A 57,671-nucleotide genomic window follows, 5' to 3' on the forward strand; every position below is an offset into this window, starting at 1 on the left:
CCGCTAACGGCTAACTGCTAACCAATATATATGCTGGCTTAATTCTTACACTGTGTAGTTTTCAAAGACCAAAGTTTGTGTCGCTCGTTTTGGCGACTTATCTATCTTAGCATCTTTTCGATACTGTGTCAACACGTTTTTTACTGGTAAATTTTATTACCTGGTTACTTGTGACGACAAATACTATCTTACCATGTTTCTACTCTTAAATCAACTGGTAATATTTCCAACCTGTTAACGCTTACCCCTTGCATCAAGGACAAAAACTAATATATCATATTTTCAGGACTAGGTCAATATCTAGATCTATGTTAATATTATCCATTTTATCTTATGGATTCGGGCATATTTTCAGTAATTTCTGTTATAATGATAGCTGTAGGTTAATTTTGGAAGGAGGAAATCAATGAAACTAGAGCAGATGCTAAGAGACATGGTGGAGACCCCTGGCATATCAGGATTTGAACATATTGTCAGTGGTGTCATCCAGAGATATTTTCAGGATCTGGCCGATGAGTTTAGAAGTGACAGATTAGGCAATCTGGTCATGCATAAGAAGGGTATGGGACCTAATTCAATAAAAATCATGCTTGCTGCCCATATGGACGAAATCGGTCTCATGGTGAAAAAAATAGATGACAAAGGTTTTATTCAGTTTACCAATATAGGCGGCGTTGACCAAAGAACCCTTTTGACCCAAGAGGTCATGGTTCACGGAACCCAGGACTTATTTGGTGTAATCGGAACCAAACCTCCTCACATTCTAGATCCAAGTGATCGGTCAAAAGCCATTAAAATGGAAGACATGCTCATCGATGTGGGCCTTTCTAAGGAAGAAGTAGAGAAGATTGTTCGCGTTGGTGATTCCATTACTATTCATCGGAAAATGATCACCCTTCAAAATGGATTGATTGCCGCAAAAGCCTTGGATGATCGTGCAGGCGTTGCTGTAATGTATGAATGCCTTCAGATATTACAAAAGCTAAAGCATCAGTGCGATGTATATGCTGTAGCTACTGTTCAAGAAGAGGTTGGTACAAGGGGTGCCACTGTTAGTACATATAATATCCTTCCTGATATCGGTATTGCCATTGACGTAACCTTCGGATCGACTCCCGAACTTTCAAAGGATGAGACCTATGAACTTGGTAAAGGTCCTACCATTGGCCTAGGCGCTAATATTCATCCTAAAATTTATGATAGATTTGTTCAAATCGCAAAAGATCACAATATTCCTTATCACGTAGAAATTGTTCCAGGTCATTCGGGAACCGATGCATGGGCAATGCAGGTTACACAATCTGGGGTAGCAACGGGCCTGCTTTCTATTCCATTGCGATATATGCATACATCGGTAGAAACCCTAGATACAAATGACATCAAAAACACAGGAAAGCTCCTTGCTTATTTTATTGCAAGTTTAGATGAAGAAGATTTGGAGGGATTCCTATGCTATTAAAAAGACTCACCGAGGCCTCTGGCTTACCGGGCAATGAAAAGGAAATCAGGGATATTATTAAGGATGAGATCACGGACTATGTAGATGAAATCAAAGTAGATCGATTGGGTAATTTAATAGCTATAAAAAAAGGCAAAGAAGGCTATCCAAGAGTTATGCTGGCTGCACATATGGATGAAATCGGTCTTATGGTAAAATCCATCGATGAAGGTGGCTTCATCAAGTTTGTTCCCGTTGGTGGTATTGATGATCGTATCCTCGTTTCAAAGGTAGTTCAAATAGGAAACAATAAGATTCCCGGTGTTATCGGCGCAAAGGCGATCCACCTGCAAGAACCTGATGAACGTGAGAAAGCCTTGAAACATAAGCAGTTGTACATCGACATTGGGGCCAAATCTAAGGCAGAAGCTGAAAAACTTGTTTCCAAAGGAGATTATATCTCTTTTGTCAGTGATTATGTAGAGTTTGGAAATAACCTTGTAAAGGCAAAAGCCCTTGATGATCGTGTAGGTTGTTCTATCTTAGTGGAGTTATTAAAAGAAGCCTACGATGCCACCATCTGTGCAGTGTTTTCTGTGCAAGAGGAAATTGGCTTAAGGGGTGCAAGAGTGGCCGCCTATGGTATTAATCCGGACTTTGCCCTAGTCCTTGAAGGCACAGTCTGTTCTGATGTTAGTAATGTCGATGAGGCTCAGCATGGTACCCGATTAGGTCATGGTCCTGCGCTGTCTATCATGGATATGGCTTCTCTTTTTGACAAGGGGCTCACGAAACGGATTCATCAGATTGCTGTAGACAACAACATAAATATTCAATTTAGACAGATTGCAACGGGTGGTAACGATGCTGGATCCATTCATCTTACCCGTGAGGGAATTCCCTCTGCTGCATTATCTATTCCTTGCCGTTACATTCATTCTCCAGCTTCTATCATGTCTAAAGATGATTATGACGGATGTAGAAAACTCATGCAACTCTTCCTAAAAAGTATAGAAAAGGAGGCATATGCCCGTGGATAATGGACAATTAAGCCTATTAAAGAAGCTGGTGGAATCCTATGGTCCTTCCGGCAGTGAAGAAAAGATCAGAGATATTATTATGGATGAAATTAAGGATTATGCGGATGAAATGAAAATTGATCGAATGGGTAATCTTATCGCAATCAAAAAAGGTCCAGGTAAAAGAATCATGATTGCAGCCCATATGGACGAAATTGGCGTCATTGCCACAAGCATTGATGATAATGGATTTATTCGTTTCTCCAATGTCGGCGGCGTATCCCCCTTTACTGCCCTGTACCAACGGGTTATCTTTTCAGATGGAACCATCGGGGTTGTATCTATGGAGCACTTAGATGAAATGAAAGATTTAAAGCTAAATAAAATGTTTATCGATATCGGTACTAAATCTAAAGAAGAAACCTTAAAGAAGATTGATATTGGAGATGTGGGATGCTTTTATAACACGCTCACCCAAGATGGCGATCGACTAGTCGCCAAAGCCATGGATGACCGCATCGGTTGCTTTATTGCCATCGAGGCGTTAAAGGCAGTGAAAGATTCTCCCAATGAGTTATACTTTGTCTTTACGGTGCAAGAAGAAGTGGGTATTCGTGGAGCAAAAACAGCTGCCTATGGTATCGACCCTGACATGGGCATTGCCGTGGATGTTACCCTTACAGGTGACACACCAAAGGCACGAACCATGGATGTGAAGATCGGTGATGGCCCTGCCATCAAGATCAGGGATAATTCAATGCTGACTCATCCAGCTGTAAAGAATCTTATGATCGATACTGCAAAGGCCAATAACATCCCCTATCAGTTAGAAGTGCTAGAGTTTGGCGGCACAGACTCCGGCGCTATTCACTTGACCCGCAGCGGTGTACCCTCCGGTGTCATTTCCATTCCATGCAGATATGTTCATAGCCCTTCTGAAATGGTATCTGAGAAAGATGTTGAACATTCTATTATCCTATTAACGAAAACGCTTGAACAAGATATTCAATTTTAGAGACAAAAGCCCTACAGCAAGATTTAAGCTGCAGGGCTTTTGTCTTTGTTTTTTATACAGTATTATTTATATTTCTACATAGAATAAAATACCCCATTCTAGCAAAATTTAAATAGTATAGGATGAATTCTACGAGAAAGGGTGCTTTCTTAATGCTCATTATATTGATAAGAACATTATTCATATACTTTTTTGTCGTTTTCGCCATTCGTATGATGGGAAAAGGAGAGTTAACCGAGCTCCAGCCCTTTGAACTGGTGATTATGCTGATGATTGCAGAGTTGGCTGCCCTTTCTATGGAAAATACAGGTGCATCTATTTTAAACAATCTTGTGGCAATTATCACCCTGCTCTTTGCCCAGATTTTGATCTCATATATAAATATGAAAAGCGAATGGGCTCGGGGCATCATCTGCGGTAAACCTAGCGTACTTGTGGAAAAGGGAAAAATCAACATGAAGGAATTACAGCGTCTGCGTATCAATATCAATGATTTGGTTGAACAAGTACGGGAAAAGGATTATGTAAGTTTAACCGATGTGGAGTTCGCTATTTTGGAAACCAACGGGGAACTAAGCATCATTCCTAAAGCAAACAAAAGGCCAGTCACCATCGAGGACTTAAATATAAAAGCTACCTATGAGAGAATGCCTGTCTCTCTTATTATCGATGGTCATATCAACCATTATAATTTAAAAATAGCCCAACACGATGAAAACTGGCTCTTAGAACAATTGAAAAGTCGTAGTATTGATAATTATAAAGATGTATTATTTTGCTTTCTAGATGAAAATCGAAAACTGTATGTACAAAAGAAGGATTAGGAGGAATCAAGCCCTATGCGATCATTAATTGGTGTTTCTGTTGTTATTCTTGTCATTATTGCCGGATGGTTGTTTGCCTACAATTACATTGATGCCCACGCAACAGACCTGATCCAAGCCCTAGAGCAAATGACAAAGGATATTGAATCAGAAAATTGGGATACTGCTTCAGACAAATATTTGAAAACCAGAGAACAATGGCTTGAGATTAGAGATCGATGGGCCGTTATTATTCACCACCATGAAATAGATAACATTGATCTCGCCATGGCACGAACCCGTAAGTATATTGAAGAAAAAGATAAACCTCTTTCCCTTGGCGAGATCGAGGTTCTGAAGCAATTATTTCATATTGTAAAAGAAAGTGAGACCGTCACCCTAACAAACCTATTATAATGATAAAATTCTGTATTAAAATTTTAGCTTTCCTATGATGTCCTTCACAGATGTATATCCTTTTCTTTCTAGATATGCCCGTATCCCCTCATAAATTTCAGCAGTTACGAAGGGATTTATGAAGTTGGCTGTACCTACAGCAATGGCACTGGCTCCCGCTAGTAAGAATTCAATGGCATCATTGGGATTGGAGATTCCCCCCATCCCGATGATCGGTATGGATACAGTCTGGGCTGTTTCATAAACCATCCGTAGGGCCACTGGTTTCACTACAGGCCCAGAAAGGCCTCCAATTCCCCTTGCCAAAATAGGCTTTTGCTGCTCAATATCAATAGCCATCCCTATGAGCGTATTAATAAGAGACAGACAATCTGCTCTCCCTTCTTCAGCAGCCCGGGCAACCTCTCGAATATCTCGAACATTTGGACTAAGTTTAACAATTAAATACTTATTGGTATGTTCCCTGACGCTTTTGGTCACTTTGTAGACCATTTCTGGATCTCGTCCAAAGGCTACGCCACCCTCTTTGACATTGGGACAAGATATGTTTAATTCTAAAGCATCTACCCCTGTATCCGATAGTCTTTCCGCAATTCTGCAGTACTCCTCTATGGTGTTCCCATTGATATTTGCAATCACCCGTGTGTTAAATTGAGATAGATAAGGCAATTCTTCTTGGATAAACGCCTCTACCCCTGGATTCTGTAGACCTACACTATTGAGCATGCCCATAGGTGTTTCTGCTACCCTAGGCACAGGATTGCCTTTTCGTTCTTCAAGGGTAAGGCCTTTCACCATGATTCCGCCTAAGGTATTTAAGTCCACATATTCTCCGTATTCCCTACCAAATCCAAAGGTTCCAGAAGCAGCCATGATGGGATTCTCTAAGGTGAGGCCCTTCAAATCAACGGCCATATCAATTGTTTTCATCAAAAATCACCTCTTCTCCCCAAAATACCGGCCCTTCTTTACATGTCCGTACATAATCCCAATCATCTCCAGCTTTTACTTTACAGCTGCAGACCAAGCAGGCCCCTACACCGCAAGCCATCCTCTCTTCCATGGCCAGTTGCGTAGGAATCCCCTTCTCCTTACCGAACTGTTGAATCTGTTTTAACATAACCTCTGGCCCGCAAGCATAAATCATCTCAGGCGAATTTTCCATGGCGGCTTCCATCAGTGCTGTCACGTATCCTTTTACACCAAAGCTTCCATCCTCGGTGGCTACCTCCACTGTACTGCAATATTTTTTAAAAGTCTCTACTAGGTAAGGCTCTGTTCGAAATCCAAGTAGTACCTTAACCTCTCTCGCTTTAATGGTCTTACAAAGCTCCACCAATGGTGCTGTCCCTATGCCGCCACCCACCAAGAGAATTTTCTCTCCTGTTGGCGTAAATCCATTACCCAATGGTCCTATAATATCCAAATCATCTCCTACTTTTCTATTACAAAGCGCCTCCGTTCCTTTTCCTGATTTTCGAACGATGAAACGCAACTGGTTAGCTTCCACCTCACAAATACTGATCGGTCTCCGTAGGTAGGACTTCCCTTCTTCGCTGCATTTTATATGGAAAAATTGTCCTGCTTTGATCTCCTTCCATTCTACAGGTCTTGTTACACTGATTTTATAGATATCTTCAGCTATTCTCTCTGTATTAAGAACCTTACATAAGCTGGATGTTTTCATCCAATCCCTCCCTTACCAGTATTGTTTGCCTTCCTGAACTAACAAACCATTGATCGCTTCTTGCATCTTTAAAGTTGCAGCCCGTGCAGCCTTTCCAAAATCTTTCTCTCCATATCCATTGACCTGTTTTTGATAGGCATAGAGGATGTCTCGAGATGAATTGATGATTGCGCCTAAGCCTCCTTCATCAAAACAGTCTATAATATCCTTGGCAGTTCCCCCTTGGGCTCCGTAGCCTGGCACAAGAAAGTAGGATGCTGGCATTAGTCTTCTTAGGTTTCTCGCTTCCTCAGGGTAGGTGGCACCTACCACAGCCCCTATCGATGAATATCCATGGACACCTATTGTTTTTTTACTCCATTGATCCACGAGGCGAGCAACAATTTCGTATATTTTCTTTCCTTCGGTCTCTAAATCTTGAAGCTGGCCAGATGTGGGATTCGATGTCTTTACCAACACAAACATCCCCTTTTCGTAGTCCACGATATCTTTCATAAATTCTTTGAGACAATCATCTCCTAAATAGGGATTTACGGTGATGGCATCACTGAAAAAAGCTTCTATTTTTTCTCCTTCCACATCGGTCATACCCAGATATGCATCAGAATATGCCTTGGATGTGGTCCCAATATCCCCCCGCTTCACATCCCCAATAACCAGCAGCCCCTTTTCTTGAGCCAGCTTGCATGTTTTCTGATATATTTCTAGCCCTTCCAGTCCGTACTGCTCATAAAAAGCAATCTGGGGCTTTACTGCAGGAACAAGATCATGGACAGACCCAATGATTTCCTGGTTGAATATCCATACGGCTTCTGCTGCTCCCCGTAAATTTTTACCATAGGTACAATAGGATTTCTCCCGAATATGGGTGGGAATCATATCTAATCTTGGATCTAGTCCCACCACAATATTGCTCTTTTTTAACTTGATTTGCTGAATCAATCGATCTATGAACATAAAATCTCTCCCTTCTCCATCACAATTTTCCCCTCAACCAAAGTGTACAGCACCTTTCCTTTTACAGACTTTCCATGAAATGGCGTATTCTTTCCCTTAGATACAAACTTATTTGCATCAATTTTCTCCACCTGCTCTAGATCTAAAATCACTAAATCTGCCGAATGTCCAACTGTCAGAGTCCCCTTATCAATACCAATGATTGTTGATGGTAAATAACTCATTTTTTCAATCAACTGGGGCAGACTTAGGATTCCCTTCTCAACCAATTCCGTATAACAGATGCTAAAGGCCGTTTCTAAGCCGCTAATACCAAAGGAAGCTTTCTCGTAATCTACCCTCTTGCTGTCTTCATCATGGGGTGCATGGTCTGTGGCGATGATGTCAATGGTTCCATCTTTTAATCCTTGACATACCGCATCTACATCCTCTTGACTCCGGAGAGGAGGATTGACCTTCGTATAGGTGTCTTGACGTGTCACCATGTCATCTGTAAGTGTGAAATGATGGGGTGCTACTTCGCTCGTGATTTTCAGCCCCTTTTTCTTGGCTTGACGTACCAGTTCAACAGACTCCTTTGTGCTGATATGGGCAATGTGGAGATGGGTTCCATATTTTTCAGCCAGTTCTATGTCTCTCGCAACAATTTTCCACTCAGCGGCATTAGGAATCCCTTTCAGTCCTGTACGTTTACTGCATTTGCCTTCATTCACACTGCCCCCTTGGGCTAGATCGTAATCCTCACAGTGATCAATGAGGGGAATGCGGTTTTTAAAAGCATTCTCAAAAGCTTTTTCCATAATGCTTATATCCATGGGCGTCTTCCCATCATCGGATAAGGCAACCACACCACTTTCCACCAATTTTTCCACATTTGTCAAACTGCTTCCATCAAGATTTGCTGTGATACTCCCTATGGGCAACACATTCACGATACCTTCTTTTTTTGCTTTATCTAAAATATACTGGACAATCTCTTTTGAATGAATAGCAGGATTTGTGTTTGGCATGCAGGCAATGGTGGTGAAACCACCCATGGCCGCGCTCATGGTACCTGTTCTGATGTTTTCCTTATGTTCAAACCCAGGTTCCCGCAGATGGACATGGATATCCACAAAACCAGGGGCTACCACCATGCCAGAAGCATCTATTGTTTTTGCTTCTTCCACATGGACACATGGTGCAATCATTCCTATTTTTCCGTCAATCACCAGAATATCCATAACTTTATCTATCCCATTCCCAGGATCTATCACCCTGCCATTTTTGATAACAATCACACAAATCCCTCCTTTGAAATTGCAAAATAAAAAGCCTTCTACCAGAGGCAGAAGGCTGTACGATACCCATAACAAAATACAGATATATCCTATCCATATTTATCGCGTTCATCCTTACCGGCCTCTCTGGACCAATTTAAAGGTATGCATATTCATTTTTTCTATGTTACCATATGGGTTTCCATGATGTCAACGAAAATATTCTATTCTGTTTTATATTGACATCCTTTAGGTTCTGTGATAAATTTAGAAAAAACAAATCACCCTTTAAATTAACCCTGCGAGGTTAAAAAGGTTATGCGAAGCAGTCAAGCTTAATTAGATTGATTATGCCTTTTTTCCTCGTGGAGAAAAGGCATTTGTTTTTGTCCAAGCAAAGTACCTTTAACTTGGTCCTGTGAGACTAAAAAGGAGGAGTAAACCATGAACAACCATAAAATTAGACATTTGATCGAACCTGAAGATTTCACCCTTGAAGAGCTTAATGAAGTGGTAGCACTGGGGAAAAAAATGTATGAAGCACCAGCAGAATATAAAAGGGCCTGTGAAGGCAAGATTCTTGCTACCCTTTTCTATGAACCAAGTACCAGAACAAGATTTAGCTTTGAAACAGCCATGCTCCGCTTAGGGGGAAGTATCATTGGCTTTAGTGACGCAAATACCAGTTCTGTATCCAAGGGTGAAAGTATCGCAGACACCATCCGATGCATGTCAGCCTATGCTGATATTGCTGTGATGCGCCATCCTAAGGAAGGTGCTCCAAAGTTAGCCTCCCACTACGCTTCAATTCCCATCATCAATGGGGGCGACGGCGGTCACCAGCATCCGACCCAGACCTTGACAGACTTACTGACCATCAAAATGTATAAGGAAACCATAGAAGGTCATACAGTGGCTTTTTGCGGAGACTTAAAGTTCGGTCGAACCGTCCATTCTTTGATCCGCACCCTCGCAAGGTATAATACAAAGAAATTTATCTTAATCTCTCCTGAAGAGTTGACCCTTCCTGACACATTAAAAAGATCCTTAAAACAGGACTTCGATGTGGAACTTCAGGAAGCCCGCTATATTGAAGATGTGATCTCTGAAATCGATATACTCTATATGACAAGGATTCAGAAGGAAAGATTCTTCAACGAGGCTGATTATGCGCGCCTCAAGGATAGCTATCTCCTCAATCAATCCAAACTTAGCCATGCAAAAAAAGATATGATTGTGATGCATCCCCTACCGAGAGTAAATGAAATCGCCTATGATGTAGATGATGATCCAAGGGGTGTGTATTTTAAGCAGGCAGAATTAGGGGTTTATGCCCGAATGGCTTTAATTACAAAACTATTGGGGGTGGATGTATCATGTTAGAGGTAGCCAGCATCAAAAGAGGCATTGTTTTGGATCATATATCCTCGGGAAATGGACTAAAGATATTTAATAAGCTTATGCTGGATCAAGTCGATTTTCCTGTGGTTCTATTGATGAATGTATCTAGCAAGGACATGAAAAGAAAAGATATCATCAAGATAGAAAACAGCATTGATATTGACTTAGATTTCTTGGGTCTCATCGATCAAAATATTACAGTGAATGTCATCGAAAACAACAAAATCATCTCTAAAAAAAAGGTCAGCCTACCCAAGAAAATCAAAGGTCTGTTCTCTTGTCACAATCCTAGATGTATTACCAATTCTGATGATTACGTAAAACCTACTTTCCATTTGGTGTCAGAAACATCTATGGAATATAAGTGCAGCTACTGTGAAGAAATTACAAAGTACAAACTATAGAATCCTACAATCGGAAGGCCACAGGGGCCTTCCTCCATATAATTTTTTAGTAATTTAGCACCTTTTTCCATGTACATGCATATACTGTAATAATCAGGGCAAGAATACCTAAATGAAGGGTTCTGTTTAACATCTAATTAGGAAATTTTTTTTAGCAAAGGTTTTCTATATATTTACATTTCTATAACTCTATGGTATAATTATTGCAAATACGCAATCCACAATTACATAGTCAATTTGGAGCGCTGAATTCTTTTTACAAGAAGCGGGGGAACCATTATTTTGGGGTGAATCTCTTTTATTAGAGTAGGGTCATCTTCTTTCGATCCGAATCCGTCAGCTAACCTCGTAAGCGTTGGAAGAGGAGATTGATCGCGTGATAATGAAATATACTAGCACGCCTAGTATTCTATTCTCATTGACACGACATGCGAACTATGGCAATTCTCCATGGTTTTTTCTTTTCTCTTTCTTTAGTTCCTTTATTTATAACTTATTCTATATTAAAATTCTTTTGCGCTCCATGGGATTATTATATGTAAATACGCTGAATTCTTTTTACAAGAAGCGGGGGAACCATTGTTTTTGGGGTGAATCTCTTTTATTAGAGTAGGGTCATCTTCTTTCGATCCGAATCCGTCAGCTAACCTCGTAAGCGTCGAAAGAGGAAGATGCAGTTATGGCTTTCCATATGCTCATTTTCCTTGTGGCCAACTATCAATTTTTAGAGGAGGATGATGATTTATGGATTTAATGAACTTTTATCAAGACACTAAATTAAGTGCTGCAATTCCCACGATTGATACCCTTCAGATCCGAAAGGCAACAGCAAAGGATTTAACATCAATCTATCGTGTAGCTTGTTCCGTAGGTACACGAACCAAAGAATCCTATTCAGGATTTTTGGTAGATGATTATTCTGCAAAGCCTAAACACTATCAGAAATTTTTCCAAGAACGCATCTTGGAACTCGATCATTTCTATGTGGCTGAAGGCCATGGTATCCTGGGCTTCCTCATGGCATATACCAAAGAACAATGGTTAAAATATAACCCCGATTGGATCCAAGAAACCCATTGGCGTCCTGACTTTGATATGAGTAAAACTGATAATTTTGTTGTGGTAGACAAAACCGCTATTCTATCTAATCTAACAGGTAAAGGTATCGGAAGTTTCCTTTACAAACAATTGATAAAAGATTTAAAAGCAAAAGGTATCGAGGATATTTTCGCAGAAACCATCATCAGCCCAACACCAAACTTTGCATCCCTTGCATTCCGGGAGAAGCAAAAGTATACTTTGGCAGGTATGCGTTATGAAGATTATAACGACACCCTTTATACGGATTTAATTTACCACAAGCCTGTTTTATAGATATTTTTCTACATGACCCTTTACAGTCCATCGTTTTCCATGTATGATTATGGATAGCAGAGTAAGAGCCGTGCGTTAAGTGTTAAGGGATGGGAAGTTGCCCTTAGACGAAGAATGTTCTACATTCGCGATATGGTTCCGCGTCCGCTGCTGCATTAGAGAGGACTGACTTATCTACACTTTCTTTCTCTTTAGTGTGGCTTTATGTCAAACTAAAGAGAAAGGAGGTGTTTTTTGCATGAAGACAAAGAATCTCATCGTCATCTCTCTATTGGCCGCTTTAAGCATCGTGCTGACTAGATTTTTATCTTTTATGCTGCCGGTGGCAGGCATTTTGGGCATTCGTATAAGCTTTGGAGACATTCCTATCATGCTGGCAGGATTATTGTTTGGATCGATAGCTGGTGCTTTGACTGGTATCGTAGCAGATGTCATTGGGGCTGTATTCCTATCCCCCTATGGTTTCTTTCCTGGTTTTACATTAACAGCCGCATTGGTAGGTGCAATTCCGCCAATCTTGATGCGTCTGATGAATAAGAAGGATCTGGGATTTATCCATTTGTTCATTATCATCCTGGTAACTGATATCATTACTTCGCTAGGGCTAAATACCCTATGGCTGACCATGATGAATGGAAAAGCTTTTATGGTTCTATTACCGCCTAGAATTATTACCCGGGCTATCTTACTTGTTCCAAATACTATGCTTACCTATGCACTATACAAATCTACAAAAAAATTAGTAAAATAAATCATTCTAGATATAAAAACAAACAAGCTATGGGGTCATGACCCCATAGCTTGTTTGTTTTTTTCCCTCCTATTTCTCAGTAAATCAATATAGGCTTCCAATCTGGTCAGATATCCCGCTTCTCCTGTCATTTCATCAATAATCAGGGACAACACGGGAATGTCTCTCTCTTCTTGCACCTTAGGTAACGTACTCATGGCAACAATCTCCGGCATGCAGGTAAAAGGCATAACTTGGATCACACCATCATAGCCTTGATCCGCATATCGTACAGTGTTCCCAATGGTTTCTCTTCCATGACCCCCGATGCCAACCTTCATATAGGGTGCCGCAGCATCCCAAATATGCTTCTCGCCGCTGGTACCAATACTTCTATAATACACAACATCCGTAATCCATTCTCCTGCTGTATGGGATTTATGAACCGCGACGCCCATATCATTCAATTTTTTCCCTATTTCTAGATTTGAGAAATCATCAATTACTGTATAGATTTCCCCAACAATACCTACCCTTAAAACCTCACGTCCTCGATCCATGGGAATTTCATGGAATCGGTTGGCTGCCCAATCAATATGCTGAATCATTTCTCTAGCCCCTGTACTTGTTCCCAATTTCGTCAAAAGACCATGATAGAGCTGATCTACATCTCCTCTTTGGATTTCATAGGGTCTCTGCTGCAATACTTTCTCTTCAAATTCATTCAGCTTTTTTAATACCGTCATGGCACCTTTTAAGCTTTTCGCTATCTTGATGGGATTTTTTGTATTGGCGACCTTACCCACTCTCCGATAAAATTCAGGAATATCACCATCGGGCACCTCTAATACTACAATCTCGGCTTCGTACCCTAAGTCCTTGAGTATCTCCCTCTGTACTTCAGAATAATAACCAAATCTGCAGGGACCACAGCTCCCTGTGATGACAATGGTATCGGCTCCCTTTTCAATACTTTCTATATAATTGCCCAGGTTGATTTTTAGGGGCAGACAAATCAATTCTGGGGCGTACTTCGTACCAAGCTCCAAGGTTTTTTTACTGCACTTGGGAGGCACTACCGTTTCTACGCAAAGATCATCGAACAATGCTTTGATGGCTATGTATGTGCTGCCCATATGCGGAAAAGTTATTTTCATGATTTCTCCTCCATTTAATCATATCTACAAAAGCTTCTATCCTCGTATCCATGCCAGCCTCACCAGTGTGCTCATCTAAGGTTAATAAGGTAAACGGCTTGTCTGAATTTCTTCTTACTCTTCGCTCAACAATGTCAGCGAGGACAGAATCTAGTCCACATCCGAAGGATGACAAATAAATAATGCCCTGGATATCCTGCTGTTCCATGGCATGAAAAGCAGTTCCTAGAATCTTACGGCCAAAGCTCCAAAACATTTTTTTATCCATCACTGCGGCCTTTTCATTCATCGTCTTTACATCCATAGACTCTGGAGTCAATACTTGTAGTCCATATCCTCGTAATTTTTTCACAAGATTCATGCTGATGAAATCATCATAAAGATTATACGGATGGCCTAACAGTGCAATTTTATCACCGCTCCCCATGGTATGAAAGCCTTCATCATTTTTCCTTGCCAAGGCATCCGTAGGTAATACCCCTTGGCGTAATGCTGTTTTATATTGCCGATATCGCTCTAATGCTTTATTAAATGCCCACTCTGTTTTCCTTCGATCACTGGTGAAATATCCGCCCACTTCTTCCACAATCCTAGGTAGGTCTTTCTTGGATTTTCGGAAATCGATGGTGGGCTGAATCATGGTAGGCAGATTTCGTATAGAATGATTGACCATCTCTGGTAACCCGCAAAACTTAGGGCATATATACTCATTTTTATAGATGCTCATCAATCGAGGCAGGAATATATAATCCACTTTCTGATCCATTAAATTCTTCACATGCCCATGGTATATTTTCACAGGCAGGCAGGCTTCATCTACTGTACTCTTTACACCCATTTCAACGATCTTTTTGTTGGTTTCTTCTGAAATTATAACCTCGGCACCAAGAGACTCAAAAAAATCAGTCCAAAGGGGACCATAGTAATAATACAATAAGCCCCTCGGTATACCTACACGTACTGTCATACGCCCTCTCCCCTTGCTTTATCTATTCTTCTGTAATTACCTCTATCAGTATTAACGATTTGATGAGATTTTAAACTTTTCTCATACAAATAAGGGAAAGCAGATTGGACGATTCATCCACCCTGCTTTCCCTTTTCTCTTATCCCTTTGATCCGCTTCTACATGCCCATGTATTACAATCTTGACAATTTGTTTTACCATCACATAACCCTGTAGCCTTTGTGCCCACAGGATAGTTCGAAGCCTGGTGTGTTCTTGACCACCCGATCAAGGCAGTGATGGACTTTGTGGGTTCCAGAATACTAAAGGAATTTACCGTGATGTGTGATTTGGTATCTAAAATATCCAGTATTCTTCTTTGATCCTGCAAATGCCAATCACCATAACCAGGACTAAACCGCAATGTTGAGCAAAGTCCTTTGCTTAGAAAATTACGCTTCAGATATTTATGAAATCTTTCTATGAGAACCTCCACCGCATAAGATCCAAATCGATCTGCTATAATCCCTTCCCAAAACTGTCCCTTTCCATAGTTGATATTGCTATTTACGGTAATCTCCTCCCCTATAGTGACTGCCATCAGTGTTGTATTTTCACAGGATGCTAATCCCTTTGCCACATAGCTGCTGTCTATAGTGAAGGAATTCCCCCCTATGTCTTCCATGGAAATATAGTTCTGCCCTTTATGTTTTATCTTCATATCCACCCAGTGAATTTTCGGATGAATAAGGGTTTTCAGACTCGGTATATGCTTTTCTATCCCTGCAAGCTCAGGTACAGTATCGGGCAGCCTTTCTAATTCATCGTCTATACTAAAGCTATATAGCTTCTTTACATCCCACATTTTCATAATTCTCCTTTAGCAGGGTTTCAACCAATTGAATATCACCCATAGGGAAAATATGAACACCCTGTAGGCTTTGCTTCATTTCTTTGAAAAGCTCCTCAGCGATCTCCTGACCTGCTTCCCGTCCTTTTATTTCCAATCTGTCGATAAGCTGATCCGGCACATGAACACCTGGTACTTGTCTATTCAAGTATTTAGCAAGCTTCGCACTTTTTAGAGGCATCAACCCATAGATGATAGGCACGTTAATTTGATCTGCTATCCTTAAGAATTTCTCCAATTGACCTAAGTCAAAAATGGGCTGGGTCTGAAAAAATCCAACACCTGCATCAATCTTTCGATGGAGTTTCTCCAATTCTGCTTCCAGATCATCACTGGTGGGATTTACCACCCCACCGATAAAAAAATTGGTTTTTCCTTCTATAGCATTTCCTAACATGTCTTCCCCATTGTTCAAGCTGTTGGCAATCTTACCTAGGCCGATAGCATCCACATCGAACACGCCAGTCGCTTGGGGATGGTCTCCTTGTTCCGGCTTATCACCTGTCAATGTTAAGATATTCTTAACCCCTAGGGCATGGGCCCCAAGGAGCTCAGACTGTAACCCCAGTTGATTCCTATCCCTGCAGGTGAGATGGAATATGGTTTCTAGATTCAATTCGTTTTGAACCAAGTAGGCTAGAGCGATCGGACTCATTCTCATCTTTGCCATAGGGCTGTCAGCGATATTTACAGCATCGACTAATCCTGCCAAGGGTCTCATTTTTTCATATACACCCCAGGGATCAGCCCCTCTAGGTGGTTCCATTTCTACAGTAACCACAAACTGTTTTTTTTGTAACTTCGCTCTTAACGTATGTACCATATCAATTCCCCCTTGTTGTTAATTCCTCTAATACTTTTACTGCACCCACGGCATCTTCACTATATCCATCAGCACCGGATTCACGGGCGAATTCCTCCGTTACTACGGCACCCCCTGCGATGATCCTCACGTTAGGGAGCACTGCCTTGATGCTGGCAATGGTCTTTGGTATTTCAGTCATGGTGGTTGTCATCAGTGCACTTAGACCAATGAAATCAGCTTTTCCCTTTTCTGCGGCTTCAATGAAAGCTTCTGGAGAAACATTTTTCCCTAAATCGACCACATGGTATCCATAATTCTTTAGGATCACCGCCACCACATTTTTTCCAATATCATGGACATCGCCTTGTACTGTCCCAATGACCACGGTTCCTTTACGCCCTATACTTTCCCCATTCTCTAAGGATTTTTCCAATCGTTGAAATACCTTTTCAGCCGTTTCTGCACTTAACATCAGCTGTGGTAAGTAAAACTCTCCATTTTTGAATTTTTCTCCTACAACCGCTAGTCCGGGTACTAATCCATTGTTGATGATTGCAAAGGCCTTGTTTCCTTGATGCAGCAAATCGTCCACAACATGTAGTACATCCATGGACCCCTTTACAATCAAATCTCTTACCTTTTCAAAAGTAGGTTTCTCCAAATGTTTATCTTGGGCTATCTGATTGTGTTTTTTTGATTCTAATGTTTGTTTATGATTTAAGTGGATATAATTTGATGCTCTGTCATCTCTTCCCGCCAAAAGAGATGCTGCCTGCCAACTGTCCATCATGGTTTTATCTGATGGATTGATAATGGCTAAGTCTAATCCATTTCCTATGGCCATGGCAAGAAAAGATGCATTGATTTTGCTCCTTTCTGGCAAACCATGGGAAACGTTGCTTACGCCTAATATGGTGTTCACATGGAGCTTTTCTCTAACCATTCTTAAAGTCTTTAATGTCTCCATGGGCGCCTTGTCATCGGTGCCCACTGTTAACACCAAGCAATCTACATAAATATCATTTCTAGAAATCCCTTGTGCATCACAGGCTTTCACGATTTTTTCTGCGATGGCATATCTGCCCTCTGCACTTTCTGGTATTCCATGTTCATCTAGGGCTAATGCTACAACCCCTGCCCCATATCGTTTGATGATGGGTAGAATTGTTTCAAGACTCTTCTGTTCTCCACTGATTGAATTCACCAGGGCCTTTCCATGATAAGATTCCAGGGCTTTCCCAATTACCTTTGGGTCTGTGCTGTCAATCACCAAGGGTACATCAATCTTCTGCTGAAGTAAATGAATCAATTTGCCCATGGTTTCTTGTTGATCAATTCCATGAACCCCCACATTGATGTCCAGTAAATGGGCACCTGCCTCCACTTGGATTTCTGCTTCATGCTGAATGATCCCATATTGTCCTTGCTTAAGACTTTCACCTAGGGCTTTCCGTGCTGTAGGATTGATTCGCTCTCCTATGACTTTCGGCAGTTCATCCTTCCCTAAGAAAATGACCTTTTCTCTGCTTGCCAAAGTGCTTTTGGTTCCAGTCTTTATCTCAGAAAGAGTTATCTCTCCCGTTCTTTTTTTTATCTCTCTTGTATGGGCAGGTGTACTTCCACAGCAGGAGCCCATGAGATGAATTCCAAGCTCAAAGTAAGGTTTTAATGCATCAACAAAGCCGTTAGGTCCAAGGGGATAACTGACGACACCCTCTTTAAATTCCGGTAATCCCGCATTGGGCTGCACCAGCACAGGCAGATTTGTATGCTGGGAAATTTCCTTTACCACATAATAAAGCTCCTCCGGTCCTCCTGAACAATTTGCACCCACTGCCCAGGCTCCTAAGCTTTCCAATACCACGGCAGCACTGCTCGGGCTTACCCCTGTCAGGGTACGCCTGCCTTCGTAGGTAAGACTACAAATCACAGGGATAGAACATATATCGCGGGCTGCCAGCAGCGCACACCGAACCTCACCCAAATCATGGAATGTTTCCAACAGGATAAAATCAGGACTTTCTTCTGCCAAGGCGCCAATTTGCTCTCTAAATACTTCATAGATTTCTTGAAAGGTTTTTTTCCCAACTGGCTCTATGAATTGCCCCGTAGGCCCCACCGAAGCAGCTACATAACTACCAAATGCTTCTGCTGCCCTTTTGGCGATTCTAACGCCTTCTCGATTGATCTCATTCACCTGGCTGTCTAGTCCATATTCCGCTAATTTCCAACGATTTCCCCCAAAAGTATTGGTGGTAATCACGTCTGCTCCAGCCTGTAGATAAGACAAATGGATTTCTTCAATCTGTTGGGGATGCAGGATATTCATATAATCCGGACAAATTCCTGATTTGAGGCCCTTCTCTAGAAGCATTGTGCCCATGGCACCATCAAAAACCAATATTTTATCTAACTTCGGTATGTTTTTCATCATTTCACTCCCAATGTTTTATTTCTAAAAGCATAAAATAAGAATAAAATAAAAAACCTTTCTGAAATATAGAAAGGCTTTACGCATACTTGTCTATCTCTCAGAATACACTCTGCTGGATTTAGCACCATACTCATTTTATAAATGCAGGTTGCCGGGTTTCATAGGGCCAGTCCCTCCGCCGCTCTTGATAGAATATTTATTCAATTGTACTTTATTATAATTAGCCTTATACTCGATGTCAATAGAATTTGTTGAAAATTCTTATTTATTTTTTATTTCTTATTTCTATTCTCTTCGAAGCTCCCTTATGTATATTTATTTATGGTTATTTAAAATTTTTCCATTGAATTTTTAAAAATTAGCATATATAATCATCTATAAAAATATAATTCGATTAACACATTTTTTTATTGATTTAATTTTTAAAATAATATTGACAACATCTTCAACATTCTCTATAATCAATTTCAATATTATTTTTCACAACTTCATATTGAGATTTATCTCTTATCCAGAGAGGTGGAGGGACTGGCCCTATGAAACCCGGCAACCGGCTTTTTTTATAAAGCAGCGGTGCCAATTCCTGCGGTATATGTATATATATTGGCAGATGAGAGAAGCGCATATTGTTAACATGCCTCTTTCTCTGCGAAAGAGGTTTTTTGTTTTTCCATTTACGATGAAGTCTTCACACAGATCAAGTATCTGGCATATCTATTTAATTCAAAAAGGAGAGATGACAATGACTGAAAGAAAACTAAAATTTGACACCCTGCAAGTTCACGGAGGACAAAAACCCGATCCTACCACGGGGTCACGGGCAGTTCCTATTTATCAAACCACTTCCTATGTCTTCAATAACACGGAGCATGCTGCCAATCTATTTGCTTTGAAAGAGTTTGGCAACATTTATACCAGAATCATGAATCCTACCAATGATGTTTTTGAGCAGAGGATTGCAGCTTTAGAAGGAGGCGTTGGCGCTTTGGCTACGGCATCAGGCTCAGCTGCCATCACCTATGCCATCCTAAATATTGCAGGAGCAGGAGATCAAATTGTTTCAGCCAGTACCCTATACGGTGGCACCTATAACCTTTTTTCAGCAACCCTTCCAAGATTGGGTATTCATACGGTTTTCGTAAATCCTGATGATCCTGAAAATTTCCGCAAAGCCATCAATGAAAAGACAAAAGCTGTATACATTGAAACCATTGGGAATCCTGGTATCAACCTTGTAGACATAGAAGCCGTTGCAAAAGTAGCCCATGATGCCGGTGTTCCTCTCATCGTGGATAATACCTTTGGTACGCCTTACTTGATTCGACCTATTGATTTTGGCGCAGATATTGTTGTACACTCTGCCACAAAGTTTATTGGCGGTCACGGCACTTCCATCGGCGGGGTTATTGTAGATGGTGGAAAGTTTGACTGGGCAAAGAGTGGTAGATTCCCATGGTTAACTGATCCAGACCCAAGCTATAATGGCATTCGATACACAGAAGTCTTTGGTCCGGCTGCCTATATCCTCAAAGCCAGGGTACAACTCCTTCGAGATACCGGTGCTTCTATCAGCCCTTTTAATTCATTTTTACTGCTTCAAGGCTTAGAAACATTGTCTTTACGTATTGAACGGCATTTGTTAAACACGAAGAAGATTACAGAATTCTTACAACAGCACCCCGCAGTCTCCTGGGTGAACTATCCGAGCTTAGAAAGCAATAAATATCATGCTTTGGCGCAAAAATATTTACCGAAAGGGGCAGGGTCCATCTTCACCTTCGGGATCAAGGGCGGTGCAGAAGCAGGCAAAAAATTCATTGAGCATTTGGAAATTTTCTCGCTATTGGCCAATGTAGCCGATGCAAAATCTTTGGTCATTCATCCTGCAAGCACTACCCATGCCCAGTTGTCTGAGTTGGAGCAAATTTCTGCAGGCGTAACACCAGATTTAATCAGACTATCCATAGGTCTGGAGGATGTGGATGATTTGATTTATGATTTAGATCAGGCCCTTCAAAAGGCAGTAGAATAAATCAGATATTATTATTCAATAAAGGAGAGTCCGTATGCCTATTAAGATACCTGATGATCTTCCGGCCTTGGCCGTTCTTCACAGCGAAAATGTTTTTGCCATGTCAGATTCCCGGGCCTATCATCAAGACATTCGCCCATTGCAAATCGCCATACTTAATCTAATGCCCACAAAGATTGCCACGGAAATTCAAATCCTGCGCTTATTGGGCAACACCCCCTTGCAGGTTGATATCACATTGCTTCACATGAAAAGTCATCAATGCAAGAATACGCCTGAGGAACATCTTACGAAGTTCTACAATACCTTTGAAGATGTTAGAGACAGAAAGTTTGATGGTCTCATCATCACAGGTGCTCCCGTAGAACACCTGGCATTCGAAGACGTAACCTATTGGGATGAAATGGCTGCCATCATGGAATGGAGTAAACATCATGTTTACTCTACCCTCCATATCTGTTGGGCTGCGCAAGCAGGCCTTTATTATCATTATGGTATTCCAAAATATTCCTTAGACCATAAAGTCTTTGGTGTTTTCCCCCATCGGATCAATGAAAAAAATTGCAGATTGCTTAGGGGCTTCGATGATGAATTTTATGCACCCCACTCACGACATACAGAGATCAGAAGAGAAGATTTCTTGGGTATTCAAGATCTTGAAATCCTGTCAGAATCGCAGACATCTGGTATCTATATCGTTGGTTCAAAAACTGGCCGTCAAATATTTGTAACAGGGCATTCAGAATATGATCCTCTTACCTTGAAATCCGAGTATGATAGGGATATTGGGAAGGGGCTTTCCATTGCTGTTCCTCAAAATTACTTTCCCAACGACGATCCCAGTCAAAACCCAATCATTAAATGGCGAGGACACGCGAACCTACTATTTTCTAATTGGTTAAATTACTATGTATATCAGGAAACGCCTTTTGATTTAAAAGAATTAAATGAAATGTAGTAAAAAGAACCGTGATTCATTTTGAATCACGGTTCTTTAGTTTGATGACAGTGTCCTGTTCCTTTAATTTTCGAGGTTATTTTCATAGGCCAATTGGGGTTTTCTATTGGGCTTTATGCAGCTGATCGTAACAGAACTCAATACCACCAATCCTCCTATGAGGGAAAGTTTTCCTGGCAGCTCGCCCACGGTTAAGAATACCCATAGGGGATTTAGTAGTGGCTCCACCAATGATATAAAAGTAGATTCTAAAGCCGTTATATTTTTTATGGCCCTACCATATAACACATAGGACAAGCCTAATTGAAATACACCTAGAAGAATGAGTCCTAACCAACTTGTGGGACTGGGTGACGCCTTAAAAATAAAAGGTAAGCTCACCAGAACTGTAATCACACCACCCCAAAAAACATTTTCTAATGGATCTGCATCTTTTTGTCTTCTCATAAACATTGTATTAAAAGCCAAGGCAAGCCCGCTTAACAATGCAAAAATATTTCCTCTGAGGCTTCCACCTCCGATGTCATCTACAAAAAAAAGAACCATTCCTACTAAGACAAATACCATGGCAATCCAATCTTTTGTTTTGGCTTTCTCATTTAAAAGCCATCCTCCAAAAATAGCAATATAGATGGGAGAGGTATATTGGAGGAGAATTGCATTGGCTGATGTCGTTAATTTTGTAGCGGCTACAAAAAAGATTACCATTGATGCGTAGGATATGGCACCAAGGGCTTTATTCCAAGAAAATTGAAAAGCAGTTTTTTTCAAAAAAAGAAGAACAATAGCCGATGCAATGATACTTCTAATACCTGCAATTGCAATGGGATGCAAATCCACAAGTTTAATAAGCAGTCCACCGAAACTCCACAATGTCGCAGCACTTAGCTGCATGATAACGGCCTGTGTTCTTTTGTTTTCTGTTTTTAATAAGGCGCTGTCTGCCAAGTTAAACACCTTCTCCTCTTAATTTTAAATGACATTTTCATTATAAGGCAATTTTTCACTGAAATCTATAGGATAAGTAAGCCCCCCAAAAATAAAATTTGCCAAATAAAAATAAGAGCAAAGGAAATCTCTGCTCTTATTCAGTATACTTTTTTATCCTAATAACTCTTCCAATCTTTCTTGATCAAAGCCTTGAATGATCTCACTACCAACTTTGATTACTGGTACACCCATGAACCCTTGGGTCATTAATTCCTTGCGGGCAGCCATGTCCTTTGATACATTTTTTTCCTCATAAGCAACACCTTTTTGCTTTAGATATTCCTTTGCATGATGGCAATATACACATGTATCACTGGAATAGATTACTACATTTTTATTCATTTTCAATATCCTCCTTTTACGATTTACCTATTTTAAATATATAACTTTTAGCCATACTTAAACTCATTTTAGATTTTTTCTATGCAGCCTTTTGTTTGCTTAAGCTTCCTTTATACCCATTGTTGCTCTTATCTTGGGCTTCCTTAATGAGGGCGGTTGCATGACCCATAGGGCACACTTGGCACCAGGTCCTTGGCTTATAGATTATACCCATAATCACCCCTAGGGCCAAGGATGCTGTCATTAGTCGAAATACGCCAAAAGCTACAGCCTTAATAATGTTGGGTTGTTGGAAAGCATGGAATAAAGATATACTAAACATTGTGATCATTAAAACCAACAATCCATTTTTCAACTGTTTACTCTTTAGAAATTTTGGCGTATTATACTCAAGACTGATGGATTGCAGAAACTTTCCTAGAATAGATCCCCTTGGACAATACTTGGAACAATGAATTTTTCCTCTTCCCCTTAATGCATGGTATATGGGGGTTCCAATACAAATAAATCCCAAGAGGCCAAATCGTATATCCACGATGGATAACGTAATAAACAATACCATCAAAATCCATGACCAAGATTGATGTGATTTTACTTTAGACATTATGATCTCCCTTCTAGCTGCCCTAAGAGCAGGATGAACCACCTGCACCTGGTATGATCCGAAATCCCTTATTAAACCATCCATCCAGATAATCAATTTTGAATCCATTATACTGCTCTACTATCTCTTTTTCTGCCACAACATGGATTCCATTGATCTCTTTGTTAAAATCCTCTTCTGTCCCTCGCTCTTCCAGAGCGATGCCAAATACAGGCCCGCCTCATCCAAAGCTTTTGATTAGAATTCTTAGCACTTTATTTTCTGCTGTATGTTGTTTTAATTGCTCCTTGATAACATTTTGGGCTTTATCTGTAATTTTTATATCCATAGTCATCCTCCTTCGGTATCCCCTCCCCCTGTATAGGGGGTATATTCTTATATTAATTTATTTCTTTTCAACTGTCAATAGGAGACAAGCTAAATTTATTTACTTTTTTTTTGCACAAGGCAAAGGCCTCTGTTTTATACAGAAGCCTTTATTTTCCTAATACGGCCATCATCTTATGAACCTTATTCAATACATCCCTAACCTCGTATCCCTTATCAGCACTGATAATTTCAAGGATACCTGCCATGTTTTCAATATCCTCCATGATGTTTACATTCCCTGGACTTCTATTTTTCAACCGGTTCACTCGCTCGTTCAAAGTTAATACTTTATCGATACTTTCCCTGCTTTTTCCCTTCATATAGGGTCGAACAGCCTCCATCATCTTGATCGGTTTATCAGGTACATTGTGGTAAGACTTGGTGTATCGATTTGCTGAAGCATATTCTCCGTTCTGCAGACGATTGACAGCATGGAGAATATCTAAGACATTTTCAGCTTTGCCCAACATCTGCCGATGTTGATCTTTAAAATATGGCTGGGCTGTTTTCATGATTGCTGCCGTATTATATATATCTTCTGAATTGAATTTCTGAAATCCTTCTTTATTTAGGAGGAAGAACAACATCATAGGCAGCAGCATATTTCCAGAAATCAGACCAGATAACATGTTTGCTAGTGGGTTATTATTTTTTTTAACTTCTGTTTCTATTTTAACAAGATTATTCTCTTCCATGGAATCCCTCCAATATAGCGATATACTTCATAATGTCACTATATATTATGCAATTTGTCTCCTTCCCGTGATGCCAAAGAAGGATTTTCTCATGGAGGTTATCTCTTTTTTTTAGCGAATATGAATATCTATAATATTATTAGACATACGGAGAAGGGAGTGGCATGATTATGCCAGCACCAAATCTTATGAACTTTTTCAATCCTTTATCCCTGCTAAAGAAAAAATTAGATCTATCCCCAAAGAAGGAACCCACCATTGGCTTGGCTTTGGGAGGCGGTGCCGTTTGGGGTATTTCCCATATAGGCGTATTAAAAGCTTTAGAGAATCATCAAATTCCTATTCACTATATCAGCGGCACGAGTATTGGCGCCCTGGTAGGGGGGCTCTATGCTGCCGGTATTTCCACTGATAAGCTCTATAATCTGGCTTTATCTACCCAGTGGAAAAATCTATCCAAGTTATCTCTTCCTCTCAGCGGCTTATTATCTAATGCTCCTATGGATAATTATATTCATCAATTGATTGGCAACAAAACATTTGCGGATTTGAAAATTCCTTTTGTTGCGGTCACTACAGATTTGTTGACAGGTGAAGATATCATTTTAAGTTCAGGTAAGCTTTCTAAAGCCATCCGTGCTTCCACATCCATTCCTGGTATTTTTCATCCCATGGTTATTGATAATCATACCCTGGTAGATGGGGGTGTCACAAGCAATGTTCCTGTTCAAGCCCTAAAATGCTTTAGTCCCGATATTGTGATCGCCGTCAATCTGGTTCCATCCCTTAGTGACTGGCTTCCCACGACCGGATTAGAAGTTATACTAAAATCTCTATTCATTATGCAGCAGAGGGTCGTGGTAAAGGAAACGTCCCAGGCTGATTTTGTAATCAACCTTTCCATGAAAGAATTTAGCCCCATCGATTTTTCAAAATCTCGAGAACTCTACCAGAAAGGAATGTCCGAGGCAATCTCCCATATTGAACAGATACAGGAATTGATTGAAAAAAAGAGGTACGGAATATAAGTCATGGTTGCAGGAAAATGCGACGTAGACGCATAGATCAAAGTTGAGATCAAGTAAAGGCTGTAGGGGCGCGGGTTCTCCCGCCCGGCGGCCCCAGAGATCAGCAAAAAAGGGCAGGATGACCCTGCCCCCTACGGATTTTAACCTTAACCTCAACCTTAGCCTATGCGACTATGTCGTATCCTTTTTCTACCGCAGCCCCTATCGTATAGGTTTATATCTACCAATAATCTTCTCTGCTGCTTTGATACCATCTACTGCAGCCGACACAATGCCGCCGGCATACCCCCCGCCTTCACCCACAGGATACAGTCCCTTTACGGTTAGGCTTTCCATGGTTTCCTCATCCCTCTCGATACGAATAGGTGCTGAGCTCCTTGTTTCTACACCCGTCATCAGCGCATCTTCCATAGCAAATCCCTTTAACTTCCGATCTAACGCTGGCAAGGCTTCTCTCATGGCCTCAATCACGAAATCCGGTAGACACCTGCTTAAGTCCGTTGGAATTACGCCAGGAAGATAAGACGGCTTTACATGACCGATCTCAGTAGATGGTCTATTGCTTAAAAAATCTCCCACCCGCTGACAAGGGGCATGATAGTCCTTTCCTCCCAATACAAAGGCTGCCTTCTCCCATTTCCTTTGGAAGTCCACACCTGCCAAGGGATGATCTCCACCAAAATCCTCCGTGTTTACCTGTACCAGCAAGGCACTATTGGCATTTTCCTGATCCCGGGCGTATTCACTCATTCCATTGGTGACCACGGTATTCTCCTCCGACGCTGCTGCCACCACCATACCCCCTGGACACATACAAAAGGTATATACTGCCCTTCCATTCTTTGCTTGGTAGGTCAATCGATAATCGGCAGCACCCAGCCTAGGATGTTCTGCAAAAGCCTTGTACTGGGATTGATTGATAATCCCTTGGGGATGCTCGATTCGAACCCCAATAGAGAACGGCTTCTGCCGAATTTTTACGCCCGATGTATAAAGCATTTCATAGGTATCCCGTGCGCTATGGCCTATGGCAAGAATCACCTCATTGGTTTCTATCCGTTCTGTGTCATTGACCTCAACACCTGTAATTCTTCCATTTTCTATGTAAAGATTGGTGACCTTACTGCCAAACTGTACCTCTCCGCCCAGTTCAATGATCTTATTCCTTATGTTTCGTACCACCGTCTTTAGTATATCTGTGCCGATATGGGGCTTATAGGAATATAGGATTTCCTCAGGCGATCTGGCATCTACTAACTCCTCCAATACCTTCCTTACACGAATGTCCTTGATGCGGGTAGTCAGCTTTCCATCAGAAAAGGTTCCTGCACCCCCTTCTCCAAATTGGACATTGGATTCAGCATTTAGTTCTTTTCCCTGCCAAAAAGTTTTTACATCTTCTGTCCGGGTATCTACGTCCTGTCCCCGCTCTAATAAAATTGGTTTGTATCCCCTTTGAGCCAATATCAATCCTGCAAACAAGCCTGCGGGCCCTGTACCGATCACCACTGGCCTATAATTTAACATCTGCTCCCCATGGGGAATATCCTTATATCGAAAATCTGGGGTCTTGGTAACATCTCGATGCTTTTCTAATATTTTTCCTTCATTCCTCACTGCCACATCCACAGTATACACAAGATTGATTTGATCCCGTTTCCTCGCATCAATGGATTCCCGGTAAATTTGATAATGTAAAATTTCTTCTGTCTTTATTCGCAACTTCTTACTGATTTTCTCAGATATTTTTTCTATATTTTCATCCAAGGAAAGCTTAATCTCATTTATGCGTATCATCTATATTCATCCTTTCCATCTATCTCCAAGATATTATACCACACCTATCAACCAAATATAATTGGTATGGTATTGGTAGGGGTGATTCACGAATCACCCACAGGCCCTAGAGAACAATCTGCTTGTCAGCGCTTGTAGGGAATGGCACCCCTAACGGAACGGCACGGTGGCACGTTCCCTACGATTTTACTGCATTTTTAGATATAAACCAAGAACAAAAGCATTTCATGCTCTAAAAACTAAGGAAATGCTTTTGTTCTTTCACAGGGAACTAATAGTTCCCTATGACGCTTCGCTGTAACCCTCCAATTTTTAGACATAAAGGGGCGAACCCCTTTAAAAATCCCCGATGTTAAGGAAATTGAAGAGCATAATTTCCTTAACAAAAATAAAAAACTCGAGCACATACTCGAGTTTCCCTTTCTTATTAAAAACCTCTACTTCCGCCACCACCGCCGGATCTTCCTCCGCCGCCGGAACTTCCTCCACCGAAGCCACCGCCACCACCTCGACCTCCGCGGCCTCCATACAAGAAACCTCTCAGCAATAATCCTAAGAAAAAGCCTCCTAGGAAACGGTAATCCAACCACAGTAATAGTAAAACAAAGAAGATTCCTAAGCCTTTAAATATAGTGGGCACAGTTACCACATTGTTTTGATCTGTTCTACTGGGTGATCTTTGAATGTTAATATTGGCTTGATCCCCCAAAATTCTATTGTCATCGTAGTTATATTCCTGATTCACCTCTTGGGCAATCAGGTAAAAAGCCTTTGTTAATCCTTCTGAGTAATTCCCTGCCGATAAATCCCCAGTAACCGTATCAAGGATTTCTCCTACCGTTCCATCGGGAATAGCACCCTCTAATCCATATCCTACTTCAATTCTTACCCTGCGCTCTTCGAGGCCTAGAAGCAGCAAGACACCATTGTCATATTGACGATTACCGATCTTCCATTCCTCAAAAAGCCTCACTCCATAGGAGTCCACATCAAGGCCTCCAAAATTTTGAACCGTCACCACCACGATCTGGGGTTTTTCCTCTGTCTTTTCATAATTTCGATTGGTATTGATCATCAGACTTTCTGCTTCGCTAGATAGCAATCCTGCAAAATCCCCTACATAAAACTCGTTGGTAGGCACTGGCATTGCCACGTCAGCAGATCCTATGGATATACTTCCTAGAACAAACAATAAAACCATACTCCAAAGGAGCAGCTTATTCTTTTTCAAAGTATTCCCCCTCCCTTCATTGGTTTCTACTTATCAATATATAATCTAAGGGAGACAAAAGCCTCCCCCTAGGATAAATCATATGCTGCTAGAATTGCACCTTTGGTGCATTTTCTGCCCCCGCGGTTGCCTCGAAATATGGTTTCGCATCAAATCCCATGGCACCAGCTATGATGTTTCTTGGAAATCGTTTAATCCCTTTGTTATAGTCACTAACCACGGTGTTATAACGATCTCTCTCCACAGAGATTCGGTTCTCCGTACCAGCCAACTCATCCATAAGGCGGGTTACATTTTCAGCAGATCGCAGCTGGGGATAGTTCTCCATGACCACCAATAACCTTCCCAATGCACCCTCTAACTGGTTGGATGCCTCTACGCGCTCTTCCGTGGTTTGTGCGCCCGCCATCCTAGATCTAGCATCGGCAATCCTTCCAAAGACCTCTTGTTCTTGATTCATGATACCCTTTACAGATTCTACCAGGTTCGGAATCAAGTCAAACCGCCGCTGCAGCTTACTTTCTACCATCGCCCATTGGGCATCTACATTTTCGTTCATGGTGACCAAGCTATTGTACGTACCTATCAAGGGTAGTACAATCAATGCAATGGCAATCACCACACCAATCACAATCTTTAATGAAGTTTTCAATCTTATCCCTCCAATATTCAAACCACTTTATATTTTCAATTTATGCCAAATGGAATATTTCTATTCTTCAAGATATTTCCTTTTTCTCCAACTTCCTTGTCACCAATTGTATATAGGACCAGGGTAAATATTCCAAAGAATATCCACCCTAACTATACACTTTTAAAAAATGTTCCTTATTTCTATCTCAAGTAATGCTACACCAATTTTTCTCCACAGTTAGAACAAAACTTGCCTTCACCTGTTTTGGCTCCGCAATTTGGGCAAAAGTTAGGGATTTTTTGGGAAGTTGTTTTTTGCCCCTGATCCATTTCTTTCATCATTTCTTTGGCTATGTTCATTCCCATCATCATACCTGCCATATCAGAGGCCGCGCCTCCCCCTTTTACTTTTCCAGATGCGATACCATCCACCATTTCTACCTGTTGGTATTTCCCTAAATCTCCTATCATACTGTGGGAAGCCGTTTTTGTTATCATTTTCTGTATTTCTTCAGGGTAATTAAAACTAATAATATTAAAACCAGTAACCGTAATACCGTCTCCAAGGATGCTCATATCTAAATCTTCCTTTATTCCTTTGGCAATATCAAAGGCATTGGCTTGAAGGTTAAACATATCTTTCCCTTCTTTACTAATCCATTTCATTAATAGCTGATCCAAAATAGATACAATCCTTAGCTTTACGTCTTCTACAAAATAGGCTTCCTTTACGCCAGCAATTTTATCTATTAAGGCTATGTAATCATTTACTTTCACATTAAAAGTTCCGTTAGCCCTAATGGGAATGCCTCCTGGTAGTTGTGGGTGGGGCATGTGAATTGCATTTTTAGTGCCCCATTTTATGGTAAATTCCTTGGTGTTTACAAACAATACTTCTGCCCGCATTCCACTGTTGAACCCAAATTTAAAACCCTTTAGTGTAGATAGAAATGGAATGATTTGAGATTCGATATCATAATCTCCCTCATCTTTGAATATCCCTTCAATCCTGCCAGCATTTAAAAAGATAGCATCTTGCCCTGGCCGAATGATTAGCCTGCTTCCTTTTTTAATCTCTTTATTACTCCACTTCCAGAAAATCATATCATCTCTAAATTCTTCCCACTCAACTACATCAGCAAACTGCCTTCCAAAAATCATATAGATCCTTCCTTTCCTCTGCCTATGATATTAAAAACTTCCTCTGCTTCCACTATGGGAGTGTCCACCCCCAGAAACACCGCCACCAAAGCTGCCTCCGCCGCCGTTATTCTTATTCGATGGTTTTCTCCGTTTTGTAATGTCTGTTCTTACAAACATATCTCTGCGATCAGTAATCTTTGAATGACTGGCATCCAAATAAGTAGCTCCACCAGCGGTAGTCCTGCCACCAGAATTGTAAGCCATAGCCATAACACTAACACTGGCAATAATAACAGAAGTTAGTATTTGAAACCATGCTTTAAATAATATAATTTCTGGATTTACTCCTGGTCTTATGCCCATATATTGATAGGATAGTTTTATAAAAGAATGGAACGCTTCATAATAGTTTCCATCTGATAAATCTGGCGTTATTTTACGCCGAATCAAATCACATCTACTATCGTCTAAATACTCCTCTCCTTTATAAAAGCCTGCTACATATACTTCCCGATGCTCCATGTCAATGGTCAAAATCGCTGTATTTCCATGGGGCTTATCGAAACCTAATCCATTTTCATCATAAAAGTCTTCCATATACTGAACAACATCTTTACCTTGGGTATCCCTGGTTGTTAATATAATAATATCTACTTGCCTTTTTTGACTATATTCGTTTGATATGTCTTCCAGTTCTGCAATTTCACTGGCTGTCAAAAGTCCAGCAAAATCATAGACCTTCTGATGCATATTCTCCACAGCTGCCACTGGCTGCATTGCAATAACAATAAAAAACAGCAGCAGAATCATCGAAAGTTTCTTTACCCTCAATTGAGTTTTCACTAAAAGCCACCTCCTATAATCCATGCTGCTGATTTCAGTAGGACAAATGTGCCACTGGCAATGGCTGCAAACCAGGCAGCTACTTTACCATAGCTAATTGGAGGTTTCCCTACGATTTTTCCTGTTTGACCATTCATTGCAAAAATATGCTCTGATTTATTATAGTCATAACACACCATCCATACGGGGAACAATGTATAATAGGCTTTCTCTTGCTGGGTATCAATTTGTTTCCTCTTAAATGCCGTTGTACTATATCCAGAGATGGTACTATTGATATAGGACTCTACATATTGGTCTATTCTCGCTTTAACTCTTGAAAACAGCTGCTTATCATCATAATTATATTTTTCTGCAATATACCCTGCTAAATAGGGAGTATTAAAATCCTTTAAATGACTATAGTCATAGGGCTCTAGTTTATCCATTAGCTTATCATTCATTTTCTCAGAAGCATCTACCGGTACCTTTACATAAGAAAGATCCACACTTCGGTGTACATCATAGTAGCTGGTTTCGGTATAATTATATTCTCCTCTGTCATAGCTTCTTACATTCGTACAAATTGCGTCCACATGCCCTTTACTGTTTAAATCATATAACCAAAAAGGTACATAAATTCCCGTTATGCTTTTTACTCGATCTGCTGTCATAAATCCTTTCGGTGTCAAAAGTCCATTCTTACACCAAGTTTTAAATGCTTTCATTGCCTTTTCCTTACTTATTGTAAAAGGAATCACTTTTGCAGGAGCCATATTACCAGACAACCGGTCCACTAATACAACACCTGCACTACAAAAACTACAAGTGGTCGCAGTCGTATCCTGATCCGTCAAAATAACTGCACCACAGTTTTTACAATGATACTCTACAGCTTCTCCTTCAGCAAATGCATTGAATATAAATTCCTTTGGAAAATCTTCTACATGGTCTTTTCTCCCACAGCTATCACAAGATAACTTTCCCGATTCACTATCGAAACGCATATCCGCACCACAATCCGGGCACTTGTAATGGATTACCATTCTTCCTACCTCCCACCTAGATAAAGGGCTAATTCTATATATCATAAAAGCTGTAGTTTACAGCTACAGCTTCTTTTGTATAAAGACTACTTGTTTTTCAAACTTGCCTTTAAGGCTTCTAACTCACTGTCTACGTCCGAGTTATTGTCATATTTTGCCGCTAGATCTTTTAGATCATCCTTTGGTTCAGCATTTAATGCGGCCATGGCATTCGCCTTATCCAGTGCTTGATTCGCCTTCTCTTCCATTCTATCAAAAGCTGAGATAGAGTTATTCGCACTATTTACAGAAGAGCTTATTCTATTTATTCTTTCCTGGGTTTTTGCAACCGCTAACTTTCCTTTAATCATATCCTTGCGAGATTCAAGTTCTTGAATATCGGCAACCAGCTTATCATGCATTTCTCTCATTTTACCAGCATTTGAGGCTGCTAAATCATAGGCTTCCTTCAGCCCTTTTTCTTTTCCTGCTAGAACAGATTTTCTTTCTAAAAACGTTCTAGCATCCTCATCATTATTTGCTTCTAAAGCTTTAATAGCATAATTTTGCATTTTGTTTATCTCTGCTGTGAGTTCATCCAATGCTCTTTTCGCTCGTTGTTCTTCTGCCATAATGGCAGCTGTTTCCGATTTTACCTTGCCTAGATCACTATTGAGATTTCTTAAGCATTGGTCTATCATCTTTTCAGGATCTTCCACTTTATCTAATAATGCATTTATGTTGCTTGCCATAATATCTCTGAACCTTGTCAAAATAGCCATAACCTACCTCCTCTATTTTAGAATATCTTTTAAAACTCTTTATGGAAAAAATATATCATAATATCATCATCATTACAATTATCTTGGAAATATATTCCTTGCCCTCCAATTTAATTGCTCCACATCAGTATCCTTTGTGCATATTATCAAAGACCTGTTGAAACAATAAATGTATATCAATATAAAGGAGAGAATCCATAAATATGATTACTTTAGATATGGTCGCCCCTTCTTTTCAAGCCGATGCCTTGATCAATAACACCAATCAGCAGATTAGCCTTCAAACGTATCAAGGGCAATGGCTCTTTCTGTTCTTCTATGGCAGTGATTTTACCTTCGTATGACCTACAGAATTGGCAGCAGTTGCTGATCATTACCAAGAGATTCGAAGTCTTAACGCAGAAATATTGGGAATTAGCACCGATAGTATCTATGCCCATAAGGTTTTTCATGAAACATCTCCCCATGCATCCAAGGTTCAGTTCCCCCTTGTAGCGGACAGAACTTTGAGCATTTCAAGATCATATGGTGTATTAGACGAGCAGAGCGCAGCTTCTTATCGCGCAACTTTCATCATTGATCCCACTGGAAAAATAAAAATGTGGCAGATTTATCCTTTCGAAGTAGGTAGGAATATAGAGGAAATGCTGCGGACTTTAAAAGCACTGCAATATAGTGAAAAAACAGATGAAGGCACTCCAGCTGGCTGGCAGCCCGGTGAAAAAGGCATCAAAGCAGACTTTCAAATGGCTGGAAAAATATAAACAAAACATAAACAAGGAGATGATTTTTATGATTTTAGACAGAGCCCAAGAAATTTTGAATGCCAAAGAAACAATTCCTGTCGTTCACAAGGGTACACCTATTTGGATTGAAAGGGTAAATTCAAAGGACAACACAGTTCTTGTGACTGGAGAAACAGGACAATACACTGTAAATGTAACGGAGTTAGTCGAACAAGAGGTTTATCAATAAAAGCTATGGCGGGTGTATTCACCTCGCCATAGCTTTTATAATTTATTAATCATACTGGCCATATAGCCGGCACCAAAACCATTGTCAATATTCATCACAGCCACACCGCTGGAGCAGCTATTTAACATAGATAAGAGGGCTGACAATCCGTTGAAATTCGCACCATAACCAATACTGGTAGGTACCGCCAAAACAGGTTTATCTACCAGTCCGCCTACCACGCTGGCAAGGGCGCCTTCCATACCTGCCACGGCGATCACTACCTTCGCATGGGTAATCCTATCAAGATTGCCCAGCAATCTATGGAGCCCTGCAACCCCTACATCGTAGATACGTTCTACCCTATTGCCCAGCATTTCTGCTGTAATCGCCGCTTCCTCTGCCACTGCGATATCAGATGTTCCACCGGTGACAACAGCAATATAAGAGTCTGGCGCAGATACTTCTTTTCTTTTCACAGTGATAATTCTCGCCAAGGGATGATATTCTGCATCAGGGCATATCTCTTTTATCGCTTTGTAAACATTTTCCGACGCTCTGGTGGCAAGTATATTGTTGTTCCCTTTCAACATCTCCCCTACAATTTGTTGAATATGGCCAACATCCTTTCCCTCGCAATAAATCACCTCAGGATAACCATTTCTCAACTCTCGATGATAATCTATTTTTGCAATACCAATATCCTTATACGGTAGTTCTTTTAAATGATCTACAGCCTGCTCTACTTCAACCTGTCCGCTCTTCACTTCCTCTAAAAGCTTTCTCAACTCGAAAGTCTTCATTATTCCACTCCCCTATGTCCTGATGTAAGCCTTCTGTCCCATATATCTCTATCTGATACCCAAGAGCAAAGCCTTCAATCATTTATTTATTATAGATTTCGTATGTTTATTTAAAGTTTAACTTACGTCTTGTTGTTCTAATTTTTTCATCATTACGGCTTCTAGCACGCCTCCCGCGATGCATCGTGCCTTATCCGATATGGAATGGGTCCAAGCGATAGCCTCAGGTCTAGGGTCAACATCTCCTATTTTACATCCCTCATATACTTCCAAACTATCATAAATAAGTCCACGAATCACCCCGGAGATAGCGGCCCTTACTTCAGTTTCTCCAATCCATGCAATCACATCTAATGGGTTTACCCAATCACCGATCTTCTTATTGTTCCTGATCATCCCCCCAACAGGAGCTCTTAAGACCCGCTTAATCCCATGACCTCCAATATCTCCCGGCACACCTGTGTTCGGTTCTGCCTCTCCGTGGGAAATAATCCTTCCAAGGTTGTGGCCCCGATTGGTTTCCACAACCAGATCCGCATCCTTTCCTGCATAAAATCCTGGCCCTAAGCCAATGACAAAAGGCGCATCATCCTTGTTGAGTCCTGTATTTTTCTTGGCCAATATTGCATCTATCAGTACACTGCAGGGAATCTTCTCTTTGATCTTACAGGATGGATCTATGAAGACAGGTATCATGTTGTTCCTGGCAATTTGTAAAATATCATCCAGTGTATCCGCTTTTTTTGCTTTTACCCCTTCAATTTCCCATGTTCCTTCATAAATACAGTTGGCAAAAGAAACATTTCTTCGTACGCAGGATGGTCTTTCAACCTCTGTCATCACTACAGAAAACCCACTGCGAAACAGCTTGTGGGCAACTCCTGACGCGATATCTCCGGCTCCTTTGATGATGATAAACCCTTCTTCACCCATGAATCCTAACCCCTTCCAAATGAACAGTTTGGAAACCTACACGGATCGCACTTCCTACATAGACCACCGTTCGCCAAGGCAATAATATCTGCCTTGGTAATCTTTATTCCTGCCGCAACCCTTGGATAGATCAAATCAAATACGGTGATTTTGGCATACATGCCGCAGGCTGGTATACCAATCACAGCAATATCACCGATGTAACTCATCATGAACATTGCCCCTGGCAATACTGGCGAGCCATATTTCACCACATCCGCCACAGACCGTATTGCCTTTGGTGTTACATCATCAGGATCCACGGACATTCCCCCTGAGACCAAAACCACATCGCTGCCCTTGGATACTGCTTCCTGAATCTTTTCACGGATTATTCCTTCATCATCGGGGGCAAAGCTTACATGAATAACGGTTCCCCCCAATGCTTCTACCTTCTTTGTCAGCACCTCTTGAAAAGCATCCTTAATGATGCCTTTATAGACCTCTGTGCCAGTGATGACGATGGAAACCTTAACCGGCTGAAATGGAATAACGGATACAATGGTCCCTTTCTCCCTTCTGATCCCTTGCGCAGTCTCCATGATCTCCCTCTTTACCACAAGGGGTGTCACCTTTGTCCCTGCAACCATTTCACCTTTCGTCACAATAGAATAATTGGGCAATGTAGATGCTACCACATCCTCAAGACAATTTAGTGCATAAAGGCCTTCTGTATCTACCTTTAAGAGTCCATGCACTGTAGCATGTAGATTCACCCTGCTTTCATAGGGTTCTGTTACTTCCACATTCTGCCCCCCTAGAATGTCTCCTAAGATTCGTGCCCCATCATCCTCATGGACTTCATCCTCATCCATATGTAAGACATAGATATGATTCTTTCCAAGGCCTCTCAATCGATCTAAATCTTCTACTTCAATCCGATGACCCTTCTTGAATGCTCTGCCTTTTCTTTCCCCTGGTATGATTTCAGTAATATCATGGCATAGGATCATACCAACGGCATCCTCAATCTTTACCTTTCTCGTCTCCATCTTCATCCCCCTTTTTTGCCAAATCATAGGCTTCTATGGTATCTATGTCACGATTCCATTTCCTTTTGTGAAAGGGCACCCAGGCTACATCCTCCTTATATTTCTCGATCAGCTGCCTGGCCCCCATATCTCCTTGAACATCACAAAGATCCAGCTCGTATTCACGGGAAAATAACACGGGGTTTCCCCTCTGTCCCTCGTACAGGGGTACAATAATTCCCTTTTTGTTCCGATGATATGTATGAATCAGTCGATTTATGATCATGGCATCTATATAAGGCATATCTCCTAACAAAAACATAACCGCCTTGCTATCTGGACATATAGCTTTTATACCTGTCATCAGAGATGTACTTAATCCCTTTTCATAATCCTTATTTTCTACTGCCCTTAGTCCGTGGATCTCAGCCAATTGCCTGCTGTTCCCGTAGCTCCCCCATACAACGATGGTCTCATGCAAGATAGAATTCTTCGCAGCTAAAATCACATGCTCCAAAAGCGGTCTCCCATGAAGCATCAAAGATAACTTGTCTTGGCCCATGCGGCTGCTTTTTCCTGCTGCCAGTATAATCCCAGATATCATTCCATCACTTCCCTACAAATTTCCGCTGTCCTTGTGTTACCAATCATTACACCAGCGATCTGGTTTCCTCCAATCGTTAAGATTGTTTTAGCGATTTCCCTCGCCAGCGTAAGATTGCTATCGGTAACTTTATTTAAAAACACATATGTATCACCATGAATTCCTGCCCCTGAAATCAATCCCCTGGGCCAAAATAAAGATTCAATCCGTTCCTTCATCGTAGGTCTTTCTCCATGAAAATTCTTCAAAAATCCCTGTGGCCTATGGGCAACTTCATACATATCCCGATCTTCAAAGGCATCTAAACCCAGTAAGATCACGCGTGTTTGGCTCCCCTTGGGCACACAAGGCTCATTGTCACCATAGAACTTAATGGATCTCCCTTTACAGCCATCGGCCTCCACCAGCAGGCAATGGTTGGGAAATGCTTGTTCCAGGGGTTCTATCCATTGTTGGGGAATCCCTAGGAGTTTTCCTTCTTCTGTTATGCCCTTTCCGATGGTAATCATTATTTTCTGGGACTTCATGATTTTCTCTTTTAGTAATTCTATATTATCTGAAATCAAAATCAGTCTATCCGCTGCTTCAGGCACCCAGATTTTGGTCGTTGTTGTATGGATCACGGGCATGTTGCTGCTACTCAGTTCTTTGATTACCGACTCAATCACTGAAGTTTTTCCTCCACAACCCACAAAGGATAGGGCCCTACCAGGCACAATGGCAACGACATCCGTGAATTTCACCGTTTTAACCTCACTTTAAAATCATATTTCTCTCTCTATTATATCGTTTATGTTCCCGTATTGAAATGTAAATTTATAAACAAGAACCCTCTTTTATACAGCAAATTCATCTATTCGTAAACTTAAAATAGGCCCTTGGAAAATTCCAAGAGACCTATGAAGTATTTCTATATTATTTCTGTTTCAATTATAAAATTCCTGCTGCTGCAAACTTATCTCTTATAGGGAACCCGCCGGCTTGGTTCAAAGGGACTCTTCCCTTCTTGGAGGATTTCTCCATATACCGCCACATTTCGATCCTCAATGTGATCAAAGATCATAGGAGATTTTGTGCCAAAGCTTACATAGCGTATGGGATTGGCATCTAGTTTAGCAGCAATGATTTCCTCCGTCCCTCTGGCAAGGGCCAACACTTGAGCGATAGGACTTACAATCATGCTATGGCCAAAATAATAGTTTTTTCCTGCATCTGGCCCTACGGCATTGGCTGCCAGCATATATACATGATTATCATAGGCTCTGGCCTTATTGACCATTTCCCATATATCAAAACTCCTCAGCAAAGCCGATGGCCGTGTTATGATTTCAGCACCCTTTAGCGCCAATACCCTGGATAGTTCGGGAAAGTCTCCATCATAACAGATGATCATGCCGATTTTTCCCAGCTTTGTCTCCACCACCACAGTTTCATTGCCCGGTGTAGTCCATCCCCCGCCCTCCAACCTTTCCGTAGGGAAAGGATGGGTTTTTCGATATTTCCCCAGTACCTCTCCCTGGTCATCGATGAGGATGGAACTGTTTAGAACAACACCCCTCTGGCTGCCTCTTTCATAGAGGGGAAAGACCACATGGACACCCAATTCCTTGGCCAGCTTTTGAATTTTTGCCGTATGGTCTCCCGGCACTGGCCCCAGCATTTCATAAAATGCATCCACAGCCATATTTGGGGTAAAACCTGTGGTAATACTCTCAGGAAATACCACCAACTCTGCTTCATACTCCTTTACTGCCTTCTCAAGCCAGTGACAGCACTTATCAATATTATAATTGACCGCATTGGGCTCCACCGCAATCTGGACACAGGCTGCTATATGCTCCTTCATCCTCTATTCCTCATCGAAGGCGACAATTCTACAGATACTGGATTCTCCACCTTGGAATTTCCAAGGGAAGCATCCAATAATCAGACGTCGGTTTAGGATCTTATCAATTTCCCCGCCTACATTCTCAGCATGGATAATCTCATGGGGTTTTGGAAACACCTGCATGTGCATTGCCTGATATACCTCTGGCCATGGGTATATCTCATCCAAGCCCTTTCCATACTTTCCCTTCAAATATGCGTCTGCTCGCTCTGCTTCTCTTGGCTCCCAATCACGAATCTTGGTATTCATAGGATGGTCAGCTGAACCACAATCTACACCAATCCATTTGATTTCCATTTCTTTTACCCAATCTACAAAGTCCATAGATGGTCCGGGATGTCTCAGCATATATCTTCTTTCATCGGCTTCAGGCTGATCCCATCCGTATCTGTGGTAACCCGTATTGATAATAAGGATATCCCCTTTTTTCACTTCAACCCGATCCATAATATCCTGGGGTGTATAAATGCTGAAGTCTTCCGTAATGTCTGAAAGATCCACCACAACCCCAGGCCCTATCAACTTATCCAATGGCAAAGACGCAATGTCTCTTCCTGCCGTATCGAAGTGCAGGGGTCCATCTAAGTGGGTACCTACATGATTTGAAGTCGTAATCAACTGTCCGTTGGCCCCATTGGGTGATAATCTTTTGAAAAACTTGATTTGCAGCGGCTCATAGGTAGGCCATGGTGGCGTAAGATGACTGAGGTTTTGCGTTAAATCATACATTTTTACATTTTTCCAGAATTCCATTTTTAAAATCCCCCTTTATGTATTGAATAAATCTATATTGCACCTTTCTCCTCTAAATCCAAGACAAAGGCTTCCAATGCATCTTCAAAGCATTTCATTGGCGGTCGCACCAATCCGGCACCCACTTGCCCTACCCCAGGCTTGTTGTGGGCAATGCCCGTGTTGATGATGGGTAAAATATTGGTCTCAACTACCTTCTGAATGTCAATACCAGTGGCAGTTCCTTTAAAGTTCAAGACAGGAATCTTATAGGTATTGTTCTCAGCCTCTGTGATCTCATACATGAGCTTTGAATAGTTGATGGCATCCTGGGGTGTACCTCCTACAAATTGGACGATGGCAGGAGCTGCCGCCATGGCAAAACCTCCGATACCACAGGTCTCCGTAATGGTACTATCTCCGATATCAGGATTGGCATCGGCTGCTGAATAGCCTGGGAAATACAATCCATCTATGATCTCCGCTGGAGCAGTAAACCAGCGATCTCCCAATCCAGAAACCCGAATCCCAAACTCCGTGCCATTTCTCGCCATGGTATAAACGATCGTACAGTAAGGTATATCCTTAGCTGCCTCCAAGGTTGCCTTACATGCAGGCATTGTGAGATTTAAGAAAAAGTGATCATTGCTATGGATAAATTTTAATACTTCGATCTTTGCCTCATTAGAAAAATTTGTACCGATAATATGGGGTGCAAGCTCCCGAATCAACAAGGAAGTACCTGCTTTGTTTCGATTATGACCTTCATCTCCCATCATGACCACTTGGGCAATCATGTTCTTTAGATCCAGGGGACCTGATAAGGCTAGCGCTTCCTTCAATACAGGTGCCAACACGGTCTCCATCCATTTCAGCCTATTAATAACATCTTCTCCATAGGCTCCATAACGCAGTACTTTTCCCAAGCCCTCATTTAATGTGCAATAGGCTTCATTGCCATAGGTCATATTTTTTATAATCCAAACAGGCATAGATGCCGTCATAACACCCGCCATCGGCCCTACTGCATTATGATGATGGCAGGGATCAAAGCTAATCTCCCCCGATTCTGCCAGGGCCACTGCTTCAGCTTCATTCACTGCCAATCCTTCATAAATCAAACCGCCAATAACGGCACCTTTTAAAGGTCCACTCATTTTTTTCCAGGTGACTGGTGGGCCAGCGTGAAAAATGGACTTTTTTGTCATGCCTGGTACAACCTCACTGGCAGTACCAATCCCTATCAGAACAGGCTGGCCATTGAGTATTTTCTCCAGGGCCTCTTGATTGGCCTTTTGGATTTTCTCTTGAACCATCAATGCATCCCCCTTTACAATATTTTTCTTCTACTTTCCTTTTAGCTTTGCCAGCAGCGATGCCATCTTCTGATTTCCACCAGCCGGCGGCTTCCAATCTACATGTATTACATTTATCTTTTGTTCTTTCAAATCTTTGGCGAAGGACACCAAGCCCATATTGATTACCTTGATTTCTGATGCAAATAACTCATTAATCTTACCCATGCTGCCACTTCCCTCCATTATGAAATTGCCTCCAGTATTTTCATCGCTAAGCGTACCGCCTGAGCGTTCGACGGCATAACGGCCACACCGGCTTTCCTCAGTTTTTCCTCCTGATCTTCTAAGCTTTGCGGGTCCTTGTCAGTACCGCATACCGATGCGATAAAGCAAGGGCCAAACCCCTTTTTCTGTTTTATGTCCTGAGCCTTCTCTATTCCTGGCAGCATCTCCCCGACTGGATCTGGATGAGCGCCATAACCTATGACAAAATCCATTAGGATCAAAGCCACTTCATCGTCTTCAATCTCCCTCATCAACCGTTCTAAGCGATAGGTGGGATCAATCATGGGATGAGCCCTCCCAACGGTAAAGTCATCATCTCCCAAATCAATACAGGTGTGTTTATAACTCTGATGTATATTTTCCAATAGGTATTCCGATGACATCGGAATGTTAGAATATACATCCTTTGTCATACTGGAGATCAGCTTTATCGCCTCATCACAAAGGGTCCCCCCTGTGTATAAACCTCGTAGATACTTCTGATTGCTTCTTAAGCCTGCTGCAGTTTGGGCAACCAAATCCTCTATTTCCTTTTCAGGCTGGCTAATTCCCAGCGTATCTTTTATCTCAAAGCCTTTTACCAGGGCAACAGCCTTTGATGCCGTATCCTCTAAGGTCCATCCGGGCACCAAACCGTACTGATGAATCAACTGGCCATCACTGCCGATAAAATTAATTACTGCAGGCTTACCACTTCTTTGCACCTCACCAAGTACTACTTCTGCAATTTCAGGGTCTGGTGGCTTGGAAATCAGTACAATCACTTTTGTCTCAGGATCTTTGGCAAGGGCACGAATCCCCTCGATCATCATGGTTCCCCCGATTTCTTTTTTTAGATCTCTTCCTCCTGTACCAATCACTTGGGATATGCCGCTGCCAAGCTTATCGATAAGCACACTTACTTCTTGGGTTCCTGTACCCGAAGCGCCTACAATTCCAATTGGCCCTTTGCTGATTACGTTGGCGAAGGCCAACGGTACATGATTGATGATGGCCGTTCCACAGTCAGGTCCCATCATCAGCAGTCCTTTTTCTTTTGCCAAATCTTTTAATTCCTTTTCTTCTTCTAAGGTAACATTGTCGCTGAACAGCATCACATGGAGTCCTTCTTCCAAGGCCTTTTTCGCTTCATAAAAGGCATATCTTCCTGGAAGTGAAATCAGTACCATGTTGGAGCTAGGTTCATGTCTTAATGCCGATTCCAAGGTTGGCGGGGTATAATCTCCCATGTCAGATTCTTGTTTCTTATTCAGCAGCTCATCCACTTTCTTTACGACCGCTTCCATCCGATCCTCATCCGATAGAACTGCAATGAAGAAATCACTTGGGCCTACATCCTTTATTCCCCCGTGGCACAATCCTAAATTGTCAGCCAGCTCTTTATTTAATTCAGTTCCCATACCTACCAATACCTCTTGAATGCCATCCATCTTTTTTACTTCCTTGCTAATCCGCATCAACGTCACTGAATCATAATATGCGCCTTTTCTGACCTCTAGTCCTAAGCTCATACGCTCCACCCTCCTTCTCTAGCCTTTATTTGACTTAGTATACACCCTGCATAGATGCCTGCAATACAATCGGTTCCCGATGTATCACCGTTATCAATGACCGATATGGCATTCTGGTAAATGCTCTTTTCACTCTTTTCATAAAAAATAGCTTTCATTAACTGGCCAATATTTTCTGCTGCCTCACCCATGGCAGCAAAGAGCAGCATCTCTGCACTGATTTTTGTGGTTCGATGGGCTGCATCTTGTATAATGGCTTGATTTATTTTCAAAGTCTCTGTTAGCTCTCTACCATAATAATGGTCCCCATAGATCATGGCCGTCATCATCCCCGCCAATAGATCATCGGCTGAAGGAGTTAACCCCAATCCAAAACCAATAATCTGTTTTGCCATATCTTCTATTTCCCTAAGGTTTCCCTTTAAAATCTGCTCTATCAGCTTCATGATTCTAGGTCCAATAAATTCACAATAGGTATTCATTTGTAATTCCTCAGGATATGGCATTCCTCTTAGGTCTTTGTCAGCAAGGAATAAGATCGCTCCCAGGCCTGACAGCCGTCCCTTTTCCAGGATGATCTTTCGTAATCTAGCTATATTCTCAAGTACATATTGTTCTTCCAATGGCATATGGGGAAATCCCGGTTTTCCATCCCAAATGACAGCTTCCTGGAAATCCAATTGTGGGCCCCTATCCATGGTTCGTATCAAATCATTGTGAATAACAACAGCTGTTCTCGTTTTGAACCCTAATGAATGCATGGTTTGTTCTGTGGGTATCTTTACAGTGATACATCTAGGCACCTTCGGCATACCATGGGCAATAAGGGGTATAATTTCCCCTGTCTGGATTTCGATATTGCATACCTTTTGAAACACCGAATGAACCACCCCGTGTATTTCCTTTTCTGTTGTCAATAATTCTCTTGTATTGGCACAGATCATCATGGCTTTCATGTCATTTTCCTTTACTTTAAAAGTTTTTCCTTAATATATTTACGGTCCTGTAGGAGTCTATTTCTTCAGAAAACGGGCGCCTTCCTTTGGGAATTTCCCCTAAATATTTCTCCTATCTTTTGTTTCCTGTTACCAACCTACACCATGCTTTTGTCCATGGCTTCAAATATTTTTAATGCTACCTGCAGATTCAATCGATCGTTAGGATCTTCCAAATCCATCTGAGTAATCTCCTTAATTCTTTGAATACGATAAATGATCGTATTATAATGGGTATACATTTCCTCGGAAATTCTCTTTAAATTACCTCCGCATTTAAAGTATGTCTGCAGCGTTTTTATCAGCTCTGATTCCCGCTCTCGATCATACCTGATTAACGGTTCCAGGATCTCCTGATAAAATTGGATGAGTTCTTCTTCCATTTCATCAAGGCACAAAACTCTGTATATCCCTAGATCATCAAAATGGGCAATGCCATTTTTTCTGTATCCTCCCTTATTTTGAGCGGCCTTATCTGCCTCTCCATAGCTCTTCCAGAGGTTCATAACATCCTCATAGAAACGGCCTATCCCTATGGTACATATCCCTGGTCGAATCTCTGATTCTATACAGTGCATCATATTTTGGGCAAAGGCCATTAATTCTTTTTTTATGGCAATAGCTGATTGGCTCTTGTCTGTACCGTATAACAGGATGAGTTGGTCACTTTTGTTTCCAAAGACCATTTTTTCTTTCTTATGTCTCGCCAGCCGCTCCATAATTTGAAGTATCTTTCCATTTATCTGATAGAGAAAGCTGGTATTGTTTATTGTCTCCTTGATAAAGCCTTTGGAATGGTGGATCTTGATAACGATTACTGCATAGCCCAGCTTGTTATCAAAATTGAAAAGGCTGGATCTTTCCAACGCACTTCTCTGTCTTTTCTCATCTTTGGATAATAAATCGTGGAAGAATTCAATTCTATGGCGGCTTTCTATCTCAAAAATGGATGTTTTTTTCATGAGATCCAAGGCGATCATAGGAATAGCCGCTTCAATGGCAGTCTGCTCCATGACACTAAGCTTCTTATGGTCTTCCCATACACACAGATATCCCAGATATCGCTCCTCCACATAAATGGGTATCTGTATCCTGGCGACAACATTTCCAGATAGGTTATCTTCTTTTCTTATGATGATCTTTTCCCGAACGGTCCGATCCATATTGCGATAAAAGGTATGCTCCTCCTTTGCAATGATGTTTTGCAGCACATCCCTAATCTCTTCGTCACAGCAAATGACTGCCACATCAAAGATGGCATCTTGAATCACGATGGAGTTGCCTATAGACTGTCTGATCCCCTGGGCTATTTCTTGAATCCCTCCCCCTCTAAGCATCACATAAGTGAGTTCATTATGAATCTCGTGAATTTTTAACAATGTATGGGTCTGCTCATTGATGATTTCCGTTAACACAGGCATAATTACATCTGTATAGGATACATGGAAGGGGATTTCAACGATGGGAAATTGCAAATCATCAGCAATGTTTATAATCTCCTGGGAGAGGTTTTCCACATAACGTTTCATTTTTATACCGATACCGGCTAAGCCTTTTTCTTTCATCTGTGGAATAAGCTTTTTTAGTATTTCAATATCATCTTTAATGGAATAAGCCGTTGTCAGTAAAAATTCCCCTCTGGTAACCCAATCCATGATATCAGGTACCTCCATGACATTCATCTTTGTAATCCGATTTCCCAGTCCTCTATGTCCTGCTAAAGTTTTTCCTTCTCTCATCACTTCTAGATTCAACATTTCCTCAACAGTAATGCCTAAATCCTGATGCACCATTCTCCCCCCCCCCAATCTACTGCCTTTCTTTTCATTTGTAAACAACTACTAAATATGCGTCTTTCTATTTAAACTTACCGTTCAGGTTACATCAGAAGCATCCTAGCTATTCCAGCGCATAGTAGTTGTCTAAATTTTTAGTCAATTATATATATACGAAACATTCCCCATTCATGCCTATATTCCTTTGTGAACTCACAACAAAAAAGATTTTTTTGTTTTGTGAAAAACACAAAGGAAAGACCTGCATGGCTGCAGGTCTAAAGGATAAACAAAGGTTTAAAAATACTTCTTATCTTGGAAGTGGGAGTTTTCAGGAAAAGCTACTCTGGTAATACCTTATTCAAGATGATACCGACGATGGCAGCCAAGGCCATTCCTTCTATGGAGAAACACATGGTACCCATATTGATTGGAACCACAGCGCCTCCCAATCCTAGCACAAGGATGACTGCCGAAATCAAAAGGTTTCTGGATTTTGTAAAGTCCACTTTGTTCTCCACCAAAGTTCTGCCGCCAATGGAAGCGATCATCCCAAAGAGAACGATGGAAATTCCGCCAACCACCGGAGATGGAATGGTGCTGATAAATGATCCCAACTTTGGCACAATGCCTAAGATAATTGCAAAGCAGGCTGCAATTCTCATAATCGTTGGATTAAATACCCTCGTGAGGGCAAGGACTCCTGTATTTTCTGAGTAGGTTGTGTTGGCAGGTCCACCAAACATAGCAGATAGAGATGTGGCTAAACCATCTCCCAACAGGGTACGGTGTAAACCGGGTGTTTTCATAAAATCCTTTTCTACAGTAGCACCGATGGCCAAAACGTCGCCTATATGCTCTACCATGGTGGCAATGGCCACAGGTGCGACCATCATAATGGTTTGGGTATTAAATTTTGCCATTGTAAATGCTGGCCATCCAAAATATGATGCATTTGTCACCGGGGTAAAGTCTACGTTTCCTGTTAATAATGCAAAGATATATCCACCAATAAGTCCACATAACACAGGCAGCACTTTAACAAATCCTCTTCCATAGATGCTGACCACGGTTACAATTACAAAGCTAACGATGGCTAGCATCCAATTGCCCTTGGCCATATCAATGGCAACGGGTGCAAGCTTTAGTCCAATCACCATGATGATAGGCCCGGTTACAATGGGCGGGAAGAAATTCACTACTTTTTCTGGACCGAAGGCATATACCAATCCAGCCAGGACTAGATAAATAAGACCTGCCACCACAATGCCCCCCTGGGCATAAGGTAAGCCAAACTCTGGTAATGCTGCAACCGCTAAAATAGGTGCGATAAATGCGAAAGAAGAGCCTAGGAATGCTGGTACGACGCCCTTGGTTAGGAAGTGGAATAATAAGGTTCCAACGCCAGCCATAAATAGGGATACGGAAATATCAAGACCGGTAATCAATGGTACTAAAACTGTAGCACCAAACATGGTAAAGGTATGCTGAATACCCAAGATGATTTTTTTACTGGTAGGTAGATAATCGCCTTCCCTGATGGCCTCCAGTCTTTCAACCGTTACATTCTCGTTGCTCATAGGATAACCCCTTTCATTTTTACTCTTATTCTATACTCCCACACTCCTTGCCGTCTTCCCTATAATGCATTCATAGGTAATGCCCTAGCCTTATATGGCTAAGGCATTCCTTTTTCTACAATACGCTAGATTTTTCTTTTAACGCCTTTAAGACCTTTTCTGCTGTGATAGGTAAAGAATTCATCCGTATACCAATGGCATCGTATACTGCATTGGCAATGGCTGGAGCTGCTGGCACCATACAGGGCTCCCCAACCCCCCTCGCCCCATAGGGGCCAGTTTCCTCAGGATTTTCTACAAAGTTAATGATCATTTCTGGCATATCATCAGCTGTGGGAATTTTATAATCCACAAAGGAGGGATTCTTGGCAATGCCGTTTTCAAGGATTAGCTCCTCAAACAAAGCAGATCCCAGTCCTTGAACAATTCCCCCTTCTACCTGACCTTCCACAAGCTTAGGATTAATCACCTTGCCCACGTCAAAACAGGAAGCCACCTTTAATACATCTATTTTCCCCGTTTCAATGTCTACCTCAATCTCTACCCCCTGACATCCATAGGTCCAGAATGCCACTGGCTTTTCTCCTTGACCCGTTTGTTTATCGGTATTTCTCACATTGGGTGGGATAAATGCCCCCCTGCCTATGATAGGGCCATGGATGCCAGATCCATCCGCCATGGATAGACCCAGCGCCAACTCCTTCATGGCTACGCCCTTTCCAGGGATAATTTTCGATACTACATACTCATCCTTTAATACTAGATCCCTTTTGGAAACGCCTAATCTGAGTTGTGCCAGCTCTAACAGTTGTTCTTTTATATCTTCACAAGCCTTAAGCACTGCATTTCCAGCACAATAGGTGATGCGGCTTGCAACAGTCTGCCACTCGTAAGGCGTATAATCCGTATCTCCTGTTTTGATAGTAATTTTTTGGGGTGGTATCGATAATGCCTCCGCTGCCATCTGAATCAAGACTGTATCTGAACCCTGGCCTATATCCTGGGCACTTACAAGCAAATGGAAACTGCCGTCCTCATTCATTTTGATGATTGCTGAAGACGCAACATCGTTTGGCATGGAAGGCGCCTTGTATCCGCAGGCAATACCTTTCCCCCTCACCTTATGTGGTTGACTGCCACTTTCCTTCCTGTTAAAATCAATGTGCTTTGCCACATCTTCAAGGCATTCCTGCAAACCGCATACGTCCACGATCTGTCCTGTAGCATTTTTACCACCAGGCCTCAGGCCGTTTATTTTTCTGATTTCTATAGGACTCATGCCAATTTTTTCGGCCAACATATCGATATTTTGTTCAATGGCAAAATGGATTTCCGACATGCCAAAGCCTCTATAGGGTCCGCCCACAGGATGATTGGTATATACACAAATAGAATCGGTCCACACGTTGGGTATATCATAGGGCCCCGTAGATGCATAACCTCCAGCCCTGACAATGTTTACCCCATATTCTGTATAGGCACCGCCATCCCATATAAAGGTATTTTTTACAGCTGAAATTTTGCCGTCCTTCCGAATACCTGTCTTAATGGTGGCATGCATGCCTTGACGTACGAAACTGTTAACAAACTCATCTTCCCTGGAATAGGTAAGCTTTACAGGTCGGCCCTTTGTCTTTTTAGCCAGGGGTATAACAATTCCCTCTAGGGTAGTTCCTGCCTTTCCCCCAAAGCCGCCCCCTACTGCAGGTGATATGACCCTCAATTTATTTAACGGTAGGTCAAAAGCTACAGATAAGGCCTTTCGTACAGCATAGGGCGACTGGCAACTGGCCCATAGGGTGATTGAGCCATCGGCATCCATTTGGGCGATAGCACTATGGTTTTCAATAGGACAATGTTGAATATGAGGAACATAGAAACTATTTTCTACAATATAGTCTGCTTCTTCAAACCCCTTCTCGATATCTCCTTTTCGGATTTTATAATGATTACTTATGTTTGTACCTGGTTCTGGGAAAAAGATAGGTCCCCATTTATACTGGCCCAAATCTGGGTGTACCAGTGGTGCCTCGGATTTTAGCCCTTCCACCGCATTGGTTACCGCCGGCAATTCTTCATAGTCAACCCTGATATATGCTAAGGCAGCTTCTGCGATCTCCTTGGTTTCTGCTGCAACGGCAGCCACTGCCTCTCCTTTGTATCTTACCTTATCTGTGGCAAGGAATGTTTTATCCTCTAAGTACAAACCTGCCCGATTCGGGACATCTTGCCCTGTAATCACAGCCTTAACACCTTCCAATGCCTCTGCCCCTTTGGTATCCACTTCAAGGATTCTTGCATGGGGATATGGACTTCGCTTCACTGCCACATAGAGCATTCCATGGAATTTTATATCATCTACATATTTCAAAGCCCCGGTCACCTTCTTGACCCCGTCCACTCTGTTTATACTTGTTCCTACAATCCTCATCCTTTACCCTCCCTCACGATCCAAGATTCCGATTCGATATATCCATCACAGCCTCCACAATCTTCTTATAACCTGTGCAACGGCAAAGATTTCCACTGATGGCCTTTACCACTTGGTCTTCCGTAGGTGTTGGATTTTTCATCAACAGTGCCTTGGCTGACATAATCATCCCCGGCGTACAATAACCACACTGGAGGGCTGCATGATCAATAAATGTCTGCTGCAGCTCATCCAGCTCCAAGCCATTGGATAATCCTTCTACCGTAAGAATATCCAATCCATCTGCTTCTACAGCCAGGATTAAGCATGCATTCATTGGTTTATTATTCACCAATACTGTACATGCCCCACATTCTCCTCCACCACAGCCTTCCTTTGCCCCTGTAAGGTCAAAGACCTCCCTTAGCATATGTAATAGTGTCACGTGGGGTTCTATACTTGCTTTTACGGGCTCTCCATTTAATATAAAGCAAACATCTCGTTTCATTTTGTCCCTCCTTTACATGGCGGCTATAAGCTCTCTCAATCCTCGTCTTATCAGCACCTTGACGATTTCCTCTCGATAATCCTTGGATGCACGGATATCTCCGATAGGTGCAATCTCTCCTAGAACCATCTCTATGGCTTCTTCAATCACTTCTTCTGTTAAGACTTTCCCTTTCAGGAATGCCTCCGTCTTTCTAGCTCGTATGGGTGTAGGCGCTACAGAACCCAATGCAATGTGTACTTCACCATCTATCTTTATGACCGTGGCACACACGGTGGCTAAGTCTACCTCATTGCGGCGGGTGTGCTTTTGATAAATTCCCTCTATGCTGCCATAATTCGGTATTCTGATCCCCGTAACAATATCTCCCACCTGCAAACATGTCTTTCTTACCCATACAAAAAAATCATGGATAGAAACTTCTGTTTCTCCTTCCTCGCCAAAGACCTTTACCATGGCATCTAAGGCCAATAGGGGTGTTGCCGTATCTGCCAAGGGAGATGCATTGGCAATATTTCCTGCCATGGTTGCCCGATTCCGAACCTGACAAGACCCTACGGTATGTCCTGCTTCTGCCAACACCCGAAATTTTTCTAGTAAGACTGGATTTTCTCCCATTTGATTTAGAGTTACACAGGCACCGATCGTCAGCCCATCGACTTCATCATAAGTTATCTCAGATAGACCTTCTATTCCCTTAATATCAATTACTGCCTTTGGATGACTCAACCCGTCGTGAATCCTAACTATGAGGTCCGTTCCTCCGTTTAAAATACTCGCTTCTTCTCCGTATTTGAGAAGAAGTTCCCTGGCCTCTTCTAAACTCTTTGGTTTATAGTACTCAAAGTTCTTCACACCATCCACCCCCGCCTTACGCTTTTTAACGGTCCCGTTCATAAAAACGACTGCTTCCTTTAATATTCCATTACCAAAGTTTATTCCCTTTGTGTGAAAATAATAATTTTTTAGAATATTTTTATAATTATTTCATAATGTTTTTGTCTATCTATTAAAAACAACAACAAAAGGCCTATACTCATATTTATTGTGTATAGGCCTTACTCTGTACTTTTATTTATTGTAGTAACTTAACAAACTTTTCAAGATATCTTTATGGCTCTTTAGAAATGTACCCTTACGAGCCAAAACTTAATGCCTTTATTACTCCATCCTAAATCCCACGGCACCCTATATCGATCGGTATTATGGCAGTTTACCAAGGCATACCCCTTTGCATCAGCCCCTGTAACCACTGATATATGGGTGACCTTACCTTTTTTCTCATAGGCAACAAAATCCCCAGGCAATAGTCGATAAGCCTCTTTATAAACCTTATCATAGCTTCCATAGGCAATTTTAGAGGCCCTGCCGCTGTAGAGCATATAGTTTTTAAAGGCTTGGGCATTTACCCATGCCTTGCTGCCGCCTCCATCATAATTCCATGTTCCATTTTTTCGAAATTTGCCTCCCTCATGGAGAATCTGTGATGCAAAGTTGGCACAATCTCCACCTAGAGGATTATAATCTTTATATTTTTTATTGTAGCTGTATCCAGTTTCTTCATTCCCTGCAGCACCGCAGTATTGATCGGCATAGACTAAGGCATCCTTTCTTCTTTCATTCATATCATCAAACTTTCTTGGCGCCTGGGACAGTATGTAATCTTTGAATTCAGCTGATTTTTCCATATCCAGCTGGAGTGAATCGGCAAAAGGATCTGTATACCATTCCCTTGTAATTACCCAATCCTCATCCTTTTCCTTTATGTCCAAAGAATGATACGTACCAATTCGAAACATGTTGTTTGTCTCTAGATCATTCTCATACACATATTGATATTCTGTAGACGTTACCAAGTTAATGGTGTATCCTTCATCCTTCTTTTTTACCCACTTCACCATGGTATTGGCATTGATGCTGGTAAATTGAATCCCCTGTTTTTCAGACCACCGATGTAGATATTTCATCTTCTTCAATTCGTGTTCATAGGCCCATAGACCATTTCTCCGCTCCTTATCATACATGGTATCCAACAGACTGGTATCTTGCTCCATAATTGCACGATTCCGTGTATCAAAGATCGCTTTTACAATAGGTGAGAACTCCCCATCAACCCTCGAAGAAGAAACGGTAATCACTTGGTCGCTTATATACAAGCTTGAGATGATGATCCCAGCACAAACACACAAAAGCATCATATTGCGTATAGCTTTTCTTGACAGCATTAACAACTTCATTTCATTCCCTCCCCCATACTACTGATAAAGTATATGAAAGAGGGAGGGCATATAGGATAATTAAATAAAAGTTTCTCTAACTTTCCACCTGTTGTCTAAATTCCTCAATTCCTACCCGATCGATATAGGCACCCAGCCGTTCATGTTTCTTGGCACTCTCGGCATAAACCTTTACCACCTTATCAATAATCGGGTACAAATCTTCCTCATCGATATTGTCATATAGGGTGTCCCCAATTCTAGGCTTAATGCCACCCTTTCCCCCTACCTCAATCTTAAATCCTTTTGGCATGCCCATGATGCCTATATCGCGGAAATGATTCTCTGCACAGGAATTTGGACATCCGCTTACACCGATCTTCAATTTATTTGGCAAATCCATACCATGATATAAATCATCCAGTTTCATACCGACGCCTACGGCATCCTGCTGTCCCCGCTTGCAAAAAGTGGTTCCTGGACAAAACTTGACACTTCTTACACATAAACCAATGGCTGCCCCAGGCTTCATCTCAAGGTCCTGCCAAACACGATCTATTTCATCCTCTTTTAAACCCACGATAGCAATACGTTGTGAAGACGTGAGCTTAATCGCTTGGGCATTATATTTTTCAGCCACATCCGCAATTTTTCTCAGGGTTTCACTGCTCACGATGCCTCCTGGAATATGGGGTGCGATCGCATAAGTCTCGTTGTCTCGCTGTAATACAGCACCTTTTTCTAATAAATCTTTCTTTGTCATACCAAATTTCCTCCTCTGTGAACATATGCCTGTTTTTAGAGTTTTTGTGATTCCCTATTAGTATGAACCAAAATCTTTTTTTTACTTTGTATCTCTACATTATTTGGGTTATATGGCTTATTTGCTAACTAAAAAAGAACATATTCCTATGTCCTTTTTCCAATTTCATACAATTTATTATTTCTAATATTTTATAATACCTAAACCGAAGAAGATCAATCCCAATACCAAGCCTAAGCCAATACCTGTTACCACTAAAAGTCCCAATCCCCTCATGACAAATTGTTTTTGTCCAGGCCCTAATCGGTAGCTGTTTGCCCTTGAGAATTCATCAAATAACTCATCCATCCACGTAAAGATTTTAAAAGACATTAGAATCTCTCCCTACACAGTTTCTTTCGTTCCATTTTTATTGTATATTTTATTATATCATATTCTAATGTCCAATGGAGAATATGAAGTGATCATCAATTTGTTGTATCTGCCGTCTGCATAATATCCTCTTCCTGTATCCCATTCTGCAGTTTTGTGCTGTACAAGAGCAGCCTCTCTATGATTTTTGTTCCTTCGCCACCTAGGGCTACTGTAGGCTGATAATCGTTCACTTCTTTTCTCGATGAGATTTTACAAGGAATTACAAAGCCATCGTTTTTAACCACTGCCTGATCCTTTACATAAAACTTATTTTGAAAGATAAAGCTATCCTTATCTGCAGGGTTCTTATTGCCGCCAAAGGAGAAGTTTCCCAAGCTGTATATGATATACTTGTCTTTATATTTCTCAATGCCTTGCATCACATGGGGATGATGCCCTACGACAATATCTGCACCAAAATCTATGGCATAGTGCCCCAATGCCTGCTGGGTCTTATTGGGATAATACTTTCGCTCTTCTCCCCAATGAAACGAAACCAAAACGATATCGCCTAACTCCTTTGCCCTTGTAATATCCTCTTCCAGCTTCGTCTTAATGGAGACATCCCACCCTCTATAACCTAAACTAATGATCCGTATACCTTTTATGGTCATTAATCCCATAAACCCTTCTCCTGAATAGAGGATTCCATCCTGCCCAAGGGCAGCCATCGTGTCATGAAACCCTTGATTCAAATAATCATATATATGATTGTTTGCGATGTTTACCATCTCAATGCTTCCCGCTTTTAATATCCCTGTATAGGACGGGTCTCCCTTAAAACGAAATTTTTTATCTGCCTTCTTCATGCTGGTGGTAAAGGTGGTCTCCAGATTTACCAAGGTTAAATCATCTGCCTCAAATATATCCTTTACGCCCTCAAAGAAGTAAGAAAAGTCTCCTCCGTTCTCTTCTAAGCGATAGGGAAAAGAATTCATATAAGCGGATGTATCGTCCCACCCTAAAGTGCAGTCACCGGCAAAGGATATTGTGATCACCTCATCATATTCCTTTACAACTTTTTCAACATTTTCTTCTGCTGTATGTTCCTCTTTCTTTTGTTCTATCGTGAACACAGGCTTTTGTCCTCTATTTGCATCTTTTGTTTCATGCTGGATTGCTTCCATCTTCTGTATTTCTTTAACCTCTATATGCCCAGTGGAAACGATATTTAGAATGGGTAACTGAGGATATACCAGGTTGCTTACCATTAGTAATAGAGATAAGGTAAGTTTAATAAACAAAACAAGACCTCCATTTGCTATGGTTTTTTACCCAACGGCTACAGCATGTCATACATTAGTCTATGTATATCCTCAATAGAAAAAAAGATTCTTACTTTTTTAAAAGCAGAATCTTCTATGCCCTAGGCAAATATGCCCAAAGCTGGTTTTAGCAGAATTAAGCAACAGAAAGTTCATGTAATTGTGTTAAAATAAGTATATGAAATTTGATGTGTATATGAGGAGGTTTTCCATGAAGCTCGAATCCTATCAAAAAAAGTTAAAGTTACCTGTGATTGTACTGCTCACGGTTCTTGTTTTTCATTCTGTCATTGGCAGCATATCCCTGAAATCCCTATGGAATCTAACGGCCCTAGAAATCATTTTTGGGGGCATCTTTCTTTCCATCATCATTAGCTTTTCCTTTGAAACCCTTGTAGACACTGCCATGATGATTAAGGCAAGCTTCTCTGAAAAAACAGACTATAGCCATGTAATCCATAAGCTTCATGATATATCTATAAAGGTAAAACGTGAAGGTGTTTTATCCCTTCAATCGGATATAGAAATGGAAAACAATATTTTCTTAAAAGATGCCTTGGTTTTGTTAAACGACTATAAAAAGCCTGAAACCATGGGAGATATTTTACAGAAGGATATTGAAGCAAGGCGTGCCAATCTTTATCGTCCGTACAATGTACTGAAAATGATTGCCAATGTAGCCCCCTCCTTCGGTTTGATCGGAACCCTTCTTGGACTTATTGGTCTTTTATCTGATTTAGGACAAGCCTCACTTATTATGAACAATATGTCTTCTGCCTTGGTAAGTACCCTTTACGGCGGATTGATTGCCAATTTTGCTGCGGTACCCCTCATGGGCAGATTGAAGGAATATATAGATCATCATATTCTTCAATACACCATTATCATGGAAGGCGTGCTGCTGATTGCACAAAATGATTCTCCCAGAAATGTTTTTGATAAGATGAATGTGATGCTAAAAGAAGAACAGCGTCTTGTTTATCCCAAAAAGGAATTTACTGAAAGGAACGGAGCCGCCTATGAATTCCAAGGATAATGCCAACAAATATGAAATGGAGTTTAACAACAACTGGCTCATCACCTATAGTGATATGATTACCATCTTACTCTGTTTCTTCATCATTTTTTTCCTTTTTACATCGGAAGAACTGACCAGTCTTCATACAGTTAAAGAATCCTTAAACAACCAGCTGGATATCCTTAGTAATGAGAACAAAGATTTGAAAATGAAAAACGATAGCCTGGCTGCTCAATTATTTGGACTCCATAAAAATGAAAAGGGTCAAGCCTCTACCAATGATGATTTTATGACTTTTTTAGAAAAGAATAACCTTCAAGACCAGGTAGATGTTATAGAAAATGAACGGGGGCTCTTGATTCGATTCAGGGACAGTGTTCTATTCCAGAGTGGTCAATCAGGTATTTCTCAAGATGGATACCTTCTATTAGACAAAATTGGCGAACAGCTTCAGCAGGTAACCAACAACATCATTGTGGAGGGCTATACAGACAATGTACCGATTCGTACAAAGGAATATCCATCGAACTGGGAGCTTTCTGTGGCAAGGTCCATAGAAGTCGTAAAGTACCTTACAGAAACCAAAGGCATTGCCAGAAATCGTGTATCTGTCAGCGGCTATGGAGAAAGAAATCCCATCGATAGCAACAGTACGGCAGAAGGTAGAGCCAACAATCGAAGAATTGAAATCATCATCGCGAATTAGATAAATGTAAAATATGGAAAAATTTCTCAGCAGCCAATAAAACAGGCACTATATAATATCCATAAAAAACTCAAATACTAATACCAGTATCATGAATTTAGGATTAGGAGTGGATAGCAAATGGATGGAAATGATTTCTTATTTTCCATGGTAAATGGCGCTGATGGTGCTTCTGTCTTTATTACGGCAAGGAATGATTGGGAGAATGAAGGCACGATCAGTGAGAGCTTTGACGAAGAAGAAATGCATACCCTAGAGCCTATTCTGGATAAGGCTGGATTAGCTGAATTAATGGATGCTTGTTACGAGATGTCAAAACCGCCAGAGGAGACCATGGAGATCCTGTTAGAGCAGGGACTCTTACAAGATAAAAATTTTGATAAGTTTATTCGAAAAGAATTTGATTAAGCCAATTCTTAGGTCACTTATAGGGTGACCTGTTTTTTTGAAAAAAGAAGTTTTTTATGGGCCTACTCAACGATAGGCGGATATTACCATTGATAAGGCTATCTGTTTTTTATAAAATGGAATTATCAAATCTATGGGAGAGTCGCATATGAATGTAAATTCCATATTCCAACAAAAACTTCAGGAAATCCAAAGCAGAGTGCCAATTCATATCATGAAAAATACCCCTTCAAATGCTGCTGGTAATGATTTTGGTACAATTTTTCATGCAGCCGTAAATCAGCTAGATCTATCTAAAAGCGAAGCCTTGACCCAGGGCAAAACTCCCGCAGACTTGGTTTCCTTTGCCAAGGGTTATATAAATGTCCCTTATGTATGGGGCGGAACA

Annotated in this window: 58 protein-coding genes and 5 riboswitches (1 of these 63 running past the window's edge); of the genes, 18 read left to right on the plus strand and 40 right to left on the minus strand. The window is 41.3% G+C overall.

The genetic code is table 11. The annotated features are described in order from the left end of the window. Positions 1–406 precede the first annotated feature (406 nt). From K0R93_RS10700 to K0R93_RS10720, 5 genes are all read left to right on the plus strand, one after another. Positions 407–1,459, plus strand: a complete 1,053-nt coding sequence (locus K0R93_RS10700; protein ID WP_300301047.1) for a M42 family metallopeptidase — start codon at positions 407–409, stop codon at positions 1,457–1,459. Continuing rightward, complete coding sequence (locus tag K0R93_RS10705) at positions 1,450–2,478, plus strand: M42 family metallopeptidase (protein WP_300301049.1); 1,029 nt, start codon at positions 1,450–1,452, stop codon at positions 2,476–2,478. Before K0R93_RS10700 ends, K0R93_RS10705 begins: the two co-directional genes overlap by 10 nt. Beyond that, positions 2,471–3,472: a M42 family metallopeptidase gene (locus K0R93_RS10710; RefSeq protein WP_330685143.1), complete on the plus strand. Its 1,002-nt coding sequence runs from the start codon at positions 2,471–2,473 to the stop codon at positions 3,470–3,472. Before K0R93_RS10705 ends, K0R93_RS10710 begins: the two co-directional genes overlap by 8 nt. Positions 3,473–3,624: 152 nt before the next feature. Next, complete coding sequence (locus tag K0R93_RS10715) at positions 3,625–4,296, plus strand: YetF domain-containing protein (RefSeq protein WP_300301053.1); 672 nt, start codon at positions 3,625–3,627, stop codon at positions 4,294–4,296. Positions 4,297–4,311: 15 nt separating this feature from the next. Further along, a complete protein-coding gene (locus tag K0R93_RS10720; RefSeq protein ID WP_300301055.1) occupies positions 4,312–4,692 on the plus strand; it encodes a DUF4363 family protein in 381 nt (126 codons plus the stop codon). Positions 4,693–4,707: 15 nt separating this feature from the next. Here the strand turns inward: K0R93_RS10720 and K0R93_RS10725 are convergent, their stop codons facing one another. The 4 genes from K0R93_RS10725 to K0R93_RS10740 are packed head-to-tail and all read right to left on the minus strand — an operon-like array spanning position 4,708 to position 8,616. Continuing rightward, positions 4,708–5,622: a dihydroorotate dehydrogenase gene (locus K0R93_RS10725; RefSeq protein ID WP_300301058.1), complete on the minus strand. Its 915-nt coding sequence runs from the start codon at positions 5,620–5,622 to the stop codon at positions 4,708–4,710. Beyond that, a complete protein-coding gene (locus tag K0R93_RS10730) occupies positions 5,609–6,379 on the minus strand; it encodes a dihydroorotate dehydrogenase electron transfer subunit (protein WP_300301060.1) in 771 nt (256 codons plus the stop codon). The genes K0R93_RS10725 and K0R93_RS10730 overlap by 14 nt, the downstream gene beginning before the upstream one ends. A gap of 12 nt (positions 6,380–6,391) precedes the next feature. Further along, complete coding sequence (gene pyrF, locus K0R93_RS10735; protein WP_300301063.1) at positions 6,392–7,336, minus strand: orotidine-5'-phosphate decarboxylase; 945 nt, start codon at positions 7,334–7,336, stop codon at positions 6,392–6,394. Further along, positions 7,327–8,616: a dihydroorotase gene (locus tag K0R93_RS10740; RefSeq protein WP_330685144.1), complete on the minus strand. Its 1,290-nt coding sequence runs from the start codon at positions 8,614–8,616 to the stop codon at positions 7,327–7,329. Before K0R93_RS10740 ends, pyrF begins: the two co-directional genes overlap by 10 nt. Before the next feature lie 423 nt (positions 8,617–9,039). Here K0R93_RS10740 and pyrB point away from each other — a divergent pair, with 423 nt between their 5' ends. From pyrB to K0R93_RS10760, 4 genes are all read left to right on the plus strand, one after another. After that, entirely contained in the window at positions 9,040–9,978 is a 939-nt protein-coding gene (pyrB, locus tag K0R93_RS10745) for an aspartate carbamoyltransferase (RefSeq protein ID WP_300301065.1), read from the plus strand. Next, entirely contained in the window at positions 9,972–10,400 is a 429-nt protein-coding gene (locus K0R93_RS10750) for an aspartate carbamoyltransferase regulatory subunit (protein WP_300301067.1), read from the plus strand. The genes pyrB and K0R93_RS10750 overlap by 7 nt, the downstream gene beginning before the upstream one ends. Before the next feature lie 233 nt (positions 10,401–10,633). Next, positions 10,634–10,769, plus strand: a riboswitch (cyclic di-AMP (ydaO/yuaA leader). A gap of 166 nt (positions 10,770–10,935) precedes the next feature. Further along, a riboswitch (cyclic di-AMP (ydaO/yuaA leader) is annotated at positions 10,936–11,072 on the plus strand. Positions 11,073–11,144: 72 nt separating this feature from the next. Then, positions 11,145–11,774, plus strand: coding sequence for a GNAT family N-acetyltransferase (locus K0R93_RS10755; protein WP_300301069.1), 630 nt, complete (start codon positions 11,145–11,147; stop codon positions 11,772–11,774). 55 nt (positions 11,775–11,829) lie between these two features. Further along, a riboswitch (THF riboswitch) is annotated at positions 11,830–11,926 on the plus strand. An 86-nt stretch (positions 11,927–12,012) separates the two neighbouring features. Continuing rightward, on the plus strand, positions 12,013–12,525 hold the full coding sequence (locus K0R93_RS10760; protein ID WP_300301071.1) for a folate family ECF transporter S component: 513 nt from the start codon (positions 12,013–12,015) through the stop codon (positions 12,523–12,525). 35 nt (positions 12,526–12,560) lie between these two features. Here the strand turns inward: K0R93_RS10760 and K0R93_RS10765 are convergent, their stop codons facing one another. The 5 genes from K0R93_RS10765 to K0R93_RS10785 all read right to left on the minus strand — a co-directional run bounded on the left by K0R93_RS10765 (position 12,561) and on the right by K0R93_RS10785 (position 18,753). Further along, entirely contained in the window at positions 12,561–13,661 is a 1,101-nt protein-coding gene (locus K0R93_RS10765; RefSeq protein ID WP_300301073.1) for a CoA protein activase, read from the minus strand. Continuing rightward, positions 13,600–14,628 (minus strand): acyl-CoA dehydratase activase-related protein, encoded by a 1,029-nt coding sequence (locus K0R93_RS10770; protein ID WP_300301075.1) that lies wholly within the window; start codon positions 14,626–14,628, stop codon positions 13,600–13,602. The genes K0R93_RS10765 and K0R93_RS10770 overlap by 62 nt, the downstream gene beginning before the upstream one ends. 139 nt (positions 14,629–14,767) lie before the next feature. After that, positions 14,768–15,472: a hypothetical protein gene (locus K0R93_RS10775; RefSeq protein WP_300301077.1), complete on the minus strand. Its 705-nt coding sequence runs from the start codon at positions 15,470–15,472 to the stop codon at positions 14,768–14,770. Beyond that, complete coding sequence (locus K0R93_RS10780) at positions 15,447–16,340, minus strand: methylenetetrahydrofolate reductase (RefSeq protein ID WP_300301080.1); 894 nt, start codon at positions 16,338–16,340, stop codon at positions 15,447–15,449. The genes K0R93_RS10775 and K0R93_RS10780 overlap by 26 nt, the downstream gene beginning before the upstream one ends. Before the next feature lies 1 nt (position 16,341). Beyond that, a complete protein-coding gene (locus K0R93_RS10785; RefSeq protein WP_300301082.1) occupies positions 16,342–18,753 on the minus strand; it encodes a homocysteine S-methyltransferase family protein in 2,412 nt (803 codons plus the stop codon). Between the two features lie 90 nt (positions 18,754–18,843). Beyond that, positions 18,844–18,950: riboswitch (SAM riboswitch) on the minus strand. A 310-nt stretch (positions 18,951–19,260) separates the two neighbouring features. Continuing rightward, positions 19,261–19,373, plus strand: a riboswitch (SAM riboswitch). A gap of 125 nt (positions 19,374–19,498) precedes the next feature. Between K0R93_RS10785 and K0R93_RS10790 the strand changes: the two genes are divergently transcribed. Further along, positions 19,499–20,788 carry a homocysteine synthase gene (locus K0R93_RS10790; protein WP_300301086.1) on the plus strand — a complete coding sequence of 430 codons (1,290 nt, stop codon included), beginning with the start codon at positions 19,499–19,501 and terminating at the stop codon, positions 20,786–20,788. Between the two features lie 34 nt (positions 20,789–20,822). Continuing rightward, complete coding sequence (gene metA, locus K0R93_RS10795) at positions 20,823–21,746, plus strand: homoserine O-acetyltransferase MetA (protein WP_300301088.1); 924 nt, start codon at positions 20,823–20,825, stop codon at positions 21,744–21,746. Positions 21,747–21,809: 63 nt separating this feature from the next. On the opposite strand, the gene K0R93_RS10800 is transcribed toward metA, so the two are convergent. The 4 genes from K0R93_RS10800 to K0R93_RS10815 all read right to left on the minus strand — a co-directional run bounded on the left by K0R93_RS10800 (position 21,810) and on the right by K0R93_RS10815 (position 24,746). Beyond that, positions 21,810–22,703, minus strand: a complete 894-nt coding sequence (locus K0R93_RS10800; protein WP_300301090.1) for a DMT family transporter — start codon at positions 22,701–22,703, stop codon at positions 21,810–21,812. 144 nt (positions 22,704–22,847) lie between these two features. Next, positions 22,848–23,078: a glutaredoxin family protein gene (locus K0R93_RS10805; protein ID WP_300301092.1), complete on the minus strand. Its 231-nt coding sequence runs from the start codon at positions 23,076–23,078 to the stop codon at positions 22,848–22,850. Between the two features lie 79 nt (positions 23,079–23,157). After that, on the minus strand, positions 23,158–23,682 hold the full coding sequence (locus K0R93_RS10810; protein ID WP_300301094.1) for a 4Fe-4S ferredoxin: 525 nt from the start codon (positions 23,680–23,682) through the stop codon (positions 23,158–23,160). Between the two features lie 476 nt (positions 23,683–24,158). Continuing rightward, positions 24,159–24,746, minus strand: coding sequence for a hypothetical protein (locus tag K0R93_RS10815; RefSeq protein ID WP_300301096.1), 588 nt, complete (start codon positions 24,744–24,746; stop codon positions 24,159–24,161). A 164-nt stretch (positions 24,747–24,910) separates the two neighbouring features. Here K0R93_RS10815 and K0R93_RS10820 point away from each other — a divergent pair, with 164 nt between their 5' ends. Beyond that, positions 24,911–25,774 (plus strand): patatin-like phospholipase family protein, encoded by an 864-nt coding sequence (locus K0R93_RS10820; protein ID WP_300301098.1) that lies wholly within the window; start codon positions 24,911–24,913, stop codon positions 25,772–25,774. Between the two features lie 201 nt (positions 25,775–25,975). On the opposite strand, the gene K0R93_RS10825 is transcribed toward K0R93_RS10820, so the two are convergent. The 7 genes from K0R93_RS10825 to K0R93_RS10855 all read right to left on the minus strand — a co-directional run bounded on the left by K0R93_RS10825 (position 25,976) and on the right by K0R93_RS10855 (position 33,207). Continuing rightward, entirely contained in the window at positions 25,976–27,571 is a 1,596-nt protein-coding gene (locus K0R93_RS10825; protein ID WP_300301100.1) for an NAD(P)/FAD-dependent oxidoreductase, read from the minus strand. A 427-nt stretch (positions 27,572–27,998) separates the two neighbouring features. Next, complete coding sequence (locus K0R93_RS10830) at positions 27,999–28,802, minus strand: TPM domain-containing protein (RefSeq protein ID WP_300301102.1); 804 nt, start codon at positions 28,800–28,802, stop codon at positions 27,999–28,001. Between the two features lie 88 nt (positions 28,803–28,890). Next, positions 28,891–29,454, minus strand: a complete 564-nt coding sequence (locus K0R93_RS10835) for a LemA family protein (protein WP_300301104.1) — start codon at positions 29,452–29,454, stop codon at positions 28,891–28,893. A gap of 197 nt (positions 29,455–29,651) precedes the next feature. Beyond that, entirely contained in the window at positions 29,652–30,596 is a 945-nt protein-coding gene (locus K0R93_RS10840; RefSeq protein ID WP_300301106.1) for an SPFH domain-containing protein, read from the minus strand. 30 nt (positions 30,597–30,626) lie between these two features. Next, positions 30,627–31,421: a TPM domain-containing protein gene (locus K0R93_RS10845; RefSeq protein ID WP_300301108.1), complete on the minus strand. Its 795-nt coding sequence runs from the start codon at positions 31,419–31,421 to the stop codon at positions 30,627–30,629. Next, positions 31,421–32,446, minus strand: coding sequence for a TFIIB-type zinc ribbon-containing protein (locus K0R93_RS10850; RefSeq protein ID WP_300301110.1), 1,026 nt, complete (start codon positions 32,444–32,446; stop codon positions 31,421–31,423). The genes K0R93_RS10845 and K0R93_RS10850 overlap by 1 nt, the downstream gene beginning before the upstream one ends. Positions 32,447–32,532: 86 nt before the next feature. Then, positions 32,533–33,207, minus strand: a complete 675-nt coding sequence (locus K0R93_RS10855) for a PspA/IM30 family protein (RefSeq protein WP_300301112.1) — start codon at positions 33,205–33,207, stop codon at positions 32,533–32,535. 203 nt (positions 33,208–33,410) lie between these two features. On the opposite strand from K0R93_RS10855, the gene K0R93_RS10860 reads away from it, so the two are divergent. Next, positions 33,411–33,971, plus strand: coding sequence for a peroxiredoxin (locus K0R93_RS10860; protein WP_300301115.1), 561 nt, complete (start codon positions 33,411–33,413; stop codon positions 33,969–33,971). A 28-nt stretch (positions 33,972–33,999) separates the two neighbouring features. Beyond that, on the plus strand, positions 34,000–34,182 hold the full coding sequence (locus K0R93_RS10865) for a small, acid-soluble spore protein, H family (protein WP_300301117.1): 183 nt from the start codon (positions 34,000–34,002) through the stop codon (positions 34,180–34,182). A 35-nt stretch (positions 34,183–34,217) separates the two neighbouring features. Here K0R93_RS10865 and larB read toward each other — a convergent pair whose 3' ends face one another. The 20 genes from larB to K0R93_RS10965 all read right to left on the minus strand — a co-directional run bounded on the left by larB (position 34,218) and on the right by K0R93_RS10965 (position 55,130). Then, positions 34,218–34,964: a nickel pincer cofactor biosynthesis protein LarB gene (gene larB / locus K0R93_RS10870; protein ID WP_300301119.1), complete on the minus strand. Its 747-nt coding sequence runs from the start codon at positions 34,962–34,964 to the stop codon at positions 34,218–34,220. Positions 34,965–35,081: 117 nt separating this feature from the next. Further along, a complete protein-coding gene (gene yqeB / locus K0R93_RS10875) occupies positions 35,082–35,897 on the minus strand; it encodes a selenium-dependent molybdenum cofactor biosynthesis protein YqeB (protein WP_300301121.1) in 816 nt (271 codons plus the stop codon). A 5-nt stretch (positions 35,898–35,902) separates the two neighbouring features. Continuing rightward, positions 35,903–36,928, minus strand: a complete 1,026-nt coding sequence (locus K0R93_RS10880; RefSeq protein WP_300301123.1) for a molybdopterin-binding protein — start codon at positions 36,926–36,928, stop codon at positions 35,903–35,905. Continuing rightward, positions 36,903–37,511, minus strand: a complete 609-nt coding sequence (locus tag K0R93_RS10885; RefSeq protein WP_300301125.1) for a nucleotidyltransferase family protein — start codon at positions 37,509–37,511, stop codon at positions 36,903–36,905. The genes K0R93_RS10880 and K0R93_RS10885 overlap by 26 nt, the downstream gene beginning before the upstream one ends. After that, positions 37,508–38,254: a selenium cofactor biosynthesis protein YqeC gene (gene yqeC / locus K0R93_RS10890; RefSeq protein WP_300301127.1), complete on the minus strand. Its 747-nt coding sequence runs from the start codon at positions 38,252–38,254 to the stop codon at positions 37,508–37,510. The genes K0R93_RS10885 and yqeC overlap by 4 nt, the downstream gene beginning before the upstream one ends. Positions 38,255–38,466: 212 nt before the next feature. Then, positions 38,467–39,357 carry a carbon-nitrogen hydrolase family protein gene (locus tag K0R93_RS10895; protein WP_300301129.1) on the minus strand — a complete coding sequence of 297 codons (891 nt, stop codon included), beginning with the start codon at positions 39,355–39,357 and terminating at the stop codon, positions 38,467–38,469. Positions 39,358–39,360: 3 nt separating this feature from the next. Beyond that, positions 39,361–40,152, minus strand: coding sequence for a cyclase family protein (locus tag K0R93_RS10900; RefSeq protein ID WP_300301131.1), 792 nt, complete (start codon positions 40,150–40,152; stop codon positions 39,361–39,363). A gap of 32 nt (positions 40,153–40,184) precedes the next feature. Then, positions 40,185–41,447, minus strand: a complete 1,263-nt coding sequence (locus tag K0R93_RS10905) for a DUF1116 domain-containing protein (protein WP_300301133.1) — start codon at positions 41,445–41,447, stop codon at positions 40,185–40,187. A 30-nt stretch (positions 41,448–41,477) separates the two neighbouring features. Further along, on the minus strand, positions 41,478–41,672 hold the full coding sequence (locus K0R93_RS10910; protein ID WP_300301135.1) for a fdrA domain protein: 195 nt from the start codon (positions 41,670–41,672) through the stop codon (positions 41,478–41,480). Then, entirely contained in the window at positions 41,672–43,225 is a 1,554-nt protein-coding gene (gene fdrA / locus K0R93_RS10915; protein ID WP_300301137.1) for an acyl-CoA synthetase FdrA, read from the minus strand. Before fdrA ends, K0R93_RS10910 begins: the two co-directional genes overlap by 1 nt. After that, complete coding sequence (locus tag K0R93_RS10920; RefSeq protein WP_300301138.1) at positions 43,222–44,181, minus strand: DUF2877 domain-containing protein; 960 nt, start codon at positions 44,179–44,181, stop codon at positions 43,222–43,224. The genes fdrA and K0R93_RS10920 overlap by 4 nt, the downstream gene beginning before the upstream one ends. A gap of 137 nt (positions 44,182–44,318) precedes the next feature. After that, positions 44,319–46,013: a PucR family transcriptional regulator gene (locus K0R93_RS10925; protein ID WP_300301141.1), complete on the minus strand. Its 1,695-nt coding sequence runs from the start codon at positions 46,011–46,013 to the stop codon at positions 44,319–44,321. 323 nt (positions 46,014–46,336) lie between these two features. Beyond that, positions 46,337–47,575 carry a uracil-xanthine permease family protein gene (locus K0R93_RS10930; protein ID WP_300301143.1) on the minus strand — a complete coding sequence of 413 codons (1,239 nt, stop codon included), beginning with the start codon at positions 47,573–47,575 and terminating at the stop codon, positions 46,337–46,339. Positions 47,576–47,690: 115 nt separating this feature from the next. Then, positions 47,691–50,006 (minus strand): xanthine dehydrogenase family protein molybdopterin-binding subunit, encoded by a 2,316-nt coding sequence (locus K0R93_RS10935; protein ID WP_300301145.1) that lies wholly within the window; start codon positions 50,004–50,006, stop codon positions 47,691–47,693. A gap of 13 nt (positions 50,007–50,019) precedes the next feature. Further along, positions 50,020–50,493, minus strand: a complete 474-nt coding sequence (locus tag K0R93_RS10940) for a (2Fe-2S)-binding protein (RefSeq protein ID WP_300301147.1) — start codon at positions 50,491–50,493, stop codon at positions 50,020–50,022. A 12-nt stretch (positions 50,494–50,505) separates the two neighbouring features. Then, positions 50,506–51,348, minus strand: a complete 843-nt coding sequence (locus K0R93_RS10945) for an FAD binding domain-containing protein (RefSeq protein WP_300301148.1) — start codon at positions 51,346–51,348, stop codon at positions 50,506–50,508. Between the two features lie 266 nt (positions 51,349–51,614). Next, a complete protein-coding gene (locus K0R93_RS10950) occupies positions 51,615–52,730 on the minus strand; it encodes an amidase domain-containing protein (RefSeq protein WP_300301150.1) in 1,116 nt (371 codons plus the stop codon). 76 nt (positions 52,731–52,806) lie between these two features. Further along, positions 52,807–53,472 carry an NAD(P)/FAD-dependent oxidoreductase gene (locus K0R93_RS10955; RefSeq protein ID WP_300301152.1) on the minus strand — a complete coding sequence of 222 codons (666 nt, stop codon included), beginning with the start codon at positions 53,470–53,472 and terminating at the stop codon, positions 52,807–52,809. Between the two features lie 183 nt (positions 53,473–53,655). Further along, positions 53,656–53,844 carry a hypothetical protein gene (locus tag K0R93_RS10960; protein ID WP_300301154.1) on the minus strand — a complete coding sequence of 63 codons (189 nt, stop codon included), beginning with the start codon at positions 53,842–53,844 and terminating at the stop codon, positions 53,656–53,658. A 95-nt stretch (positions 53,845–53,939) separates the two neighbouring features. Next, on the minus strand, positions 53,940–55,130 hold the full coding sequence (locus K0R93_RS10965; protein WP_300301156.1) for a CapA family protein: 1,191 nt from the start codon (positions 55,128–55,130) through the stop codon (positions 53,940–53,942). A gap of 232 nt (positions 55,131–55,362) precedes the next feature. Here K0R93_RS10965 and K0R93_RS10970 point away from each other — a divergent pair, with 232 nt between their 5' ends. The 4 genes from K0R93_RS10970 to K0R93_RS10985 form a co-directional block, all read left to right on the plus strand. Beyond that, on the plus strand, positions 55,363–56,187 hold the full coding sequence (locus K0R93_RS10970) for a motility protein A (protein WP_300301158.1): 825 nt from the start codon (positions 55,363–55,365) through the stop codon (positions 56,185–56,187). Then, entirely contained in the window at positions 56,171–56,875 is a 705-nt protein-coding gene (locus K0R93_RS10975) for an OmpA/MotB family protein (protein ID WP_300301160.1), read from the plus strand. Before K0R93_RS10970 ends, K0R93_RS10975 begins: the two co-directional genes overlap by 17 nt. Positions 56,876–56,995: 120 nt before the next feature. Continuing rightward, positions 56,996–57,283, plus strand: a complete 288-nt coding sequence (locus tag K0R93_RS10980) for a hypothetical protein (protein WP_300301162.1) — start codon at positions 56,996–56,998, stop codon at positions 57,281–57,283. A 148-nt stretch (positions 57,284–57,431) separates the two neighbouring features. Beyond that, positions 57,432–57,671: the start of a C40 family peptidase gene (locus tag K0R93_RS10985; RefSeq protein WP_300301164.1), read on the plus strand. 306 nt of this gene lie beyond the right edge of the window; 240 of the gene's 546 nt are visible here — the first part of the coding sequence; the start codon lies at positions 57,432–57,434; the stop codon falls past the right edge of the window.

Origin of the sequence: Anaerosolibacter sp. (genome assembly GCF_029240175.1) — a bacterium.
Classification (GTDB): Bacteria; Bacillota; Clostridia; order Peptostreptococcales; family Thermotaleaceae; genus Anaerosolibacter.

Excerpts from the sequence above, each read along its gene's own strand:
- K0R93_RS10700 (WP_300301047.1), top strand. The coding sequence starts at position 407 with ATGAAACTAGAGCAGATGCTAAGAGACATGGTGGAGACCCCTGGCATA.
- K0R93_RS10705 (WP_300301049.1), top strand. The coding sequence starts at position 1,450 with ATGCTATTAAAAAGACTCACCGAGGCCTCTGGCTTACCGGGCAATGAA.
- K0R93_RS10715 (WP_300301053.1), top strand. The coding sequence starts at position 3,625 with ATGCTCATTATATTGATAAGAACATTATTCATATACTTTTTTGTCGTT.
- K0R93_RS10720 (WP_300301055.1), top strand. The coding sequence starts at position 4,312 with ATGCGATCATTAATTGGTGTTTCTGTTGTTATTCTTGTCATTATTGCC.
- K0R93_RS10725 (WP_300301058.1), bottom strand. The coding sequence starts at position 5,622 with ATGAAAACAATTGATATGGCCGTTGATTTGAAGGGCCTCACCTTAGAG.
- K0R93_RS10730 (WP_300301060.1), bottom strand. The coding sequence starts at position 6,379 with ATGAAAACATCCAGCTTATGTAAGGTTCTTAATACAGAGAGAATAGCT.
- pyrF (WP_300301063.1), bottom strand. The coding sequence starts at position 7,336 with ATGTTCATAGATCGATTGATTCAGCAAATCAAGTTAAAAAAGAGCAAT.
- pyrB (WP_300301065.1), top strand. The coding sequence starts at position 9,040 with ATGAACAACCATAAAATTAGACATTTGATCGAACCTGAAGATTTCACC.
- K0R93_RS10750 (WP_300301067.1), top strand. The coding sequence starts at position 9,972 with ATGTTAGAGGTAGCCAGCATCAAAAGAGGCATTGTTTTGGATCATATA.
- K0R93_RS10755 (WP_300301069.1), top strand. The coding sequence starts at position 11,145 with ATGGATTTAATGAACTTTTATCAAGACACTAAATTAAGTGCTGCAATT.
- K0R93_RS10760 (WP_300301071.1), top strand. The coding sequence starts at position 12,013 with ATGAAGACAAAGAATCTCATCGTCATCTCTCTATTGGCCGCTTTAAGC.
- K0R93_RS10765 (WP_300301073.1), bottom strand. The coding sequence starts at position 13,661 with ATGAAAATAACTTTTCCGCATATGGGCAGCACATACATAGCCATCAAA.
- K0R93_RS10770 (WP_300301075.1), bottom strand. The coding sequence starts at position 14,628 with ATGACAGTACGTGTAGGTATACCGAGGGGCTTATTGTATTATTACTAT.
- K0R93_RS10775 (WP_300301077.1), bottom strand. The coding sequence starts at position 15,472 with ATGTGGGATGTAAAGAAGCTATATAGCTTTAGTATAGACGATGAATTA.
- K0R93_RS10780 (WP_300301080.1), bottom strand. The coding sequence starts at position 16,340 with ATGGTACATACGTTAAGAGCGAAGTTACAAAAAAAACAGTTTGTGGTT.
- K0R93_RS10785 (WP_300301082.1), bottom strand. The coding sequence starts at position 18,753 with ATGAAAAACATACCGAAGTTAGATAAAATATTGGTTTTTGATGGTGCC.
- K0R93_RS10790 (WP_300301086.1), top strand. The coding sequence starts at position 19,499 with ATGACTGAAAGAAAACTAAAATTTGACACCCTGCAAGTTCACGGAGGA.
- metA (WP_300301088.1), top strand. The coding sequence starts at position 20,823 with ATGCCTATTAAGATACCTGATGATCTTCCGGCCTTGGCCGTTCTTCAC.
- K0R93_RS10805 (WP_300301092.1), bottom strand. The coding sequence starts at position 23,078 with ATGAATAAAAATGTAGTAATCTATTCCAGTGATACATGTGTATATTGC.
- K0R93_RS10810 (WP_300301094.1), bottom strand. The coding sequence starts at position 23,682 with ATGTCTAAAGTAAAATCACATCAATCTTGGTCATGGATTTTGATGGTA.
- K0R93_RS10815 (WP_300301096.1), bottom strand. The coding sequence starts at position 24,746 with ATGGAAGAGAATAATCTTGTTAAAATAGAAACAGAAGTTAAAAAAAAT.
- K0R93_RS10820 (WP_300301098.1), top strand. The coding sequence starts at position 24,911 with ATGATTATGCCAGCACCAAATCTTATGAACTTTTTCAATCCTTTATCC.
- K0R93_RS10825 (WP_300301100.1), bottom strand. The coding sequence starts at position 27,571 with ATGATACGCATAAATGAGATTAAGCTTTCCTTGGATGAAAATATAGAA.
- K0R93_RS10840 (WP_300301106.1), bottom strand. The coding sequence starts at position 30,596 with ATGATTTTTGGAAGGCAGTTTGCTGATGTAGTTGAGTGGGAAGAATTT.
- K0R93_RS10850 (WP_300301110.1), bottom strand. The coding sequence starts at position 32,446 with ATGGTAATCCATTACAAGTGCCCGGATTGTGGTGCGGATATGCGTTTC.
- K0R93_RS10855 (WP_300301112.1), bottom strand. The coding sequence starts at position 33,207 with ATGGCTATTTTGACAAGGTTCAGAGATATTATGGCAAGCAACATAAAT.
- K0R93_RS10865 (WP_300301117.1), top strand. The coding sequence starts at position 34,000 with ATGATTTTAGACAGAGCCCAAGAAATTTTGAATGCCAAAGAAACAATT.
- larB (WP_300301119.1), bottom strand. The coding sequence starts at position 34,964 with ATGAAGACTTTCGAGTTGAGAAAGCTTTTAGAGGAAGTGAAGAGCGGA.
- yqeB (WP_300301121.1), bottom strand. The coding sequence starts at position 35,897 with ATGGGTGAAGAAGGGTTTATCATCATCAAAGGAGCCGGAGATATCGCG.
- K0R93_RS10880 (WP_300301123.1), bottom strand. The coding sequence starts at position 36,928 with ATGGAGACGAGAAAGGTAAAGATTGAGGATGCCGTTGGTATGATCCTA.
- K0R93_RS10885 (WP_300301125.1), bottom strand. The coding sequence starts at position 37,511 with ATGATATCTGGGATTATACTGGCAGCAGGAAAAAGCAGCCGCATGGGC.
- K0R93_RS10895 (WP_300301129.1), bottom strand. The coding sequence starts at position 39,357 with ATGAAGGAGCATATAGCAGCCTGTGTCCAGATTGCGGTGGAGCCCAAT.
- K0R93_RS10900 (WP_300301131.1), bottom strand. The coding sequence starts at position 40,152 with ATGGAATTCTGGAAAAATGTAAAAATGTATGATTTAACGCAAAACCTC.
- K0R93_RS10905 (WP_300301133.1), bottom strand. The coding sequence starts at position 41,447 with ATGGTTCAAGAGAAAATCCAAAAGGCCAATCAAGAGGCCCTGGAGAAA.
- K0R93_RS10910 (WP_300301135.1), bottom strand. The coding sequence starts at position 41,672 with ATGGAGGGAAGTGGCAGCATGGGTAAGATTAATGAGTTATTTGCATCA.
- fdrA (WP_300301137.1), bottom strand. The coding sequence starts at position 43,225 with ATGAGCTTAGGACTAGAGGTCAGAAAAGGCGCATATTATGATTCAGTG.
- K0R93_RS10920 (WP_300301138.1), bottom strand. The coding sequence starts at position 44,181 with ATGAAAGCCATGATGATCTGTGCCAATACAAGAGAATTATTGACAACA.
- K0R93_RS10925 (WP_300301141.1), bottom strand. The coding sequence starts at position 46,013 with ATGGTGCATCAGGATTTAGGCATTACTGTTGAGGAAATGTTGAATCTA.
- K0R93_RS10930 (WP_300301143.1), bottom strand. The coding sequence starts at position 47,575 with ATGAGCAACGAGAATGTAACGGTTGAAAGACTGGAGGCCATCAGGGAA.
- K0R93_RS10935 (WP_300301145.1), bottom strand. The coding sequence starts at position 50,006 with ATGAGGATTGTAGGAACAAGTATAAACAGAGTGGACGGGGTCAAGAAG.
- K0R93_RS10940 (WP_300301147.1), bottom strand. The coding sequence starts at position 50,493 with ATGAAACGAGATGTTTGCTTTATATTAAATGGAGAGCCCGTAAAAGCA.
- K0R93_RS10950 (WP_300301150.1), bottom strand. The coding sequence starts at position 52,730 with ATGAAGTTGTTAATGCTGTCAAGAAAAGCTATACGCAATATGATGCTT.
- K0R93_RS10955 (WP_300301152.1), bottom strand. The coding sequence starts at position 53,472 with ATGACAAAGAAAGATTTATTAGAAAAAGGTGCTGTATTACAGCGAGAC.
- K0R93_RS10960 (WP_300301154.1), bottom strand. The coding sequence starts at position 53,844 with ATGTCTTTTAAAATCTTTACGTGGATGGATGAGTTATTTGATGAATTC.
- K0R93_RS10970 (WP_300301158.1), top strand. The coding sequence starts at position 55,363 with ATGAAGCTCGAATCCTATCAAAAAAAGTTAAAGTTACCTGTGATTGTA.
- K0R93_RS10975 (WP_300301160.1), top strand. The coding sequence starts at position 56,171 with ATGAATTCCAAGGATAATGCCAACAAATATGAAATGGAGTTTAACAAC.
- K0R93_RS10980 (WP_300301162.1), top strand. The coding sequence starts at position 56,996 with ATGGATGGAAATGATTTCTTATTTTCCATGGTAAATGGCGCTGATGGT.